Below are 57,349 nucleotides of genomic sequence, written 5' to 3'. Positions count from 1 at the left end.
GTGTCGGATCGTGTGGCGGATGTTGTGGAGCATTCCGCGGGCGATCGGGATCCGGTGATTCTGGAGGCCGGTGCCGGAACCGGCTACTACCTCGCGCACACGCTGGACCTAATTGATGGCGCGCGTGGCGTGGGGTTGGATATTTCGGTGCCTGCTGCGAAGCATTTGGCTAAGGCGCATCCGCGTTTGGGTGCGATTGTGGCGGATGTGTGGGAGCAGCTGCCTATCCGCACGGGAGCGGTTGATGTGGTGACCGTGGTGTTCGCGCCGCGCAATCCTGCGGAGTTTGCGCGTGTGCTTAGCGACGACGGCGAGGCCGTCATCCTCGTCGCCGACCAAGGCCACCTCGATGAGCTGCGCGAGCCGCTGGGTATCCTCGGCGTGGAGGACGGCAAGGTGGCGCGACTGATCGAGCAGTCGGCGCAGTGGCTGACCCCTGTGGCCGATCCGGAGTTGATCTCGTTCCCGATGAACCTTGGCCGCGACGCGATTGCCGCGCAGGTGGGCATGAGCCCGTCGGCGCGTCACCTGGATAAGGACGTGCTGCACGCGCGACTCGAGGACCTCCCGGAGCAGATGGAGGTCACCGCCCGCGCCCAGTTGATCCGCCTGCGCAAGAAGTAGCGCGCCGGCGCTTCGCTCACGACGCGCTAAAGAAACGGAGAAGGCCCGCGTGATGCGGGCCTTCTTGCTGTGCCTAGCTCATGTGCCGGCTCACGCGCCGGCTGGCTTAGAAGCGGGCGGGGTATCCGCGGCGCCACTCGCCGCTGATGGATGCTTCGCCGGTGGCGCGGCTGCGGATGCCGTTGCAGCCGCCTTCGGGCCAGATGCGCGACGACATGACAACGCTGCCGCCGCCGGCGTAGACCTCGAGGGTGCAGCCGTCGACGATGACGGTGACGTTGTCTTCGTCGTCGTCGTGAAGCGGTGCGGTTGCGGGGGAGCCGTCGAAGCGGTCGAGGGTGATGTGTTCGCCGTCGTGGGTGATCACCGCAGCAGGTTCGTTGTTGCCGTCGAGCACTTCGAGTGTGACTTGGGAGCCTGCGGGGATTTCGCACAGGCCGGCCCACATGCGGGCGCGGTCGGTGGCGCTGACGGCGTCTGGCAGGCCTGGTGCTGGCACTTGGAAGAGGCGGCCGCCCTGCAGGGTGGCGCGGCGCGGGAGGGTGAGGGCGTTGGCCCAGCCTTCGGTGGCCCAGTTGGGTTCGAGGGTGGGGTCGCCGGCGCGGTCGGTGTTGGTCATGAACCCGAACAGGTAGGCGCGCTCGTAGCGGTTTTCCGCAGTGGTTTCGTCCAGCGGGTAGTTGGTGTTGCGTGGGCGGGTGAAGTCGTGGCCGTAGTCGAGAAGCGTAAACGGCGTGGTGATGTCGAAGACGTTGCCCCGCAGCCGGCCCACGGCGTAGACGGCGGTGTCTTTGCCGTCGCGTTCGAGGGTGATGAACAGGACGTCGCGGATTTCGCCGTCGACTTCGTCGCGCAGGCGCACGATGCGTGGGGCGACGAGGGAGGCATCGAGGGTGATGCCGGTGTCGCCATTGAACTCGAGCGGGCCTTGCAGCTCCCAGTCTCGGCCGTCGGGGGAGGTGAGGACGACCGGCTTGGGGTCGGTGACAGGCCCGGTCACGGCGAGCATAAGCCAGCCGTCGTGGCCTTGGTCGCGGTCGGCTTCCGTGTCCCAGGCGGGTACGACGCAAGGCGAGCGGAAGTTGGTGTCGCCGGCGGTGTCGTCGACTGCGGTGCCGGTGCGCTCGGCGGCATCGGAGACGTCAGTGTCGTCAGCGTCAGCGTCTTCGGCGTCGAGGTCGTCGTAAAGCCTGTCCACGTGCGCAACGTGGGCGATCTGGATGGTGTTTCCTGCCGGGGTTTCGGAGGAGAAGTACAGGTTGACGCCGTCGCCCGCGGAGGTGACGGATCCTGCGCGGATGTTGGTTTCGTCGCCGGAGGGGACGATGACGTCGTTGCAGTCGAGCCAGTTGAATGCGTCGTCTTCGCTGACTTCGTGGCCCCAGCGGCTCGGGGTGTCGGGGGTTGGGCGGTACTGGTAGAACATGTGCCACAGGCGGTTCTCGCGGCTGCCGATGCGGAATACGCCAGCTGGGCCTTCGAGAATGCCGCGTTCTGCGGTGACGTGTAGTTCGGGACGGTAGACCGTCATCAGATCAACCCCTTGTAGATGTCTACGGTTTGTTTCGCGATTGTGCGCCAGGAGAAGGATTCTTTGGCTCGGGTGAGTCCGGCGCTGCCCATGGTGGCGGCGCGGTTTTTGTCGCCGGCGACAGCGTTGACCGCCTCGGCGAGGCGTTGTTCGAAGTCGGTGGTGTCGTCGGGCGTGTAGTCCACAAGCACGCCGGTTTCGCCGTCGACGACGACTTCGGGGATGCCGCCGACGCGCGAGGCTACCACCGCGGTGCCGCACGCCATGGCCTCCAGGTTCACGATGCCCAGCGGTTCGTAGACGGATGGGCAGACGAAGACGTCGGCGATGGTGTAGACCTGGCGTACTTTTTCGGCGGGCAGCATGTCTTGGACCCAGAACACGCCGTCACGCTGCGCTTGTAGCTTTTCGACGAGCCCACGCGTCTCAGCAGCAATCTCCTCGGTGTCGGGGGCGCCGGCGCAGAGGATGAGCTGGACGTCGTCGTCGAAAAGCTGTGCTGCTTTGAGCAGGTGGGCGACACCTTTTTGGCGGGTGATGCGCCCGACAAACGCGACGACCGGCCGCGAGGTGTCTACTCCGAGTTCTTCGGCGATGGTGCCGGTGTCCGGGTACCAGTTGGCGGGGTCGATGCCGTTGAGGACGACGTGGACGCGGGAGTCGTCGATACGCGGGTAGGCGCGCAAAATGGCATCTTTCATTCCGGCAGATACGGCGATGACCGCGTCGGCGTTTTCCATCGCGTTTTTCTCCGACCAGGACGACACGTTGTAGCCGCCGCCGAGCTGCTCGCGCTTCCACGGGCGGTCCGGCTCCAGCGAGTGGGCGGTGACCACGTGGGGGATCTCGTGGAGCAGCCCGGCGAGGTGGCCGCCGAGGCCCGCGTACCACGTGTGCGAGTGCACCACGTCGAGCCCGGCTGCGGCATCGGCCATGCGCAGGCCTGTGGACAGGGTTTTGATCGCGCTATTGGCCCCCTCGAGTGCGGGGTCGACGCCGTGGACGTATACACCTGCGGCGTCGCGTGGGGCGCCCATGCAATGGACGTCGACGTCGGCGAATTCGCGCATGAACCGCGTGAGTTCTGTGACGTGCACCCCGGCGCCGCCGTAGACCTCCGGCGGGTATTCGCGCGTGAGCATTCCTACCTTCATGTCCGCCGAGCCTACTGACGTTGCGGAATCCCTGCACGAGCCTGGAATTGGCATTAGCCTTGCGGTTATGAAAAGCCAGCCTCGAGTTCTCGCCATTGTCCTGGCCGGCGGGGAAGGCAAGCGCCTGTTTCCCCTGACGGCTGACCGTGCTAAACCTGCCGTTCCGTTCGGCGGTAATTACCGTTTGATCGATTTTGTGCTGTCGAATTTGGTCAACGCCGGCTATATGCGCATTGCGGTGTTGACGCAGTACAAGTCGCACTCTCTGGACCGCCATGTGGCTACGGCGTGGAACATTTCTGGCCCAACACAGCAGTACATTGCGTCGGTGCCGGCGCAGCAGCGTCGCGGCAAGCGTTGGTACAACGGGTCGGCGGATGCGATTGTGCAGTCGCTGAATCTCATTTACGACGACATGCCTGACTACGTCTTGGTCTTTGGCGCGGACCACGTCTACCGGATGGATCCGTCGCAGATGGTCGAAGATCACATTGCGTCGGGCAAGGCCGCCACCGTGGCAGGCATTCGCGTGCCGCGTGCGGAGGCGAGCGCGTTCGGTTGCATCCAGGCCGACGATGACGGCACGATCACCGAGTTTTTGGAAAAGCCGGCCGACCCACCGGGTACCCCGGACGATCCGGAGATGACGTTCGCATCGATGGGCAACTATTGCTTCTCTACCGAGGCGCTAATCCAGGCGCTGCTGGAGGACGAGCAGAACGAGGATTCCAGCCACGACATGGGCGGCGACATCATCCCGTACTTCGTCGCGCAGGGCGAGGCGAACGTGTATGACTTTTCCAACAACGGGGTGCCGGGTGCCACGGACCGCGACCGGGGTTACTGGCGTGATGTGGGCACGATTGATTCGTTCTACGAGGCCCACATGGATCTGATTTCCTCGCACCCGGTGTTCAACCTGTACAACAAGGCGTGGCCGATCCACGCGACTGACGACGACAACCTGCCCCCGGCAAAGTTCGTCCTCGGTGGTATTGCGCAGGAGTCCATTGTGGCGTCCGGCTCGATCATTTCCGGTGCGACGGTGCGTAACTCGGTGCTGTCCACCGACGTGCGCATCGAAGAAGGCGCGACGGTGGAGGGCTCTGTGCTCATGCCGGGTGTGCGCGTGGGCAAGGGCGCGGTGGTGCGCCACTGCATCCTGGACAAGAACGTTTACGTCTCCGATGGGGAGACGGTCGGTGTGAATACGGAGCGCGACCGCGAGCGGTTCACGGTGTCCGACGGCGGTGTTGTCGTCGTCGGTAAGAGCGAAGTTGTTTAGCCGATTTTGGTGATCAGCGTCAGGCCGCCGTCAAGCGGCAGACGCGCCACCGCGGCGCCGCGCTCGGCTGTCAGCGTATCGACGAACTCATCCGCCTCACGGGCGGCCTCTGTTTCGCGGTCGCGGCGGGTGGGGTCGGCCACGGTGCCGTCGAGAAGCGAACCTGCAAGCACCAACGTGCCGCCCGGGGCCAGCAACGGCCAGGCGGCCTCGATGAGCGGGCGCAGTTCGACGGGGGAGACGTCTGCGTAGACGATCTGGTAGGCGTCGTTAGCCAAGCGCCCCATTACTTCGAGGGGACGTGCGGTGAGGAAACGTACACGCGACGGGCTAAACCCTGCGTTGCGCACCGCTTCCTTCGCGCCGGCCTGCAGTGCGGCTTCCGGCTCGATGCAGGTCATTGTGGCCTTCTCCGGCAGGCCTGCGAGCAGGTGCAAGCCCACAACACCGGCGGCCGGGGTCACCGCAACCGCACCCTGGGATGCGTTCGGGGTTGCCGCCGCGAGCACCGTCAACAGGTCGCCGACCACCGGGCTGGGTGCCGGGGTGCCGTTTTCGGCAGCGTCCTCGCGCGCTGCGCGCAAAGCTTCCGCAACCTGGTTGGAAAGGTGGCCGCCTTCGGTGGAACGGGCGGCGAGGTACGAGTTCATCTGGGTAAATGCGGTCTCACTCACACGCCACATCATAGCCGTGTTGCGTTCACAGGATTCTGTTAACTGGTTGGCTGGCTTTGGGGCAGTGAGTCTGCGAAACTATTGCGCATGAGCACTGACGTTCCACTCACCGGTACCGCAGCGTTTGACGCAGGCCAGGCAGCAATGCCGACCTGGTCTGAACTGGTGAAAGAACATGCCGACAGTGTCTACCGCCTAGCGTTTCGTCTCTCCGGTAATCAGCACGACGCGGAAGATCTCACGCAAGAGACGTTTATGCGTGTGTTCCGCAACGTGAAGCAGTACCAGCCTGGAACGTTCGAGGGTTGGCTGCACCGCATCACCACGAACCTGTTTTTGGACATGGTGCGTCGTCGCGCCAAGATCCGCATGGAGGCGCTGCCCGAGGATTACGAGCGCGTGCCCGGCACCGACATGACTCCGGAAGATGCGTACTCCGTGACCAACCTGGACCCTGCGTTGCAGAAGGCGTTGGACGATTTGAAGCCGGAGTTCCGCGTGGCCGTGGTCCTGTGTGATGTGGTGGGGATGAGCTACGAGGAGATCGCTGAAACCCTCGGAGTGAAGATGGGTACTGTACGATCGCGTATCCACCGCGGTCGCACGCAGATGCGCGAGTCGTTGGAGAAGCAAGCCCTCCACAGCGCCGCCGCGAAGGAACTTATCCGCGCCCGGTAGCAGGGAAGGAGTCGGCGCCGTGACCAGGTTTAACTCCACCGATCATCTCAATCCGGAGGCGATTGCCGCCTATGTGGACGGCGAGTTGTCCAAGGCTGCCACCGTGCGCGCCGAGCGGCACCTGCGGTTGTGTGGGGAGTGTTGTGAGGAAGTTCAGGCGCAGCGGGGGACGTCGCAGCGTCTGCAGGTGTGTAATTCCTCCGACATGCACGCCCCGGCGTCGCTTGTGGAGCGACTGGCGATGCTTTGCGACGAAGACGTGACCGACACCCCCGAAACCCCCAAGGGGATCCGGAGCCGAGTGGAGTCTGCGATTCGCTCGCTGACGCACCGTGAGTAAGGTGAGTTAGGTGTTTTCTAGCATCGGTTGGGGCGAGATTTTCTTCATCCTGATCATCGGGTTGATCGTGATCGGGCCCGAACGCCTGCCTTCTGTCGTAGAGGATGTGCGCGCGGCGATTTACGCTGCGAAGAAGGCGATCAACAACGCCAAGGCGGAACTCAATGGTGAACTGGGGGAGTTCGAGGAGTTTAAGAAGCCGATCGATACTGTCTCGCGCTATGCGGCGATGGGGCCGAAGCGTGCGATGGCGAAGGTGTTGTTCGAAGACGACGACCCCAGCGAGCCTCCAGCGCCGAAGACACCACCACAGGCGCCGCCGCAACAACAAATGCGCCCCGAGCCGCGGGATTCGCAGCCGGAGCGCAAAGGCTTTTCCTGGGAGGACGTTATTTAACCTGCGGGTTCAGGCTCTTGCCTGCCAGTGAGTTCGGGCGCACCTTTAGCTTGTCGACGATCTCAAGCACCGCCTTGGCCGCCGGCGACTCCGGGTCGGAGATGACAACCGGGGTGCCGGTATCGCCGTGCTCGCGAAGCTTCGGGTCCAGGGGTACGGAGCCGAGCAGCTTCACATCCGAGTCGGTCAGCTGGGTCAGGCGCTCGGCGACGTGCTCGCCGCCGCCCTCGCCGAAGATGTTGAGTACCGTGCCGTCCGGCATGGTCATGCCCGACATGTTTTCGATCACGCCGGCGATCTTCTGATCAGTCTGCTGCGCGATCGTGCCGGCGCGCTCCGCGACTTCGGCTGCCGCAGCCTGCGGGGTGGTGATGATCAGCAGCTCCGCATTCGGCACCAACTGCGCGACGGTGATTGCCACGTCACCCGTTCCCGGGGGCAAATCCATAAACAGCACGTCCAGGTCGCCCCAGTACACGTCGCCCAAGAACTGCTGGATGGCACGGGTGAGCATCGGACCACGCCACACGATAGGAGCGTTGCCTTCTACGAACTGTCCCACCGAGATGTGACGCACGCTGTGGGCGATAGGGGGCATGATCATTTCGTCGACAAGCGTGGGGCCCTGCTCTTCAGAACCCATCAACCCCGGCACGGAGTGGCCGTAGATATCAGCATCCACAATGCCCACCGTCAGGCCCTGGGCTGCCATCGCGGTAGCCAGGTTGACCGTCATCGACGACTTACCCACACCACCTTTGCCGGAAGCCACCGCGATAACGCGCGTGCGCGTATCCGGATCCGCGAACGGGATAGCCGGGCCGGTCTGCTCGCCACGAAGTTTCTGAGCAAGCGCACGGCGCTGCTCGTCGCTCATCGTGTGCAGCGTGATGCTCACGTCGCCCACGCCGTCGAGCTCCTCGACTACAGCGCGCACATTCGACTCGATGGTGTCGCGCATCGGGCAGCCCGCGATCGTGAGATAAATACCGACCGCAACATCGTTGCCGTCGATGGTGACCGATTCCACCATGTCGAGCTCCGTGATCGGTTTGCCGATCTCCGGATCCTCAACGCGCGAAAGCGCCTCGTGGACATCGCTTTCCAAAATCTGATGTTCAGTAGCCATTGCCACCGAATTATACGGCCGTTCCTGGGTGATTTTGGAATCCCGATACACTACGCAACATGACTCAACCCATGAACCCGTCGTTGAACAAGGCTCTCGGCGCAACAGAAGTGCCTACCGGCTGGCCAGTCGGCAGCTTCACCACCTACGCCGAGGCGCAACGCGCAGTGGACAACCTGTCCGACAGGGAATTTCCTGTAGAGAAACTTTCCATCGTCGGCGTAGACCTGATGCAGGTAGAGAAAATCACCGGCCGACTCACCTGGCCGAAGGTACTGGGCACCGGCGCACTGTCTGGTCTGTGGATGGGCCTGTTCTTCGGCCTGCTGCTCTCCCTGCTCTCTGTTCCGGGCGCTGGCCTGAGCATGTTCGTGTGGGCCATTGTCATCGGTGCGATCTTCGGCGCTGTGGCCTCCGCAGTGGCGTATGCATTTACCGGCGGCAAGCGCGACTTCGCGTCTGCAACCACCATCGTGGCTGGCCGCTACGACGTGCTGTGTGAGCCGGATGCTGCACCGCAGGCCCGCGACATGATCGCACAAGCGGGCGGTCGCACTCCCGCCTCTGAAAACGTCATCGGTGAGTAAACCACCATGAAGGCACACCACCACACTGCCGTAGCCGCCGTTTTGGGCTCGGCTGCGCTCGTATTGTCCGGGTGCGCGTCGGAGGACAACATCTACACTCAGGCGCGGCCGGAGAAGGCCGATATCGCCATCGCCATCGACGGCGCCTCCAACGAACAAGTCGTACTTGGGGAGATCTACAGCCGCGTACTTAAGGGCCAAGGCCGGCCGACGAGCGTGACCTCAGTGACGGGGCTGGATGACGCGCCGACGCTTGAGGTGTTGCGTGAGCAGCCGATTGACTTCGTCGTCACGTGCACTGGGCGTCTGCTCGAAGAGTCGGACCCTAAGGCCGCCAAGGAGCTAGCGGGCGGCGATGTGACCGATGGCGCCTATACCGACGAGGTCTATGGGGCCGCTGTCGCCGCCATGCCGGGGGATATGCGCACCGTCGACCCGTCACCCGCCCAAGCGTGCGGAGAGAGCGAACTGTCGCAAAACGTCATCCCGGTGTTCCATAAAGGCACCTTCGACCGCGGTGAGATCAACCGCCTGAACTTCATCACCCGCGTGCTGTCCACTGACCGTCTCGAGGAGATGGCGGAAGAAGTGGACAAGGGTGCCACGGTGGAGGATGCGATTGCGGAGTGGATGATCGAATACGCCCACATCGACGTCCACCACGACACCCCGGCAGACCCAGAGGATGTGATCGACCCGGACTCTGCGTCCAAATAACCGAATAACAAAAACTCCGGCCCGGCTTTTCACAAGCCGGGCCGGAGTTTTTAGGTGTGCAGGTTAGTCAGCGAATGCTTCCTCAAGCAGCTGCTTTTCTTCCTGCTGGTGCACCTTGGCCACACCGGTTGCGGTGGTGGACTGTGCACGACGGGACACGCGGACCATCTCCGGCATGTCCGGGATCAGGGTGCGCAGGTGCTCGTTGTAGAACGGCCATGCGCCCTGGTTTGCCGGCTCGTCCTGGACCCAGCGGATCTCCTTGGCGTTCGGGTAGTTCTTGAACGCATCGGACAGGCGGTTGAACGGGATCGGGTGGAGCATTTCCACGCGGATGATCGCAACGTCGTCGCGGCCGTCCTTCTGACGCTTCTTATCCAGCTCCCAGTAGATCTTGCCGGAGCACAGCATGATGGTCTTCACCTTGTCGGTGTCGCCGATCTTCTTGTTGCCGCGCTCGACGAAGTTCGGGTCGTCGATGACGGACTGGAAGCGGTTGACCTCGGTGAAATCAGACGGCTGGGACACTGCAGCCTTGTTGCGCAGCATGGACTTCGGGGTGAAGACGACCAGCGGACGCTTCATCTCGCCGAGAGCCTGACGGCGCAGCAGGTGGAAGTGGTTAGCCGGGGTGGACGGCTGCGCGATGGTCATGGAGCCTTCCGCGACGAGCTGCAGGTAGCGCTCGATACGAGCAGACGAGTGGTCCGGACCCTGACCCTCGTAGCCGTGCGGCAGCAGGGAGATCAGGGAGGACACTTCGCCCCACTTGGTCTCGGAGGAGGACAGGTACTCGTCGATAATCGTCTGGGCGCCGTTGGCAAAGTCGCCGAACTGTGCTTCCCAAGCGACAACCGCGTCCTTGTTGCCAAGGGTGTAGCCGTACTCGAAGCCCATGCCTGCGTACTCGGTCAGTGCGGAGTTGTAGACCTGGAACTGGCCGCCGTTGCCGGCTTCCTGCGCGTTGTGGTCGAGCGGGTTGAACGGCTCGGCGTTGTCCGGGTTGTACAGCACAGCGTGACGCTGGGTGAAGGTACCGCGCTGGCAGTCCTCACCGGCGAGGCGGACAAACTTGCCCTGCTCAGCCAGGGAACCGAAGGCGAGCAGTTCGCCCCAGCCCCAGTCGATGTCGCCGTCGGTGAACGAGCCGCCGCGCTTGGACAGGACGGACTTCAGACGCTTGTTCGGGGTGAAGTCCTCCGGCAGGTTGGCGTACGCGTCTGCGAGGCGCTTGAACTGCTCTTCGGAGATGTTCGTGTCCAGGCCGCGGGTGAGCTTCTGGGAATCGGTAATACCGGTCTGCTCGCTCGGCTTGCCCTTCTCGGACTTCACGTCGGTGAAGACAGCGTCGAGCTGGTCGTGGAAGTCCTGTGCAGCCTTCTCTGCGTCTTCCTGCGTGATGTCGCCACGGCCGATGAGGTCCTGGGTGTAGCGGGTACGCACCGACGGGTGGTTGTTGATGCGCTCGTACATGACCGGCTGGGTCACGGTCGGGTCATCAGCCTCGTTGTGGCCGCGCAGGCGGTAGCAGATGAGGTCGATGAAGACGTCCTTGCCAAACTCGCGGCGGTACTCGGTAGCGAGCTGCGCAACCCATGCGGCTGCCTCCGGGTCGTCGCCGTTGACGTGGAACACCGGGCAGTCGAAGCCCTTGGCCAGGTCGGTGGCGTAGTAGGAGGAACGGCCGGAATCCGGGGTGGTGGTGAAGCCGATCTGGTTGTTCACCACGATGTGGATGGTGCCGCCGACGGTGTAGCCCGGCAGGCGGGACAGGTTCAGGGTCTCCTGGACGATGCCCAGGCCGGTGAACGATGCGTCGCCGTGGAGCATGAGCGGAACCACCGGGTGGTCCTCGCGGCCCTTGGCAGCCTTGATCTGGTCTTCCTTGGCGCGCGCCATACCGACGAGCACCGGGTCGACTGCCTCAAGGTGGGACGGGTTCGCAGCCAGGGAGACCTTGATCTCGCCGTCGCCGAACATCTGGATGTGCTCGCCCTCGAAGCCGAGGTGGTACTTCACGTCGCCGGAGCCACCCTGCTGGGCTGCGCGCATGTTGCCTTCGAACTCGTTGAAGATCGTTGCAACTGGCTTGCCCACGATGTTGAACAGGACGTTCAGGCGGCCACGGTGCGGCATGCCGATGACAACCTCTTCCAGGCCCTGGCCTGCAGCGGTGTCGATGATGGCGTCCATCAGCGGGATGAGGGTCTCTGCGCCCTCGAGGGAGAAGCGCTTCTGGCCGAGGTACTTCGTCTGCAGGAAGTTCTCAAAGGCCTCAGCGGCGTTGAGCTTCTGCAGGATGTACTTCTGCTCTGCACCGGTCGGCTTCGGCATGCCTGCTTCGACGCGGTCGCGCAGCCATTCGCGCTCGTCGCGGTCCAAGATGTGGGAGTACTCGGAGCCGACCTTGAGGGTGTAGGAGGAGCGCAGGCGCGCCATAACCTCGCGCAGGGTCATCTGCTCCTTACCGCCGAAGCCGCCGACGTGGAAGGTGCGGTCCAGATCCCACAGGGTCAGGCCGTGGGTCTCCATGAGCAGGTCACGCGAATCCGGCTTCGCCAGACCAGGCTGGTGCCAATGCAGCGGGTTGGTGTCTGCGATGAGGTGGCCGCGGGAGCGGTATGCCTCGATGAGCTGCATGACACGGGTGTCCTTGTTAATGCCCGTGTTCGGAAGATCCTGTGCCCAGCGAAGCGGGGAGTACGGGATTTGCAGGGACTGGAAGATGTTGTCCCAGAACTTGTCGTCGATAAGCAGCTGCGAAATATCGCGCAGGAACTCGCCGGACTCTGCACCCTGGATGACGCGGTGGTCGTAGGTGGAGGTCAGCGTGACCAGCTTGCCAACGCCGAGCTCAGCGAGGCGATCCTCGGAAGCGCCGGCGAACTCTGCCGGGTAGTCCATAGCGCCAACGCCGACGATGGTGCCCTGGCCCTTGGTCAGGCGCGGGATGGAGTGGCGGGTGCCGATGCCGCCTGGGTTGGTGAGCTGGATGGTGACACCGGAGAAGTCATCCATGGTTAGCTTGCCGTCGCGTGCACGAGCGACGATGTCCTCGTATGCGTCAACGAACTCGGAGAAGGACTTCTTCTCGCACTCCTTGATCGCAGCGACGACGAGGGAGCGGGAACCGTTCTTGCCCGGAAGGTCGATAGCCAGGCCGAGGTTGACGTTCTCTGGCTGGATGGCGAAGGACTTGTTGCCGTCCTCCTTGTAGTTCTTGTTCATGTCCGGGTGCAGCTTCGTCGCCAGGACGATGGCGTAGCCGAGGATGTGGGTGAAGGAGACCTTGCCGCCACGGGTGCGCTTGAGATGGTCGTTAATCAGCGCGCGGTTCTCAAACATGAGCTTGACCGGCATGTCGCGCACGGTCGTCGCCGTCGGCACCTCAAGCGACTCGTTCATGTTCTTCGCAATCGCACGGAATGCGCCCTTGAGCTGGAACTCGCCCGGCTCGACCTCGACCTGTGCGATCTTGTCCAGCGGGGAGGCCTTCGGCTTCGGCAGGGTGCGCTGCGGGCGGTTAGAAACCTTTGCTGCGGCCTCGTCGACCTTGGTCTCGCGACCATCTTGCGAAGGTGCGCCGGTGGAACGGGCCACCTTCGGGTCGGTCTTCGCCTGGCTTGCACCTGCCTGGGAAGGGGTGACGTTGGACGTGCCATTAGCGGTCTTCGGTGCACCCTTTTTCTCAAACAGTTCACGCCATTCGGCGTCGACCGAGTTCGGGTCGTCCTTGTACTGCTGGAACATCTCGTCAACCAGCCAGCTGTTCTGGCCGAACGTGTTTTCGCTGCTCACGGCAGGTTCTCGCCTTCCTTCTGTTTCGATTTCGCGGAACGTTTCTTTGACTGTAATCGTCCGCGCTGATATGGCGCGAACTTGGGTTGTTCCTGTCCACGGGGTTTCCGTCTTTCACCCCCGTTAGCGGTTGGCAGCCCACATTTGGGCATACCTACCGCCGGCGGTGAGGAGGTCCTCGTGGCAACCGTCCTCAATGATACGTCCTTCGTCGATGACGAGTATTCGGTCGGCCCGCGCAGCGGTTGCGAGGCGGTGTGCGACGACCACTGACGTGCGCCCCGAGGTTGCGCGGTCGGCGGCGTCGAGTACCGCGCGTTCGGTTGCGGGATCAAGGGTGGCGGTGGCTTCGTCGAGAAGCAGCACGGCAGGGGAGAGCATCTCCGCACGTGCGAGTGCGATGATCTGGCGCTGCCCGGAACTCAAGCCTCGGCCGCGTTCACCGACGCGCGCGTTGAAGCCGCCGGGGATCGTATCGACGACACCGAGCGCGCCAATGCGGTTCACCGCTGCCTCGATCTCTTCTGGGGTCGCGCCCGGCGTGCCGTAGGCGATGTTGTCCGCGACGGTGCCGGGGAACAGGTAGGACTCCTGCGGGACCTGGGCGAGTGCGCGGCGCCAGTCTGCAAGCGGGAATTCCACGATGTTTGTGCCGGAGGCGCGCACCTTGCCCGAGGTGGGGTCGTAGAACCGGGCGAGCAGTTTGACCACGGTGGATTTGCCCGCACCTGTTGGGCCGACGAGTGCCACGGTGGTACCTGGTTCGATGGTCAGGTCCATGTGGTCAATCACGGGGGAGGCGTCTGTATCGGTGGAGGCGGAGTAGGAGAAGGTGGTGTCGTCGAAAAGCAATGGCCCTCTTGCGGCGCTGAGAGCACCCGGGTTGGTGCCGGTGTCGGGGACGGTGGTGCGTTGGGCGAGCAGTGCGCGGATGCGGTCGAAGCTGACGGTGGCTTGCTGCCAGGAGTCGAAGATTTGGCCAAGCTGCTGGATGGGGCCGTAGAGCTGGCCGAGGTACATGGTGAATGCGACGAGCACACCGACGGACAGCGATCCGTCGGCGATGCGTCCCGCACCAAAGCCGACGATGACGGCGGTCATGGTTTGGGAGATGAAGTGCATGCCTGGGAAGTACAGCGCGACCAGGGTGACGGAGCGCATGCGCAGGCGGCGGTATTCGTCGCTTAGGGCGGTGAAGTGCGCTTCGAAGTGGGTCTGCGCGCGGTGGGTTTGGGTGGTGCGGATGCCGCCGATGAGTTCCGCGAACTCGCCGTTGACCGTGGAGATCTGTTCGCGTGAGGCCTGGTAGTAGCGCTTGGAGAAGACTCTGAACGCCCAGGTAGCGGCGACAATCAGCGGGACGGCGGTCAGTGCGATGAGGGTGAGTTCGCCGTCTGTGGCAACGAGCATAACGATCACGCCCACGAGCGAGCCAACGGCGACAATCGCCTGGGCAAGCCCGGTTTGTAGGAAGCTTGACAAGGTGTCGATGTCCGTGGTCATGCGCGTCATGATCTTGCCGGACAGTCGCGATTCGAAGTAACTCAACCCCAGTTGCTGCAGGTGCGCGTAGGAGCGCAGGCGCAGCCCGTAGAGGAGGCGTTCGCCGGAGCGCGACGACAAAACAGTCATGAGTGCATCCGAGGCCCAGGCGATCGCGACCACACCGAGCGCAATGAGGCCCGCGTTGATCAGGTTCTCCTGGTTAATTGGGGTAATGCCGCGGTCCACGGCGGCGCGCACGATGGTGGGGAAGGCCAAGTCCGCCAGCACGCCCACAATCAGCAGGGCGACGGTGCCTGCGATGAGCCAGCGCACGGCCTTGAACATGTCGCGGATGTGGAATTCGCTCGACGGGGTGCGCAGGCGGGTCAGTGTCTGCTCGGCCAGATCTGGCAGTTCGCGCGCTTCCGGGAGGCGCTCCACACGCGCGAGCAGTTCCGGGGTGGCGTTGATGGTGGAGGCGCGCCCGCTCGTCGGCACGATCACGCGTTCCTGGGGTTCGGTGTCCACCTCGGGCCACAGGTCGCCAATCTCCTCGTACAGCGTTTCGGACTCGGGATCCATGGAGGCGCGATACTCGTCGGTTGCCATGACCTCGTCGCGGGGCCCTTGCTTGACGACGACCCCACCGCGCACCACCGCTACCCGATCCGCATGATCCACCGTGGACTGGCGGTGCGCCACGGTCAGCACCGCAATATCACTCAGTGCGTCGCGCAGGTTAGCCAAGATGTGGGCTTCGTTGATGGAGTCGATGGCGCTGGTGGCGTCGTCAAGCACGAGCACCTTCGGTTTTGACATGAGCGCGCGGGCGAGTGCGATGCGCTGGCGCTGGCCGCCGGACAGGGTGAGACCGCGCTCACCGACTTGGGTGTCGTAGCCGTCGGGGAGGCGCTCGATGAACTCGTCTGCCAGGGCGAGACGTGCTGCGTCGCGCACCGCGGCATCAAGTTCGTCCGGCGACATGTTGTCGGCAGCGCCCATGGCGATGTTGTCGCGCACGGAGGAAGAGAAAAGGAAGGCGTCGTCGAAAACACAGACCACATCGCCACCGGTGACCGTGCCCGTATCCGGGGTGTAGAACCCGCCAGCTAGCTGCACCGCCATGGTTTTACCCGCGCCGGGCGGGCCGACCATTGCAACGGTCTCGCCCGGCGCGACCGAAAGGGTGAAGCCGTTTAAGACGTTGTGGCCGCCGGTGGAAAAGTGCACGTCGCTAAAGTGCAGGCCGGGTTCGGCAGGCAAGTTTTCGGTGGAATTCGCGGTGGAATTCACGGTGGAGTTTGCGGTGGACTCTTCAGGTGCGAGTGCCAGCACGTCCGCGAGCCTGTCGAAGGAGCTCATACCCATCTGCATGCGGACGTACTGGTTGGTCAGCATGGAAAGGGTGGACGTCATCGTGGTCAGGTACGCGGTGAATGCGACGAACTGGCCGATGGAGATCCTTCCGTGGATGGCGAGCATGCCGCCGGCGATGATGGTGACCACCAGCGCCACCTTGGGCAGTTGGGAGAGCATCGGCTGGAAGCGTGCGGTGAGTTTCGCCGCCCGCATTTTTACCGCGTAGAGGTGGCGACCAAGGTTGTCGAGCTGGTCGATCTCGCGCTGTTCCTGCCCGAACGCCTTGACCACGCGCACGCCGGAGACGGTTTGTTCGACGTGCTCTGCAAGTTCTGCGGTGGCGTGCTGGTTGACCCACGTTGCTGCGTAGAGCGTTTTGCGCGACCGGTTGGCCTCCCACAGGAGCACAGGCAACAGTGCCAGCGACATCGCGGTCAGTGCGACGTCCATGCTCAGCATGACGATCAAGGTGGCTACCAGTTGCACGATGCGTGTGAGCATCATCGCCAGAGTGTCCAGCACCGTCTGGTACATGTTCAGATCCGAGATCGAGCGCGAGACAATCTGGCCTGTCACGATCTTGTCCTGTCCCGGCCCGTCCAGGCGGTGCAGTGTGCGCAGGATCTTGGTGCGCAACCAGTGTTGCGAGGTCGTGGCAAGGCGACCGGAGGTGGTGCGCCGGATGATGCTTAGGACGTAGGTGGCCGCTGCGACTGCCACCATCAGCCATGCCACGCGGGCAACGGAACCGTCCGCATTCCCGGTGGCAATATCAATCGCTTGGCCAGTAAGAGCGGGCTCGGCCACGCGGGTGAGCGCCGCCAAGATGGCAGCGGCGAACGCGACGGCGGCAGGCGCGCGGTTCGCCTTGAGCGATTGGGTAAGAAGTGGGCTAGTGGTCCTCATGTTCCTTGTCGTTGCTGTCCTTCCCGCTACTGTCCTTACCGTCGCGGAAGATCTTCAAAATCCATGCAGCGAATTCCTTCGGGTTGAAGCCACCCTTGATGCGACCGGTCTCATCGGCCGTGTCTTCGGGCTCGAGCGGGGTGGCAAACTGCAGCGGCACCGGGCCGAGGGCCTGCTGAATGTTATCGATGATGTTGCCGGCCAGCTTGCGGTTCACCGTCGTACCGGCAATCGCACCCAGGCCGAGCGGCAGCATCTTGCCCAGCCAGGCGCGACGCATGGAACGACGCAGCGAACGCATAGCCATGCGCTGCAGCACGTTGTTGGTCTCATTGAGCGTCGGGCCAGAAAAGCGCGACAGGGTGGCCTTGCCAGGCAGCTTGCGGGAGTTTTCGCCGAGCAGCGTATCCACGATTGCTAGACCCTTCGTACCCATCAGCGTGGTCAGCACGATGGCGCGGCGGTGCTCGGGGTCGGAGATGTCGTCGCCACGCAAATATGCCGATGACATGGCGTAAAACGCCGCGAGATCCAGAAAGAGGGCGGACTCGCCGGCCACAGCAGCAGCACCTGTGAACAGGCCAACGCCTGGTACTGCCGCAGCGGCACCCACACCGGCACCGGTGCCCGTGACGGTGTTTTTCAGATGCTTATCCATAATCGCCTGGATCTGTGCCGGCGACTTATCCGGGTTGTCGCGGCGCAACCAATCTACATATCCGCGGATCACAGAGGTCTGCAGTCGCACGGCCTTGTCCACCGCGCCGATGAAAACACGACCGAGTTTGCCCGCGTCCTTTTCCAGCTGCGCTGAATTTTCCTGCAGCGCGACCTTGATTTCCTTGCGGAGCTCCGTCTCGTCGATCTGCGTTGATTTCTTCTTACCGAACACGTTTATCCTCCTGCCGTGAACTGGCGATGGGTAATTGGTACAGCATAGAACGACTTCATATCCCGGGAAGACCGGGCGGAAACGCTCTAGGCTTGAACGCATGAATGCGCGCCGCCAACCAGTCGTACAGACAACGGCCGGAGCCGTGCGCGGTCAAGTCGACCCGCACACCGGAATGCGCACCTGGCGTGGCGTGCCATTCGGCGCCAACACCGCTGGTACTCACCGGTTCCGCGAACCGAAACCCGTCCAACCCTGGCCTGGGGTGCGCGACTGCACACGCTTCGGCCCACCCGCCATGCAAGGCACCTTCGGCATCCGTGGCACGGTGCTTGGTTCGGAGGACTGCCTCAACTTAGACATCGTCAGGCCCGACACTGATGAGGTCTTGCCTGTCGTTGTCTGTTTCCACGGCGGCACTTTTGTCACCGGCGCCAGCCACGAAAAAGTCCTCCAAGGTCATCGCCTCACCGCCGCGACGAACATTGTCTACGTCTCCTTAAACTTCCGCCTCGGCGTGCTCGGCTACCTCGATGTGCGATCGCTTGGCGACGACTGCGTGGCCAACCCCGCTATCCGCGACCAGATCCTCGCCCTGCGGTGGATCCGGGACAACATCGCAGCCTTCGGCGGCGACCCAGATGCTGTGACCATCATGGGCGAATCGGCAGGCGGTGCTGCCGTGCTGCATCTCATGTGCGCACCCGATGCCCGCGGCCTGTTCCACCGCGCAATCGCGCAGTCCCCGCCACCGGCCAGCGTCCACTCGAGGCGCCAAGCCGCCAGGTGGGTCCAAGCCCTCATCAGGAAACTCGGGCTCGCACCAGACACCACCCTTGACCAGCTGCGCGACATCCCCGCAGAAACCCTCGTGCGCGCCGGGCAATCACTGATGTTTAACAGCAAGGAAGCGCTGCAATTCAACATCAGCTTCATGCCCACCCTGGACAGTGCCAGCCTGCCCCAACACCCCATTGACACGTTCAACGCCGGCGAGCAAGCCCGCGTGCCACTGATCGTGGGAACCAACTCCGACGAAGCCAGTTTCACCAAAGCCATCTACCAAACCTCCCGCCAGCGCCAACGTGCTGCGCGCCGGGCGTTGAACGTGTTTGACCCGGACAATGCGCTGGATGTCATCGAGGCGTACGACGATGTCGGCGCACGCGGCGATTTTGCGGAGTTGATGGCAGACGCCGTGTTCTGGGCCCCGAGTGTCATCCTGGCCACCGCGCACCGCATGGTTGCGCCGACCTATATGTATCGGTTCGCCTACGCATCTGCCGCGATGCGCAAGTTGGGCCTCGGCGCGATTCACGCAGCTGACCTTGTGGCGGTCTATGGCGATCCCTTTGCCACAGTGACCTCCAAACTGGATCGCTTCGGGCCGCGGGACACGTTCCAAGAGGTCAGCCGGCTCATGCAGTACCACTGGGGCACGTTCTTCCACACCGGCACACCTGGTACGGAGTGGCCCAGCTACGGGTTTAAGCGTGGCGACGACCCGGGGCGTGCGACTGCGGTGTTTGAGTACGGCATGCGTGTGGAATACGACCCGAAAGCCGAACAACGCACCGCGTGGGAGTCGTTTGACATGCGCGAGTGGGGAATTAGCCGGACGGATTTATGACATCCGCGATGATAATTCCAGGCACGCGCCAGCGAACGTGGCTAGGCTGAAGCCAGTCTGAAGGTCAATGCGGAAGGAACCCACTGTCATGAGCTTTTTCGAGGACATCGCGGCCGCGTTGGACCGCGACGGTATTGAGTCGCGCGTAGGCGGGGACACGATGTTTGTCCCCATGTCTGCGGCGTTGGAATTGCAGTTTGTGGAAATTGATCCGCACCTGCCGGCAGCGAACGTGTACATCGCCGCGGCTGACGTGGACGAGGACGACGATGAGTTTGAGGCCGTCTTAGTCGCTGTGGTGTTCTCCGTGGAGGCAGCGGTGGCTGCTGTTGCTGAGCACATGGCGACCGACCAGGTGGTAACAGTGCTGCGCGACCTGCTGGAAAGCACGGACGAGCGCATTGGGGATCTCGAGTTCTTCCAGGACCACGTCAACCCGCAGCAGGTGCGCGCCGAAGTGGGCGCGAATGCCGAGTTGCAGGTCGTCGTCGAAGCCGTCAACGGCGTGCCGAGCGCCACAGTGACCTTCGTTGCACTCCCGGATGACTACGACGATGTCATCGAGGACGCCGAGGGCGAGTTGTGGGAGTCCGACGGCGATGCGGAACTGTCTGAGGAGGACCGCGCACGTCTGTTTGACGTCATCCATGACGAGGCGGTTGCCGACGCAGAGAAGCTCGAGCTGGGCAGCTTCACCGACTTCGACCGCCTCTTTGACGTGCTGTCGCTCGCCGCCGACCAGGCAGAGGAATGGGAGGCGCAGCTGCTTCCAGTCGACGACGAGATTGACGAGCCGGACGTCTACGACATCTTCGGCCAAGACGACGAAGACTACGACGAGGACCTCGATGATGAGGATGATGAGGATCTCGACGACGAAGACTTCGACGAGGACGACGAGGACTAAGCCGCGCTGAGTCCTTCGAACATGGAGGAGGGCGACTCGATCGGGGTGAACGCCCCGTCGACGAGCCAGACGTAACTTGCTGCCTTCGCCCCCGGAATTTCGTGGACGGTGTGGGCAGCATCATCGGGGATGACCGCGCGCACCCAGGACTCGGCAAGCAACGTGTCCACGGGAACCCCCGCGGCATCGGTCACGCGCAGTTCGATCAAGTAGGCCGGAATGTGGCGCTGCCCGTATCCCTGAATACGAGCGCGGGCGCGCGGGCCAACACGCCGCCGCGTGACCGCCAACGACAGCGTCGGACCGTTGTCTATCCGGGGTAGCGATATCACCGGTGGCCGCCAGGTCGCAGCCGGGCGAGACAGCGAGCGCGGGTGGTGGATCATCGCGTTGATGGCGTGCAGCTTCTCGGGGAAGAGGTCTCGGATTTCAGCAGCCAAGGAATCGGCACTGGCGTATGCATCGGCATCCACAGTGGGGGAGGTGCGGAACATGGACAGGGCATTCTTTGCGTTCAACTTCATGGCTCAAACACTAAAAGTGGCCCCGACACCACCCGGTACGTATTCGAACATATGGGCGATACGGTTATTTGACGCGTTGTGTAACCTTGCTGTTTATGAGTGCGAATAAGGTGGTGAAACCGTCGATACCCCGCACCATTTGGGTGCTCACGGGCGCCGCCTTCATTGTTGCGCTCGGGTACGGGTTAATCGCTCCGGTTCTCCCGCAGTTTGCGGGAAGTTTCAACGTATCCATGGCCGCAGCAGGTGCGGTCGTGTCTGTGTTTGCTCTTGCCAGGTTGCTTGGTGCGCCCGGCGCGGGTGTGCTGGTGGACAAACTGGGCTCGCGCCCGATCTACCTCACAGGCTTGAGCATTGTGGCTGTCTCCACGTTCTTCGTGGCGTTTGCCCAGGCGTATTGGCAGATTCTTGCGTTGCGGTTCATCGCGGGTTTCGGCTCGACGATGTTTACGTTGTCGGCGCAGGCACTGATTGTGCGGGTGACGCATCCTTCGATCCGTGGCCGCGCGAACGCGTTGTACGCTTCGGCATTTCTTGTGGGCAATGTGTTCGGTCCGATCGTGGGCGCAGCGTTGTCGTATTTGGGTTTCCGTATCCCGTTTGCCATTTATGGCGTGGCGGTCGCGATTGCGGCCGGCCTCGTCGCGTGGCTTACACAGCCGCGTCCAGGTGCGAAGGCGTTGCCGAAGGCGAAGCCCGCGATGCGGCTGCGGAGCGCCTGGAAGGTGCCCACCTACAGGGGATTGCTGGTCGCGGCGTTTACCAATGGGTTTGTGAATATGGGTGCACGCGTGGCGGTGTTGCCGCTCTTTGCCGCCGCGGTGTTTGAGCAAGGCGGGGCAGCGGCTGGTTTCGCGCTTACGGCGTTCGCGCTCGGCATGGCGATCATGCTGCAGTTTTCCGGGCGTATGTCGGATCATTTTGGCAGGCGCCCGATGATCTTTGCGGGCATGGCAATGTCTGCAGTGTTTACGGTGGTGCTTGGCACGGCGACGAGTTTCTGGCCGCTCATGATCTGGTCGGTGCTGGCCGGCGTGGCTTCCGGCACGATGAGCCCGTCCATTCAGGCAGCGTTGGCGGACATCATTGGCAATGAACGCTCCGGCGGTAAGGTGTTATCCACATTCCAGATGACGCAGGATGCGGGCCAGATTTTCGCACCTGTGGTTGTCGGTGCGATTGCGCAGACCGCAGGCTTTACTGCCGCGTTCGGCGTATGCGGTGCAATGTGTGCGGTGGCGGCTGTGGTGTGGCTGATCATCGGTAAGGAAACGATGGTGAAGGAGCCACGATGAGAGTAATTCTGGACTGCGACCCGGGTATCGACGACACCTTAGCCCTCATCTGGCTGACCGCGGCCACGCAGGCAGGCATCCATGAGCTTGAGTGCGTGACCACGACTGCCGGCAACGTCGACGCCGACCAGTGTGCCAAGAACGCCGCATGGATCCTGTCGTTGTGCGGTTTGCCGATTATCTCTCTCGCCGCTGGAGTACCGGCGCCGCTTGAGGTGGAGCTGACCACCACGCCAGAAACCCACGGCGACACGGGGCTGGGCTATGCCACTGCGCCGCAGCGTCACGTCGAGCACGACTGGGAAGCCCTGTGGATCGACGCGATTGAGCGCGGTACTGACGATCTGCACCTCATCATCACCGGTCCCATGACCAACTTGGCGTTTTTCGCCCACGCCCACCCACAGCATTTCGCGCGCCTGAAGCACATCACGGTGATGGGCGGGGCGGTGAACTATCCGGGCAACACCACGCCGACGGGGGAGTGGAACTTCTGGGTTGATCCGCACGCGGCTGCCGATGTGTTCGACATGACACCGACCCCGATCACGCTGTGTTCACTGGGTGTGACGGAGAAGATGGTGCTTGAGCCTGAGCGGTTGGAGGGGGTCGTCGCAAAGCTAGGCGCGAGCCCGATTGCCCAGCACTTGGGTGGCATTGTGCGGTTCTACTTCGAGTTCCACGAGGAGGTCGGGGAGGGCTATCGTGCGCAGATCCACGACTTGCTCACGGTGCTCATCGCGCTTGGTGCGGTGGACGTTGAGCATTGCTTGACGACGATCGCCGTCGAGGCCGATTCCGACCTCACCCGCGGCACCTCTGTGGCAGATCTGCGCGACATTTGGGAGCGCGAACCCAACGCACGCTTAGTCACCGACGCGGACATTGAGGCCGCGTGGGAGTCCTTCGAATGGGCCTGTGAGATCCATGCACGTGTGGCGGCGGGGGACGCGAGTCTTATGGAACTGCGCCACCTCAAAGCGGACGACTAACTGCTACACTGCCTGATCTGAACGTTCCTGCCGAGGTGACATAGGCAGGGGCGCAATTGTTCATTTGCCCGTGAGAATTACGGAAAGTTCCATGTCACACACCACTTCTCAAAACTCGCAGAAGGCGCAGTGGACCCCGCTGCGTCGCGTTCTCGTTGCCCTTGGCGCGCTGATTATCGCGGCGACCTGGCTCTACTTCGTTCTTGTCCGCCCCGCTGACTGGGATCAGGTCACTGGCTCCGGTCCTGGCATCACGTTGCTGGCGGGCTACGGCGTGGGCACCCTGCTGCTACTCGTGGCCATCGTCCCTGTGTTGCCGGCGCGCACGCTCGGGCTGATTCCGATTGCGATCATCATCAACTCCGTCATCGGCGAGATCGTCGGCTCGATTGGTCTGCCGCTGTACCTCGACTCCGTGGGCACCGTGCTGGTCGCAGCCCTGGCCGGCCCGGTTGCGGGCATGGCCACCGGCGCGCTGAACAACGTGGTGTGGGGTCTGGTCAACCCGGCTGCCTTGCCGTTTGCTGCGGGTGCGGCCTTGGTCGGCTGGCTCGCCGGTGTGTTCATCCACCGTTTCAACGCGTTCCGTAACCCTGGCACCGTGGTCGGCTTTGGCCTTGTGCTCGGCGTTGTTGGCGGCATGGTCGCAGCCCCTGTCGCTGCGTACGTCTACGGCGGCACCGCCGGCGTGGGCACCGGCGCACTGGTGAGCCTGTTCCGCGAAATGGGTGGGTCCCTGATCGCATCGGTAACCACCCAGGCGTTCATCTCTGACCCGGTGGATAAGCTCATTGTCCTGTTCATCGCCTACGCCACAGTGAAGGCGCTGCCGAAGCGCACCGTGGCTGCCTTCGCGCCACAAGAACCTGTCGCACCAGCATCGACACCTGAGGCGTAAAGCACTTCCGTGGCAGACCGTCTGAGTCCTTCAACCCGTGTGAACCCGTTGACCGCTTTGGCCATCGGGGCGTCGGGCTGGATTCTGGTGCTCGGGCTGAACCGGCCAGAAGTTTCACTCGCAGTGCTGGCCGCGGCAATGGTGCTGGGGACGTGGCGCACCCGCAACGTCGCGCTCATTGCGGCCACCGCGTTGCTTGCCGCCCCGGTTGCCGCATCCATGGTGCTCATCCACGCGCCCTACGGTGAGCATCGCATCGCGCCGCTGCTTACTAGCGACGGACTTGCCACAGCAGGGGAGTTAGCCGCACGCTTCACCGCACTGATTGCCAGCCTGCTCGCGGCCGTCGCATGGTCGCGCACCCCGGACCTGGCCAAGGCGCTGCAGGCAGCACCGGGTGGCAACCGGATCGGATACATCGCCGGCACGACACTGCAACTCGGCCCCCAAGGTGCACACCGCGCCCGGATCGTTCGCGACGCCAACCGGCTCAAAGGCGAGCGCATCACCGTAAAAACCGTGGTCCCGAACCTGATCATGCCGGTGCTTACTGAGTTACTCACCCAAGCCGGCGCCCGCGGCCAAGCCCTAGAGACTGCAGGCTACGATCTCACCGGCCCCCGCACCGTGCTGCGCTCAGTCCACGACAGCCGCATCCAGCGCGCCGCCCGCGTACTCATCCCACTTGCATGTTTGGGGGTTGTGCTGTGGATCTGACACTGCTCACCCAGGCGCTCGACGAGCACCGCACGGTGCAGGTGATCGGCAACTCCGGCGCTGGACTGACCACCTTGGCAGCGCAAGTGCACCGCGAGTGGGATCACGCCGCCGTAGTTCAACAGGACGCCACCGCGCACGTGTCGTATCTTCGCGATACCGTCATCGAGGAAGTCGCCCTTGGCCTCGAGCAGCGCGGCATCCCCGCCGACGAGATGCGCAAGCGTTGCGAGCGCATCCTTCTCGCCGCAGGTCTGAGCGATCTCGCCGAGCGCAACCCAGCGCAGCTTTCCGGTGGCCAAACGCGACGCCTCGCCATCGCAGCCGTTGCGGTGCTCGAGCCGGGCATTGTGCTTCTCGACGACCCCTTCGCCGGCCTCGACCCAACCTCCTGCACCCGCATCACCGAACTGCTGGCTTCGCTGCCGTCGAAGGTGGTCATCCTGGGCACACGGCTTCGCAACATCGACTCGGCCGCACTCGGACTTGTCGGTGGCGTTCTCCAGCCGGACGTCCCATCAAATCCGGACCTGCAGTTGCCTGACCGCGTTACAGCAACTGGTGAACCAATCGACCTCGGCGAAGTCTCCGCAGCGCGCGGCGAAACATCCCGCAAGTGGTGGCAGTTCCGCACCACGTCAGAACGATCGTTCACCGCAGGGCCAGTGCACCTGACCGTCCGCCCCGGCGAGGCCGTATGGCTACGTGGCGACAACGGCGCCGGCAAGACAACGCTCCTTCGCGCGATGGCCGGCCTGGACGACAACCCGGGCCTGCAACAGACTCGCGGTCTGACCGTGTCGCTGGCACTGCAGCGCGCCGCAGACCAGCTCGCCGAATCCACCGTGGGACGGTTCATTGGCGACGATGACACCGTCGCCGCTTTAGGACTCGACCCAGACACCCACCCGTTGGATCTTCCGTCAGCGCACTTCCGGCTCGCACAGCTCGCCCAGGTGTTCGCCCAGGGGCGCGACCTTGTGCTTCTCGACGAGCCCGACGTCGGCCTCGACATCCCCTCCCGCGAGCGTGCCCACGCCCTCATCGCAGCGGGGCTGGCAGGCGGCCAGGCAGTGATCTTCACCTGCCACGACACCAGCTTCGCCGCGGAGGTGGGGGAGTATGCGGTGGTTAGAGCAAGTCTTCTTCGATGATCACAACGGAGCCGCTTTCTCCCTTGCACACCGGACGGGTGTTGATGTTATTCCACGGCTGCCCTGGCGGGTGGTGTCCACGGGCGCACTCCCATCCGTTTGGGGCGGTCCAATCAAGACTGGTGCTTGTTGCTCCGCCTCCTGTTGGGTTCGGCGATGTGTAGTCGTTGACTACTTCCATTGCCGCCACGCAATCGGTGTCCTGTTTTAGCGCGATGACAGCACGGTCGGGACCTTCGGTACCGGTTACGGTTCCACACCGGGTGCCTTCAGCAGCGGAAGTATCAGTGGAGTCCTCGCGGTCCGGGTCGGGGTTAGCCTGGACGATCTCACCGTCTTTGATAGTGATCTTGCTCAGACCGCGTTCCACGATGAGCGTTTCTTCATCCACGCGAGTGAAGGTGAACCCGGTAAGTGTGACGCGCTCACCAGGGTTGAGCTGGGGAGCGTCCATCGCGAACGGATCTGTTTTCGAGCTAAACGTGTAGAAGCCGATTACCGGGTCGTAGCGCACTGAGGTGGCGATATTGCCTTCCTCGGGATTGCCGAGGTCAGCTAATGCAGGTTCAGATGCGTCGAGTCGAATCTTACATTCGAAGACTGGCCCGTTTTGGGCTTCTTCGCGGGTCGGAACTACACATCCACGTTCGGAGGAGGCCGCACCGAAGAAGGCATACGCGAGGGGGTCCACCTTGAATGTCTCAGCCGGTACATCCGTGTAGGTCTGTTCTGCTTCTGCCTCAGGTGAGGTATTTTCCACCGCTGAATTTGAAGCAGAAACGGAAGGCTCGGGAAGGTCCTCCGGCTCGCTCGAACAAGCGGTTAGGGCCAGGCCTAGCGAAGTGATAATCGTGGCTGTGCGCATCAAGTGCAGAGACATGATCTCGATTATGGCACTAATGCGGGTGCCTTTTACACCACTGCGCGTCCTTGTTCATACAGCTCTGCAGGCATCGGCCTGTGTAGCTGCCATTCGAAGCGAATCGGTTTTTCGCCGGAGTGTCGTACGTGTGACACGTTGCCAAGGAGCGTGAAGGCGCTTGCAACTCCAGCGGCGTTGAGGCGTGTGTTGCGTACGCACAGGTAGATCGAGTGGTTGTTCTCCAAGTGATGGATGTATCGCTGGCCGTCCTTTGAATCCAGCTTCGTCGTCGACTGTGATTCCCACTGGAACAGATCAGGAGATATTGGGTAGTCGGCGTAGCGGGTGGTTTCGGAGAAGTCCGCTTCGTTCTTGGAAAGAGTGACGAAGAACAGGTCCAGATCGGATTCGGTGGCGTGGTACACACCTTCGCGCGGCAAATGGAGAAGCTTCTTCAGGGGAGCGGTACGTACAGCAGCAGTCAGCTCAGCGGTGGAGTAGTCCGCGTGGGTGAACAGCACAGGTGCGTCGGGGCCAGTAACGGGTTTTGGAGTCACGCGTGATTGGTCAAGGCGGTAGTCGAAAATCTGCTGAAGTTCATTCCTAAAGGAAGGGACGCTTCGGATAGCTGACAGTGCGTCGTCGAAAGTCTCCGGTGGTTGGACTCCCGATTGGTTTGCCCAAATCATCGTGACCAACATGCGGGTAAACGTCTGGTCCTCAGGCGACATTGCGTCGTACGTCGGCCCGTTCGCATCCACAATGGCAAGGTATCGTTCTGCTCGAAGCGGGTCGTTGACGTGCAACATTGAGCGAATCCGAGTGAGGAAAAATTCTTCGCGCTCGGGAACTGTTTCGGGGACAGGGAGAAGATCTTGGCTCCGCAACAACCGTGTCCATCCACCGTCGGCCCGGTTGCGGTAGAGATCTTCGAGTGAAAGACCAGTGTTAGCTAGGAATGACGAAAGATCCGTCGTCGCTTCTTGCTGTACAAGCTCACGGATCTTGACGATTGAATTGCCTGCAACACGCTTGACGTTTTGAAGTACCCGTTCTTGTGTGACTCGGTCGAGTTGAATATGGGTGCCACCAGGAAGGGAGGGAAACTCTTGCTCAATCTCCGTCTTTAAGCGTTTGCCACGCCGACCGGTGAGCGCTGCATACCTGCGTTCAAAGTCGAAGTTTGTGTGTTGTTCGCCGATGAAGTCCAGGACGGTACACACCTTGCCTGGCATCTTGCGCAAGCCGCGGCCGAGCTGTTGGAGGAAGATGATCGGGCTCTCAGTCGGGCGCAGCAGCAACAAGGTGTTGAGCTCGGGGATGTCGACACCCTCGTTAAACAGGTCGACGGTGAACAGCACTTTGAGCTCGCCGTCGCGGAGGCGTTGGATAGCCTGGTCACGGTCAATTTGTGGTGTCTTTGAAGTAACGGCTGCAGCCGGAATACCAAAATGGTTAAACCGTTCCGCCATGAATCGTGCGTGATCGATGCTGACGCAGAAGCCGAGAGCCTTGAGCTCCGCGAGGTCGAACACACGTTTTTGGAGTTCGCTGAGGATGAGTTTTACGCGGGAATCTCCAAGCCGAACGTAAAACTCGCTCAGTGAAGCGGTGTCGTAAGCGCGGCTTGAGCGCGACCATTTCACGCTTCGGAGGTCCGTCTCGTCGTTGATGCCGAAGTAGTGCATTGGTGCCACGAGGCCGAGTTGCAGTGCATCCCAGAGACGCAGTTCGTAGGCGACGCGATAGTCGAAGAAACGCTGGACGTTGACGCCGTCGCCGCGCTCGGGTGTGGCGGTAAGACCGAGGAGTTCCTTCGGCTTGAGGTAGTCGAGCACCTTTTTTGTATGTGGAGGCTTCGGCGTGGTGGAACTCGTCGATAGCCACCACGTCGAACTTCTCAGGAGGGAAGCTTTCCACGTGTTTATGCAGCGTTTGGATAGTGGCAAAGATGTGTGTGCCCTGCCGTGGCGTGTGCGTTCCATCAAACAGTTCGCCAAAGTTATTGTCGCGAAGTACCTCCCGGTACGTGCGCATCGCCTGTCGTAACAATTCGCGCTGATGCGCGACGAAAAGGAGCGAAGGCTTGCTTTTCGACGCCGCAGCCAACCCCTTGTAATCCAACGCCGCAACAACGGTCTTTCCAGTGCCAGTTGCTGCGATGAGAAGGTTTCGGTGACGGTCATGTACGTCGCGCTCTGCCTCCAGTGCCTCAAGCATTGCCTGTTGGTACGGCCAAGGCTGCACCTCAAGGCCGGAGAGCTCAATGCGGTCGGATGGGGTAGTGCCAAAACGTTCGCGCTTGAGGGCTTCGAAAAGCCGGTCGTGGTCAGCCTTCGGCTCGTAGGTTGCGTAGTGCTTGTCGTTCCAATACGTCTCAAAGACTGCCTCGAACTTGCGCAGGATCTCAGGCGTGGAGGTTCGCGATGCGCGGACGTTCCACTCCACGCCATCGATGAGCGCAGAGTTGGACAGGTTTGAGCTGCCGATATATGCGGTGTCGAAGCCTGAATTACGACTGAACAACCAGGCCTTGGCATGCAGTCGCGTATCGCGTGACTCATAGCCCACCTTGACTTCGGCACCGAACTCTTCGACAAGCCGGTTAATCGCCTCGATATCGGATGCGCCGCAGTAGGTCGATGTGATCACGCGCAACGGAATGTTGTTGTCGCGGAGGTACTCGAGCTGGTCACGGATGACTGCGATGCCGGAGTTTTTGATAAACGCGCAGAGTAGGTCGACGCTGTCGGCGGTTCGGATCTCGCGTTTAATTTCTGCCGCCATGCTGAGATCACTACTGGCGTTCGTGAGCAGAGAAGCACCTGTCAGTGATGTTGGTTGGAAGCGCGGAGGCTCACCGAGCGACGCCTCGTACACCGCGTGGAGCAGTGTCTCTGACTCAATCGCATCATCGGGGTCGATGAGTTCCGCAAGCGTGTTAATCAGTTCGACGCGTTGCAGCGGCTCGCGAGTATTCAAAAGCTTCTGTGTCAGATGATCTGCGAGAACCCGAGTGATGGCGTCGGTATAGCGTTCGCGGTGCTGATCTGTGGCGTCCTCCAATGCGGGGCGCTGAAAACCATGTTCTGCTTCCGTAGCAGCGAGCCGCTCAAGAATGCGCTTGGTTACGGGGGTCTCATATGCGCCGAGGGGAAGCGAGGCGTCGTCGATAGGCATTGGTGCTCTACCCAAACCTTTCTGCCAGTAGCTCGACAGTTGGAATGTCTGCAGGCGCCCAGGTGAGGTCTGAGAGCTTGTTGGCCGCAACCCAGCGGACCTCTTCGTGCTCGGTGAGTATGGGTGTTCCGGAGACGAGCTCGCAGATGTAGGTAGACAGTTCCACAACAACATCACCAGTGTCATGCCTGGTAGTCACAACAAACTCGCCGACTTCCGCTTCGATCCGGAGCTCTTCCTTAAGTTCGCGTGCAAGTGCTGCTTGAGGGCTCTCGCCGGGCTCAATCTTGCCGCCAGGAAACTCCCAGAAACCCGCCATGGATTTACCTTTTCCGCGCTTGGCAGCGAAAATGCGGCCATCTTGGGCGATGACCGCACCGACGACCTCGATCGTTTTCACCATGGGGTCAGTTTAAACAGAGTGTCGACGTGGGGTCGTCGATACGCAAATGCTCTCAGATCTCTGCCTTGTCGATGACGTCGCGCAGGGTTTGGGCGGAGTGGTGGAATTTGGCGGTCTCGGTGTCGTCGAGACGGAGCTCGACGACGTTGCGCACGCCGCTGCGGTTGAGCACGGTTGGGGTGCCGATGTAGATGTCGTTGAGGCCGTACTCGCCCTCGAGAAGCGCGGAGACCGGCAGGACGACGTCCTCGTTGCGCAGGATTGCGCGCGTGATGCGGGCGAGCGCGTTGCCGACGCCGAAGGACGTGTTGCCTTTGCGTCTGATGATGTCGTAGGCGGCGTCGCGGGTTCGCACAAACATTTCGTCGATCTGTTTGTAAATATCCGGGTTGCGGGCGGCCTCCGTCTTAAGCAGCGCGGGGAGGGGAACGCCACCGATGGAGCCGGAGGACAACACCGGCAGTTCGGTGTCGCCGTGCTCGCCGATGATGTGGGTGTGCACCGCAGAGGGCGCGATGTCGAAGTACTGGCCCAGGTTGTGGCGCCAACGCGCCGTATCCAGCACGGTGCCTGCGCCGATGACCTGGTTCGACGGCAGGCCGGTCTGCTTCCAGGACACGTAGGTCAGCACATCTACCGGGTTGGTGGCTACAACGTAAATGCCGTTGAAGCCGGCGGACATGACTTGTTTGTTGATGGACTCGAAAATCTTCACGTTGCGCGCCACAAGATCCAGACGCGTCTCGCCGTCGCGCTGTGCAACGCCTGCGCAATTGACCACGAGTGCAGCATCCTTGCAGTCCTCGTAGGTGCCAACCGTGACATCCATGTGGTGGCCAGAAAACGGGATAGCGTGGCTGAGGTCTTCTACCTCTGCCCAGGCGAGGTCCTCGTTGATGTCGATGATGGCGAGATGATCTGCCAGACCCTGGTTCAAGATGGCGTAGGCGTACGCGGTTCCGACAGCGCCGGCGCCGATGAGGACAACTTTCGAACCGTGGGTAACAAACATACGACCAATCATTTCATGTGTTGATTACGGGGAGCGGGGTGGGTTGGTGGCTTCGAGGTTACTTCGGTAAACCGCTTTTTAAAGGGCGAATGCTGGATAACATCTATTGATGTCCAAGACAATCAAAGGAGCATCATGCTAAACGTGACAGACCTGCGAGGGCGAGAGACCTCGGTACGAGAACTGCGTGCAATTCTTCCTCGGGCGGGTACTGATGTGAGCTCCGCTGCTGAGCAGGTCGCGCCGATTGTCGACGACGTCCGGCACCGCGGTGCCGAGGCCGCACTCGAATACGGGGAGCGCTTCGACGGCGTGCGCCCAGACACGGTTCGCGTTGCTGCGGAGGCCATGCGTGCCACGTTGGATGGTCTGGATGCGGACGTTCGTGCGGCGCTGGAGACCTCGATTGCGAGGATCCGTCAGGTGCACGCGGAGCAAAAGCCCGCCGAGCGCACCACCGAACTTGCCCCGGGCGCGGTTGTCACCGAGGTGTTCCGCCCCGTGCGCCGCGTTGGCCTATACGTGCCCGGCGGCAAGGCGGTGTACCCGTCGAGCGTGCTGATGAACGCGATTCCGGCCCAGGAAGCGGGCGTGGAGTCCATGGTGGTGTGCACCCCGCCGCAGGCAGACTTTGACGGTCAGCCGCACCCGACGATCCTCGCCGCATGTGCGCTGCTTGGTATCGACGAGGTCTGGGCCGTTGGCGGCGCACAGGCGGTGGCGCTGATGGCCTACGGTGACGATGACCTCGAGCCGGTCGACATGATCACCGGCCCCGGCAACGTGTTCGTTGCAGCGTCTAAGCGCCTGGTCAACGGCGTAGTTGGCATTGACGCGGAAGCCGGTCCGAGCGAGATCGCGATCATTGCCGACGACACCGCCGACCCCGTCTACCTCGCCTACGACCTGATCTCCCAGGCGGAGCACGACGAGCAGGCCGCGTCGATTCTGATTACGGATTCTCCGGAGCTGGCTGAGGTCGTCGACAAGGAAATCGCGAAACGCTACGGCATCACGCTCAACGCTGACCGCGTGCGCGACGCGCTGGAAGGCCCGCAGTCCGGGATTTTGATTGTGGACGACATCGAGACTGCCGTGCACGTGACCAACGTCTACGCGCCCGAGCACCTGGAGATCCACACCGCGAATGCGCAGGCTGTGGCGCGCGAGATCAACAATGCCGGCGCCATCTTCGTCGGCCCGTACTCGCCGGTGCCACTGGGGGACTACTCGGCAGGTTCGAACCACGTGCTGCCAACGTCAGGTACCGCAAGGTTTGCCGCGGGGTTGAGCACGCACACCTTCCTCAAACCGATGAACATCGTCGAGTACTCCGCTGAGGCACTGGAAGAGGTCGCAGATGCCGTGATCACCCTTGCAGACGAAGAAGGCCTCCCCGCACACGGGGAGGCCATCAAGGCAAGGCGGGGCTAGCCGCCGGAGGCGAGGTACGTACTACTTCGCCTCGTACTCATATTCAGTCTCGGCGACAGCCTGTGGACGACCGGTGACGAAGTACAGGATGGTCATCACGATCAGGAAGCCCACACCGACGGCGAGTGCAACGTGGTAGTCAGGCAGCCACACCATGGTGCCGAAGGTGAAGAGGATGAAGGCTACCGCGAACCACTGACCGTACGGCCAGAACGGAACCGGGAACTTCAACGCCTTGACCTCTTGGGCGGTCATCTCGCGGCGGGAAGCGATGTGTGCGATCAGAATCATCAACCAGACGAAGATGGTGGCAAAGGTTGCAAGTGCTGCAATGGTGCCGAAGATGTCCGGGTAACGCTGGTTCAGGTACACACCGACGATCAGGGCGACGATAAGCATGGCCACAGTCATCACCGGAACATCGCGGTAGGTCTTTGCCATGGACTTCGGCGCCAGGTTTTCCTTGGCCAGACCTGCAAGCACACGACCGGTGGAGAACAAGTCAGCGTTAATCGCCGACAGGGAAGCGCTGAGCACAACCACGTTCAGCAGAGCTGCGGCCCAGCTCACGCCGAGAGTGTCGAAGATCTGAACGAACGGGGAATCATCACCGTTAATCGTGCGCCACGGGTTGATCATCAAGATGACCAGAATGGACAGTACGTAGAAGATCAGGATGCGCATCGGGACAGTGTTGACTGCCTTCGGGATAGAGCGGTCCGGATCCTCAGCCTCAGCACCTGCGACACCGATGATCTCAGTACCACCGAAGGCGAAGAGGACGAGGATGAAGGAAGCTGCCATGCCGGAGAAGCCGTTAGCGAAGAAACCACCGTCGTTCCAGAGGTTGTCAATGCCCATTGCCTCCGGGGACTCACCGAGGTTGAAGATCAAAATTGCGGCACCGCCGACAATCATCGCGATCACGGCACCGACCTTGATCAGGGTGAGCATGAACTCAAGCTCGCCAAACAGGCGGACAGCGGCAAGGTTAGCTGCACTGATGATCAGCAGTGTGACGGTGATCCAGACCCATGCTGGTGTTGTGGGGAACCAGAACTTCATATAGATCGTGATTGCCGTTAAGTCAGCCAGACACACGATCATCATCTCGAAGGCAAACATCCAACCGGTGATGTAGCCGCCGAGGCCACCCAGGTACTCGCGGCAGTACACCGCGAAGGAGCCACGCACTGGGTGACGCACACTCATCTCGCCGAGAGCTCGGAGGATGAAGTACATCACCGCGCCACCCAGGAGGTAGACGAGGAGCACAGAAGGACCAGCCGCCTGGATTGCGCCGGCGGAACCGTAGAACAGGCCGGTACCAATCGCTGAGCCCAGAGCGATGAAGTGGATGTGGCGGGCCGTTAGGCCCGGCATTTTCGGTTTGGGAGTGTCTTGTTGCGTAGGTGCAGTCATGGTGGACATTAACTGTGCTCTTTCAAATGACAATGTGCGAATCGAATCGCTTCGGGAAAATATTGGTGATGACAATGCCCTGGCTGGGCTGTCTCTTCCCGGTTTGACCATCCGGCGGTGGCACAGTGATTGGGGGCTCGCCGCGGGGGAGGGTCTCCGGGTGCGCGGCGTGTTCCGACGAATCCTTGACGCTAACGAAAAATCCCCCGCGCTTTGCTGCGAAGAGCAGTTAGCGCAGGGGCGAAAAGTCGGCCGACACCGCGCTACAGATGATGATGCAGGCGGGCCGGCTGGGTATTCGACAACGCGAAAGCGACGGCCTGGTCGGCCGTGGCGGAAAATGCGTTGCGGTTCATCACGAAGAGAACCATAACACGGCTGTCTTGAGTTTGGGGCGGAAATGCGAAATTAATTTTTCAGACGGTGTGCTTCGGACGGGTCGAGCAGGATCACGCCGCCTGAGCCCTCGAACGCTTTAGCGCCGTTCATCTGCGAATCTGTGCAGGCGGTTCTGCGGTTTTCGGGAAGGTCCTCGTCGTCGCCAAGTCGGTAACGGCCAATGCAACCCCAGCCGTTCTTCTCATTCGTCCATGCGGTCACGCTGCCTTGAAGCTCACCATTCTTAGCGGCTTCCTTGTATCCCTCAAGCGTCATCATTGCGACATCGCACGTGGTGTTGTCCTCCAGGGCGTACACGCCCATCTCAGTGCCAAGAATGTCGGAGGTGCCGCACTGTTCGCCCTTTGCCACCGTGTGTTCTTCGGTGATGCTCTGGGTCTTGCCCGGGCGGGAGTACACGCCGTCGTGGACCTCGAAGGTGTCGTTGCCATACTCGACGCGGACACCGCCACCGTTGAGGTTGGTGATCACGACGTCATTGATCGTGACACGCTCGCCTTCGTTGAGATGGTTCGGCTGGATGTCGTAACCCTGGGAGCCGGGAGAGACTGCGGTGATGAATCCACCGCGGTCCGGCTTGTACCAAATGACATTGGGGATTTTGGTGTTCGGATCGCCACCGGTGTGCTCTACGGGAGGAATCGGATCGACGAACGCGGCCTGGCAGAACACTGGAGTGTCATCCGGGTTCCTGCCGATCCGACACCCGAACACCCCTGAGTCGAGCCCAACAACATTGTGTTCGAACCGCGAAGGATCGACATCCGTGTAGTTGTCTTGAGTGTCCTCGGCCGACGTTTCCGGTGCGTCGGAAGCGGTCGTCGTGGATTCGGTGTCTTGTGCCGAATCCGAAACGGTTGGCTCAGGCAGGGCCTGCTCAGAGCTATCGCCGCAACCGGTCAAGGTTGCGGCGGTGACGAGTACTGCGGCGAGAATCGATGTGGTGCGGTGTGCGCGGGAAAACTGCATACCGCCTAGTTTAGGAACACCACGTGGTGCTCATAGGGAATTACGCCCCTGGTGTGAAGTGGTCGGAGGAGTATTGCCCGTCGGGGGAGATCTCAAACCAGGAGTTGTCGCGCTCGCCGCGAATTGTGCCGTCGGCCCCGTGGGTGAAGGTGTAATAGCTGATGGTCACCTGTTCACCGGGGTGAAGCACGTCGCCCACGGGTTGTGCGTCACCGCCGCCGACATCGTGGGTCGTGGCAAAGCCAATCTCTGACACCCACATCAACCGGTCAACGGGAGTGCCCTGGCTGTTGTCAATGTCTAAGGGCGGCATCTGCCCAGCCGGTGCGATTACGCACCCCAGATACCCGTCGTCATCTCCGCCGGCGGGGAAGTACGAACAGGTGGTTTTGGAGTCGAACTCCACGACGTACGCCGGGTACTCGCCGCCTTCTGTGAAGTCGGCGGGATCACGCTCGACGAGGGCAGCTTCTGTTGCTTGTGCGGAGGGGTCCACTGAAGATTCGTTCAGTTCCGCCTCCTGGACGTCGTCGCTGGTGGAGCATGCAGAAAGCGCCAGTGAGGCAACAAAAGCAGCGGCGAGGGCTGCTGCAGGCGTTGCGCGTTGTGTGTTCATGCACACGACCCTATTAGGCGAAGACGCCCACCGCCCAGGAACCGAGCACCAAAATCACCGAGAACACCCAGCAGATCGGGAAGGCGATGCGCAGGTACTTGCCCATCTCCGCACGTGCCAGGCCGAGCGCGAGCCACAGTGCAGGGGAGAAGGGGCTGACGAAGGTGCCGATGACGTTACCCACGATCATGGCAGACGCTGCACCCATACCGGAGACGCCGAACGCCTCTGCGGTTTGCTGCACGATCGGCAGCACAGAGAAGTAGTACGCGTCCGTCGACGTTGCCAGATCCAGCGGCACGCCGAGCAGGCCGATGATCACGTGGATGTACGGGCCGACGGACGCCGGCAGGATGGCGATCAACGACAGGGCGATCTGCTCGAGCATGCCAGTGCCGTCCAGGATGCCGAGGAACATTGCGGCAGCGAGGATGACGCCGGCCATGGAGAGGGCGGTGGGGGCGTGTCGTCGCAAAGCATCGCTCTGATCGTCGAGCGACGGGAAGTTTAGCGCCATGAGCAGCGCGGTGCCGACGAGGAACGCGGATGCTGGCGATGCCAAACCAGCAACCAGCACGCCGATGAGTGCGAGTGTGATCAGGGTGTTTGCCCACGTCACCCACGTGCCGCCGCGCTGGGTGAACTCCAACTTTGCACGCTCTTCTGCTTGGCGACGAGAAAAGTCTTCTGCAACCGCATGAACATCGACCAACTGGTGGTCGCCAGCCTGCTTGGCAGTACGACGCTGCTCGATCACACCGAAGATCGCGGCAACGACGAACACGAGGACAATGGCCACACCCTGGACCGGCAAGAGGTGGGCCCAGATCTCGTTCGGGGAAGGGCCGATGACGGAACTTGCGCGGCCAACCGGGCCACCCCACGGCAGCATGTTCATCACCGACGCCGACAGAGCGACGAGCGTGAGCAGGACGTAGCGCGACATACGCATCGCCTCGTAGAGCGGCAGCAACGCGGGGATGGTGAGCAGGAATGTTGTGGAGCCAGAGCCGTCCAAGTGCGCGACGATCGCGATGGCAGCAGTGCCGATTGTGACCAAAATCGGCTTGCCGCGAGTCGCGCGGATCAACGCCTTAATCACTGGTTCGAACAGGCCGACGTCCGAAAGAATGCCGAAGTAGATGATGGCGAAGATGAACATCACCACGACCTTCATGACTCTGTCGAGTCCGTCGAGGTAGAAGTCCGAAATCTCCGCAACGCCTGCGCCGGTGAGTATCGCACCGACGATCGGGATCAGCGTCATTGCGACGATCGGATGGGTTTTGCCTTTGAGGAGCAGGCCGACCGTCACCACGATGATGGCAAGGCCAAGCACTGTCAGTGCGAGGGGAGAAGTCATGGCTGGATACTAAATGATTGCTGAGAAAAAGCGGGTTTGATTCTTTAAAAACCGTTGAAATAGCAGATTGAGGGGGTAATGCCGTAGTGTTGGCAGGCGATGAGCATTTCCGAAAACGCCACCGGCGGCGAGAACGAGCCGGATAAGAATGTGTCGGAAAATCAGGAAAACCCGCAGGATGTCGCGGCCGAGATTGTTGAGGCCGTAGTAGAGGACACCAGGGATGCGGAGATTTCTGAGGTAACCGGCGCCGCACAAGATGAAGCGGCCATTGAAATTGAAGACAACGTGGTAAAGATCGCGGATGCGGACGAAGAGTCCGACAACGGCGATAACGCTGCAGATACCGCAGAGGAAAAGGCAGAAGAGGTAAAGCCGGAGAACGGCTTTGAAACCCTCGGCCTGCCAGACAAGGTTGTGGAGGCCGTCAAGCGCGTCGGTTTCGAGCAGCCCTCGCCGATTCAGGCACAGACCATCCCGCTGCTGATGGAAGGCCGCGACGTCGTCGGCCTGGCACAGACGGGTACGGGTAAGACCGCAGCATTCGCGCTGCCGGTGCTGTCCCAAATTGATCCCAAGAAGCGTCACCCGCAGGCACTTGTGCTCGCCCCGACGCGTGAACTGGCACTGCAGGTGTCGGACTCCTTCCAATCGTTTGCCGATCACCTGGGCGGCATCAACGTGCTGCCAATCTACGGCGGCCAGGCCTACGGCATTCAGCTCTCGGGGCTGCGCCGTGGCGCACAGGTGATCGTCGGTACGCCAGGTCGCGTTATTGACCACCTGGAGAAGGGCTCCCTGGACATCTCCAACCTGCGTTTCCTCGTGCTCGACGAGGCAGACGAGATGCTGAACATGGGCTTCCAGGAGGATGTTGAGCGCATTCTCGAGGACACTCCGGATGAGAAGCAGGTTGCGTTGTTCTCGGCGACGATGCCGAAGGCGATCCGCAAGATTTCGCGCGACTACCTGAACAATCCGGAAGAGGTCACCGTTAAGTCGGAGACCCGCACCAACACGAACATCACCCAGCGCTACCTGTTTACGGCGCACCGCAACAAGCTCGACGCGATCACTCGCATTCTTGAGGTGACCGAGTTTGAAGCGATGATCGTGTTCGTTCGCACCAAGAACGAGACCGAGGACGTTGCAGAGAAGCTGCGCGCACGCGGTTTCTCCGCCGCTGCCATTAACGGCGATATTCCGCAGCAGCAGCGCGAGCGCACGGTGGATCAGCTTCGCGACGGCCGCCTGGACATCCTCGTGGCCACCGACGTCGCAGCCCGCGGCCTGGACGTCGAGCGCATCTCTCACGTGCTTAACTACGACATTCCGAACGACACGGAGTCGTACGTCCACCGCATCGGCCGCACCGGCCGTGCAGGCCGTACCGGCGAGGCAATCCTGTTTGTCACTCCGCGTGAGCGCCGCATGCTGCGCTCGATTGAGCGCGTGACCAACGCGACCATCGAAGAGATGGAACTGCCGACTGTCGACGAGGTCAACGAGAGCCGCAAGACCAAGTTCATGGACTCCATCACCGAGTCGCTTGAGGCTTCTGAACTGCAGATCTTCAAGACCATGGTGCGCGAGTACTCCGCGGCCAACAACGTGCCGATGGATGACATTGCCGCAGCGCTTGCTACCCAGGCGTTGGCTGGCGACGAGTTCCTGATGAAGGAGCCGCCGCGCGACAAGCGTGACCGTCGTGATCGTCGTGACCGCGATCGTTTCGACCGCGACGACCGTCGTGGCCGTGACCGATTTGATCGTGGCGAGCGTGGTGGTCGTGGTCGTCGTGGTGACAGCGAGAACTTTGATACCTACCGTCTCGACGTGGGTAAGCGCCAGCACGTGCGCCCGGGTGCGATCGTGGGTGCCCTGGCCAACGAGGGTGGCCTGAGCTCCAAGGACTTCGGTCGCATCACCATCGGCGGTGACTTCACTCTGGTGGAACTGCCGAAGAACCTTGACCGCGCTGTACTGGACCGTCTGGAGGACACCCGCATTTCCGGTCAGCTGATCAACATCCAGCGTGACCATGGTGCACCGCCGCGTGATCGTGGCGGACGTGGCCGTGGCGGCTACCGCGGTGGGCGCGACCGTGACGATCGTGGGTACGGCGGCCGTGGCCGCGGTGACCGTGACCGCGGTGGATACCGTGGCGGGCGCGACCGTGATGACCGCGGTTACGGCGGCCGTGGCCGTGGCGACCGGGATCGCGGTGGATATCGCGACTAGTTCTTAGCGCGTCAACGACACGGGGCCATCTCGGAACCGGGTACAGTGTGGAAAGCATTTGCCCGGCCGGGGTGGCCCCGTTTTGTTTGTAAAGAGAGCACGCCTTCATGCTTCAACCGCGCCTGTTGTCCACCATCGCTGCATTCGTGATTGCGCTCGTCGCTGGGGTTGGGGTGCTTCCAGTGGAGGCGTCAGCGCAAACCCGCACTGTCACGCAGGGTGGATCTGTAGTGGTGCATGGCACCGGTGTGTGCACGGTGGGTTACAACGATCCGGCACGTCACCGCAGTTTTGTTGCGGCGCACTGCGGACGGAACGGAGCACGGGTGGAAATCGTCGACCCCGCTACCAATGCACGCAGCGGGGCAGTGGGCACCTTGTACCGTTCGCGGGCGTACGACGGCCACCTGGGTAACGACTGGGCTGCAATCCAGTGGGATCCAGGTGTGCGCCTTGACGGCAACCGCATCACAGGCGATGCCTGGGTGCACCCCAACGACATTCGAATGGGAGAGACCGTGTGCTACTTCGGTCGAACCTCGCATGCGGGTGGTGGACGCACCTGCGGTTCTTTTGGCGGGTCGGCGGATAACACGTTTCTCCTTAACGCACCTTTGACTCGCCCCGGTGATTCGGGCGGGCCGATGTGGGTGCCCGGTCGTGGTTTCGTTGGAGTGGTTTCCAGCATGTGGACCTCGCGTCAGTTGCCGCTCGTGCAAGGCAAGAACTTCGTCGTCGGCGTCGTGCCGCAGGACGGTCCGCCGGTACCAGATGCGCGCCTTGTCGGACTGTGGGCGCAGAACACGTTCCTACCGGGGCTGACTGGTCCTGTCGCTGAGGGGATCCGGGCAGTTATCGATACCATCCTGCGCCTGTTCACCGGGCTTGGCTTCCATGGCCCTGCGTCGCTGCACTACAGCTAGGTGTGTCGCCGCGCGATTGAACGTGGAATTTGCCTGCGCGCTGCGGTGTGAGCAGGTAATCTAAGGCGCGTCACCCGTGCCCTAGGAAAGCCATACAAATGAGAAAATTGGGATTCGCCGCCACTGTGAACACCGAGATCCGTAGCCTCGTAGCCGCCGCTGGTGCAGCCGCGCTGGTGCTGAGCCCAGCGGTTGCAACCGCGGCAACGCCGTCCGTTGTCGAGCAAGGCAAAGCCATCTACATCGAGGGCCACGGGGCCTGCACCATCGGCTATAACGATGTGGCGAACCGAAAGAGCTACACCGCTGCACACTGCGGCAGCGAGGGCGCGCGTGTGTCCCTCATGGACCGCGCGACCATGGAATTTAGCGAAGAGATGGGCACGTTCCACCCGTCGAAGAACTTCACCCGCCTGCCTTACAACGACTGGGGTTGGATCGAATGGGACGCCGGTGTGGCGATTGCCGGTAACTCGTATTCCGGCGACAAGGTGCTGGCCAAGGACGACGTGAAGATCGGCGACGAGGTCTGCTCACACGGCGAAACCAGCCACATGGGCACACGCAACATCTTGTGCGGCACGTTTGCCGGATGGTCTGCGGAATCCTTTGGCGTGCAGCTCGAAGGCTGGCAGCAGGGCGATTCCGGTGGGCCAGTGTGGGTACCGGGACGGGGCTTCCTCGGCGTGATGTCGGCTGCGGCACTAGGAGAGACCAAAGCACCTTCGATCGTGATTGGCGGGAAGAGGCAAACGGGCAAACCGGTGGGCTGGGCCGCGTCTATCCACGACGGCGAGACGCTGTCGGATCGTCAGTTCCAGATTGATTTTGCCAAGGCAGGCGGGCTGGACACCAGTATGTTTGAGGGCACCCCCGGAACACCAGGCACTACACGCCCGCCGATTGCTGTGCCGAATCTGCCAACGAAGCCAGCCCCGGCCCCAGTGCCTGGGCATCCAGGCGCCCAACAGGACAACCAGGCAGGCACCCAGCCGGGTGCGCAGCAGGATGTCCAGGGGGAGAAGGGGTCGTCGACAAGCAGTAGCTCGCTGTCTACCGGTGAGATCATCGGTATCATCGTCTCTATCTTGATCGCCGCCGTCCCTGTTGCGATGCAGTTTCTCTAACCTGCGCACATGAAAATCGCCCCGGATCCGCGCAGTACGGATGCGGGGCGATTGCTTGTGTCGAGGAGGTTTAGAACAGGTCCGTCGGCAGGAACATCAGGACAAGCACCAGAACCCACAGCACGTTGAACACGCCGGCGCCAGCGTTCGCCTTTGCCTTGGACTTCTCAAAGTCCTCGGTGACATCAGTCGGATCGGCTTCATCAGGAGAGAGCGCACCGATCGTGCCCAGCATCTTGCGCTGCTGCGGGATCACCATAGCCAGCAGGATCGCCCATGCGATCACGGACAGGATAATGGCCGAGTGCAGCCAGTAGTTGGTGCTGTAGCTCGCCCAATCTGCAAACATGACAACGCCGCCGAGCAGCGGAACAAGCGCGGATAGCAAGCCGTAGGTCTTCGTGATGCGGTAAAGCACCGACGCGCGACCCATCGCTTCTTCGCCACCGTTACGGGCTTCTTCAGCCTGGCGGGGGAACATGGAGGCGGAAACGACAACTGGGCCGAGCAGCAAAATGGCAGAGGCCACGTGCAGGAGGACAAGCAATGTATTCATGTGGCGCTACTCTACCTCACAGTTGTTGATTGGCGACGAGTCCCATAACGCCAGAACATGCACGTTTGATCACCTTCACGTCTTCTGCCGGTAGCGGAAGGCGGTATTGGGTGGCCACCTCCACGATGCGGGTGCCGTAGGCGCAGCGGGCTCGGCGATTCGGCGGCATCCACTCGGAGGGCAGTTTGTCGGACTTGGCCTGGTTCGCTGCGGAAGATACGGCGATGAGGTTGAGCGGGTCGTTGTAGAACGCGATGCGGGTGGCGTCGTCCCAACGGTGCGCACCGAGGTCCCACGCAGCGGAGACAGGGAGGATGTGGTCGATCTCGATGTCTTCGCGACGCATCACGTCCCCGGTAAACGGGTCGGTGCCGGTAGCGCCGGCGCCGGCACGCGCTTGGGCGACGGGCAGCATGTCCGGTGCGCATTGCGTGTTGTCAAGGTCGCGGACCACGATGCGCTCGCGTGTCGTGCACCCGGTGCCATCAATGGCCCAGCCGGGGCCAAACGCGGTGCGGTCGTAGCCCAGCACAGTCGCGCGCTGAGGGAGAGTCGGAATATGAAAACGCGACCGTGCCGTGGGAAACGGCACGATCGCGAGGGTGAAAATCACCAGGATTGTCAGGTAGGTACGCATACCTCCTTAGACGGCGGTTGAGCCTGCCTGGTTCCCACGAGTTGCGTCGAGGGCATCCTGGAAGGACACCTTTGGGTGTGCGAGGGCGTAGTCGGTTGCAGCAACAGCAGCATCGAACTCTTCCTCCACGCCCTCCTTCGGGCGGGTAGCCAGGGACACGCCGACCATGGCGATGGTGGCAAAGGCGACGCCCGGGACGATCTCGTAGATGATGTCGCTGAGGTAGGTACCCCACACAAACACGGTGACAGCACCGACGATCATGCCGGCCAGTGCGCCCGGCGCGGTGAGCTTGCGCCAGTACAGCGACGCCAGGATTACCGGGCCGAAGGAGGCGCCGAAGCCGGCCCAGGCGAAGCCGACGAGCCCCAGGATCGTGTCGGACGGGTTGAGCGCCATGACCATGCCGATCGCGGCAACGACGACCACCATCGTGCGCGAGAGCACGAGCAGGGTGGTGTGGTTCGGGTTCTTCTTAAAGATGCGGTAGAGGTCCTCGATCAGCGCCGAGGAGGTGACCAGCAGCTGCGAGGACATCGTGGACATAATCGCCGCCAGCACGGCGGTGAGCACGATACCTGCGATCAGCGGGTGGAACATGATGCGAGCCAGGTCGAGGAAGACCGTTTCAAAGCCGGACTGGTCGGTCACCGATGCGGACTTCTGGCCGAAGTAGGCGGTGCCCACCAGGGCGGTGATTGTTGCACCGGCGAAGCAGATGAATACCCAGATGCTGCCCGTACGGCGAGCGGCCTTTGCCTGTGCAGGGGAGCGCAGCGCCATGAAGCGGGTGACAATGTGCGGCTGGCCGAAGTAGCCAAGACCCCACGCCAGGTTGCCGATAATCGTTGCTGCGGAGACACCAGCGACCATGTTGAAGAAGTCGGGGTTACCGTTCTCCCACGGACCGTACGGCTGGGAGGTCGGCCACGTGAGGACGTCGGACGGGCTATTGAGTGCAAACAGCGCGAGCACCGGCACAATCAGCAGAGCCAGGAACATCAAGGTGCCCTGCACGGCATCGGTGTAGCTCACAGCCAGGAAGCCACCGATGAAGGTGTACAGCACGGTGACAGAACCGACGATCAACACACCGGTCAGGTAGTCACCGTCGAAGGTGGACTCGTAGTAACGGCCACCGGCGACCATGCCGGAGGAGACGTAGAACGTGAAGAAAACGATGATGATCACTGCGGAGGTGAAACGCAGCGCGCGAGACTGGTCGTGCGTGCGGTTTTCAAAGAAGCTCGGCAGCGTGATCGAGTCGTTGGACACTTCCGTGTAGGCGCGCATGCGGGGTGCGACCCACTTCCAGTTCGCCCACGTGCCAAGGAAGAGGCCGATGGCGATCCAGAGCTCACTGAGGCCGGAGACGAACAGCGCGCCGGGCAGGCCCATCAGCAGCCAGCCGGACATGTCCGAAGCACCGGCAGAAAGCGCCGCGACGAACGGATTGAGGCCACGGTCGCCTAGTACGTAGTCGTCGTACTTCTCGGTCTGTAGCCATGAGTAGAATCCGATGGCTACCATGACACCGAAGTAGAGGACGATCGCGAGGACAAGCCAGAAACTCTCTGACATAGTTTCTCCAATCTTCTTGTAACGTTCGCCACACTTTAACGCAAGGGTGCTCTACGTTGCACATAATCCTTAAAAACTTTTAGGGGTCAATTTCGGGGTGAGTGGTATAAGGGTGGGTATGCCTAAATACGTTTTGCACGGGCTCTGGACGTCCGACGCTGGACTTGTCATTTGGGCTGAGCAGGTAGAAGGCCACAAAATTGTGACGATTGGCCAAGTTCCGGAGGGGACTTTTCCGCCAATTGTGCATTCGCTTCTCGACGATTCCCGGTTCCGTCACCGGGAACTCCTGCTCCTGCAAACTCCGAAAGGGCGCCAAGTAACGCTGCGTGCTCCGGTGGCAAAGTTCGCGCCCGAGGATGCGATCAGGTTCTTGGAGAGCATCGTGCATCTCGACGGTCCATCACCGGCGGCAACCCCGTCGCAGCGCCAATCGATCGCACCAGATCTGTATTGGCTCATCCGCATGTATGCGGGGTTGACCAAGTTCATCCGAGCCGGGCGAGTGTCCATCCATGTGCCGTACCGGCAGAACCAGTGGTTTGCACAGTGGCAGTTGGGCACAGGTCTTGAGGAGAGGGGCTGGCTCGCGGAGATGATCGCCGCAGCGCCGGGCGTGCTCACGGCCAATAACCACAAGTTAAGCGAGGATTGTGCGACGACATTTACGCACTGGATTGCCTCGACTCGTCTGCGTGATACGGCGACGTCAGAAGCTGGCCGTCCGTTTCCGCGCCACGACTTTGTGCTGTCGCTGATGTTCGACACCCCGCTTCGTCGCGGCGGACCGAGCCTGGCGCAGCAGATCGGTGATTGGAACGGCACGATCACCGCGGCGAATCTGCAGCTGGTCTTCATTGCGGAAGACCCGCAAGAGCCGTTGACAGATCTTGACGCCAACCGCGACGGCGACGGCAGTAGCAACAGTGACGCCGCTGCAGCGGAGCCGTTGTGGCCGGTGCGGATCCAGGTCCGCTCGCAGGCGGATTCACCCCGCCCGGTTCGCATGGCGGATTTTGATAGCGCGTCGGCGGATCACCTTCGTGGCCAGTTGCGCTCCGCGATCGCAGTGTCGGAGCTGCTCGATCCCTCACTGCATGGTGCCCAAGGGCGTACTGACGGTGATTGGGATGTGCTGCTTACGGCTGATCAGATCGTCGAGTTCGTCCAAAACGTTGCGCCCAAGTTGCGTGCGGAAGGCTTCGTCGTCATGCTGCCGCGAACGTGGGCGACGGCGGAGACGTCGTCGCAACTGAAGCTTGCCCGTCACGAGGACCCGCACGATTCCGCCACGGTCACTCGCATGGGCTTTGACACGCTGGTCAAGTACGACTGGCGCCTTTCCATCGGCGGAGTGGAATTGACTGACGATGAGATGGCGGAACTTGCGCGCTCCAAAACCGGGCTGATCAAACTGCGCGGGGAGTGGGTGCTGGCCGATACCAAGCATCTGTCTAAGTCCGCGAAGTATCTGAACAAGCTCAAGGAAAGCACGCTGAAGAACGCGCTCGCCGAGGCGGAAGCCGCCGAGATCCACGCGCGTCTTGCAGAAGCCGGTGGCAGCGAAGATGCCGAACAACTTGCAGAGATCGCACGTGCGGCTCGCGCGGAGTACGAACGGCTAAAAGAAGCGCAGGGCGAGGGTGTGGTCTCCGCTGCGGAGCTGCGTCAGCTCGCCTTGGAAACTGGCGACGATAGCCCGATCGCGTTTACCGGCTCACCCTGGTTTACCTCGCTTGTCGGCGGCACCGACCGCCCCGCGCCTGAGCGCGTAGAGGTCCCTGAGACTGTCAACGCCGAGCTGCGCGAGTACCAGCGCCGCGGTGTGGACTGGCTGTACTACATGTCCCGCAACAACCTTGGGGCTGTGCTTGCGGACGACATGGGGCTCGGCAAGACCCTCCAACTGTTGTCCCTGCTCGCGGTGGAAGAGGCGAACGGCAGGAAGACCGGACCAACGCTTGTGGTCGCACCGACCTCAGTAGTGGGCAACTGGGCGCGCGAAGCAGCCCGCTTCGTGCCGGGTATGAAGGTGCGGGTCCACCACGGCACGGGACGGCTCAAAGGTGACGAGCTGTTCGCTGCGGCCGAAGAAGCGGACATTGTCATTTCCTCCTACGGCACGGTCGCCCGCGACGTGAAAGACCTGGCCAAGGTGCGTTGGGATCACGTGGTGCTGGATGAGGCGCAGGCGATTAAGAATTCGGGCACGCAGGCGTCGAAAAGCGTGCGCGCCCTGCCAGCACGCCACCGCATCGCGCTGACCGGCACGCCGATTGAAAACAAACTGTCGGAGCTGCGTAGCATCCTCGACTTTGTTAACCCCGGCATGCTTGGCTCCCAGTCGTTTTTCCGCAACCACTTTGCCAAGGTCATCGAGGCCCGCAGCGAAGATCCTGTCGCGCTCGAGATGAGCGAGCGGCTTCGCCGTCTCACCGCGCCGTTTATCATGCGCCGGCTGAAAACTGACACGGCGATTATCAGCGACCTGCCCGAAAAGGCAGAACATGTCATCGCCGTAGACATGACAGCCGAGCAAGCCGCACTGTACAAGGCGCTCGTGGACACAATGCAGGAAGAACTGCAGAACCGAAAAGGCATTGCGCGCAAGGGGCTGGTGCTGTCCACCATCACGCGCATCAAGCAGATTTGTAACCACCCGGCGCACTTTCTTGGCGATGGCTCCCCAGTCACCATCAAAGGCGTCCACCGCTCCGGCAAAGTACAAAAACTCATGGAACTGCTGGACAACGCTATCGAAACCGACCAGCGCGTCCTGATCTTTACCCAGTACAAGGCATTCGGCGACATCCTCCAGCCGTACCTTTCGGAGCGCCTCGGCGGGAAGATCCCATTCCTCCACGGCGGCGTGGGCAAAACCGCGCGCGACAAGATGGTGGAAGATTTCCAAACTGATAACGGCCCGCGCGCCATGATCCTGAGCCTGAAAGCCGGCGGCACAGGACTCAACCTCACTGCGGCCTCTATGGTCATTCACCTCGACCGCTGGTGGAACCCAGCCGTAGAAAACCAGGCGACCGACCGCGCATTCCGCATCGGACAAGACAAAAACGTTACCGTGTACAAAATCATCACCCGCGGCACCATGGAAGAATCCATCCAAGACATCCTCGACGGCAAAACCCAACTCGCAGGCACCGTCGTCGGCCAAGGCGAAGGCTGGATCACCGAACTGGACACCGATGATCTGGCACAACTGATCAGCTACAGGGGGCAAAATGACTAAACGCCCACGCGAAGACAACGTCATCTACGCCAACTTCGGCGCACGCACACGCGTCTCCAGCCCAGCCGAAACCGGGGCGCAGACCAGCGAACCCTCGCGCGTCAACAGGCTATCCGCACCAGCGATGCGCATATTCAACGCTGCAGTGCGCCAAACCGACGTCGCGCGCGCCAAACGCGGCCGCACCTACGCCGACGGCGGGCACGTCCTTGGGCTGACCGCCGTAACCAACGGCATGCACGCAGACGTTGCTGGCAGCCAAAACGAGCCCTTCCGCACCACACTCGTCCTGCCACACCGCAGCCGCGAAGACATCGAAACAGCCATCGGCTCGCTTTTGCGCGAAGCAGGTTCCCTCGAGCGCCTCCGTGCCGGGGAACTCAATGACGACGTCCTTGACATCCTGCTCTGCTCCTCACCCGACGAGGTGCGGTTTTACTGCGACTGCCCGGACAACGCCCAAGTTTGCAAGCACGCGGTCGCGCTCGCACAGTGCGCTGCCGAACTTATCGACGACGACCCGAGCCTCATCCTCTCCATGCGTGGCATCACACTTAACGCGCTCGAAGACCGCAAACGGCGCGAATCACACAACATGGCGCTCGAGAACTCCGCGCCGGGTTCGCCGTACTTCTGGGATGGCCACGACCTGCCCGATCTGCCACGCCCGAAGATCGCGCCGATGATCGAGGACTCGGACATCCACTTGCTGCACCGTGCGATGCAATCTGTGTCGTTTACCAACATCGACCAATTGCGCGCGGTAGCAGATATCGAGGATCTTTACGACGACCTCACGCGTTCATAGTTCATATGTTCGAATATATTGTGTGCTGTGTCGTGGTGGGGTGGTAGTTGTTGTGGGTATGACGCGCACGACATTCATTCACACCTCCGACCTGCAGTTGGGCATGACAAGGAAGTTCCTGTCCGCCGACGCCCAATCGCGTTTCAATGAAGCCCGGCTCCGCGCGGTGACGCGCCTCGGCGAGATCGCCGAAGAGCGCGGGGCCGAATTTATTGTGGTTGCAGGCGACGTGTTTGAACACAACTCACTCAAAAAAGAAACACGCGGGCGCGCACTCGAAGCATTGCGGCATCTCCCAGTGCCGGTGTATCTGTTGCCGGGAAACCACGACCCATTGGTGGCGGATTCCATCTTTAATTTCACCTCTGACATTGATGGGGTGACGGTCTTGGGAGACTCCACGCCCGTGGAGGTCCGCGAAGGCGTGGAGATTGTCGGTGCGCCACTGCTGGCCAAGCATGCCTCCGAGGATTTGTGCGCGAAGGCGATTCGGAATCTGGAGCCGACAGAAAACGTGCGCATCTTGGTCGGCCACGGCCAGGCAGAAGGCTATGGCACCGAGGAGACGGCGGCGCTTATCGACATTGCCAAACTAGATGCGGCAATCGATCGCGGCGTGATCGATTACGTGGCGTTGGGAGATACCCACTCCACGCAATCACTGTCGGACTCAGGTCGAGTGTGGTTCTCCGGCTCCCCGGAAACCACCGACTACTTCGACCGTTCACCTGGCGCGAAGGGCGGGGAAGTGGATTCCGGCAACGCGCTAGTCGTGACCGTGGAGAAGGACAGTCTGACATCCACAGTCGAGGTTGAGAAGGTTCCGGTTGGCACCTGGACGTTCGAAGCACGCTTCTGGGAGGTCAACGATGCCGACGATGTTGCCGCGGTTATCGACGATCTGAAGGCCTATCCTGCGAAGGATCGGACCGTGATCAAGTATGCGCTCTCCGGCACGCTTGGCCTGGAAGCAACCCGTACGTTGCAACGAGAGTTAGACGAGTTAGAGCCGGTCTTTGCCGCTCTCTACGAGCGGGAGCGGTTGATGAGCCTGCACCTCGAGCCAGACGAGGAAGAGCTAGAGAATTTGCCGCTGACGGGTTACGCCAAGGAGGCGATGCGCGAGCTTATAGGTGTTGCTGGCGATGAGGCTACAGCGCGCGATGCCGTGAACTTGTTGTTCCGTCTGTCTAAGGAGGTCCACTAATCATGCGTATCCATTCGCTGACCCTCGACAATGTTCGTGCGATTGAGCACCTGGAGCTGCGTGACCTGCCGGATACAGGCGTCATCGTTGTCCACGGACGCAACGAGGCCGGCAAGTCGACCATCTTGGACGCGCTTGATGCAGTACTCAACGAGCGTCACACTGGCGGCGGCAAGAAGATTCGCGCTCTTGCACCCGCAGGACGTGACGAATCACCAGAGGTAGAACTCAACGCCACGATTGGCGGCACCACGTTTACCGTGCGCAAGCGATGGCTCAAGGGAAAGAAATCAGAGCTGACGGTGCACACGCCGGTCCGCGCTAACTTCACCGGCCGCGAAGCCGACGATGAGCTTTTGCGGATCCTGGACGAGCACCTGGATACAGCGCTTACTCAGACGCTGTTTCTCCGCCAGGGGGACCTCGATCCAGCGATCGCTGCTGCCGGTATCCCGACGATCTCTCGTGCCCTTGACGCGGAAGCCGGAGAAGGCGAAACCGGTGAGGAAGATTCAGACCTCGCCCGCGCCATTGATGCCGAATACGGAAAATATTGGACCAACGCGCAGCCACCGAAGAAGAAAGCACCCTATGCGGCGTTGTTTACCGCCGTAGAGGATGCCCGCGAGAAGCTGCGAACACACGAAGCGGAAGTGCAGCAGCTGTCGCAGTACGTCGATGAGGTTGAGCGACGCAAGAGTGAGATCGACAGCATCGACAAGGAACTGCCTGATGCCGAGCAAGAGTTGCGTGAGCGCGAGCAGGCAAGCGCTGCGGCGAACCAGGTCCGCGATAAGGCAGCTACCGCCCAGGAGCGCCTCGAGCGAGCGACGATCACTCGCAAACGTGCTGAGCAGGATGTAGCAGACCGCAACGCCCTGAAGAAGCGCGTGGAGTTGGTCAAACATGAGGAAGCTCAGCTCCGTGAAGAGATTGAGCCTGCACGAAAAGCCCGTAACGAGGAAGGGGAGAAGATAGCAACCCTTCTTGCGGATGTCGAGGGCGCGAAGACACGACTTACAGACGCACGCACTGCATCCAAACATGCAGAGACCTTGCGGGATCTTGCACGGGCGAAGCGTCGCCTCAAGACCATCGACGAGCAGCTCGAACGCATTGGCACGGTAGAGCAGGCGTATAAAGAACTGCTCTCCAACGCGCCAGAGCGCGACGTCACTGACAAACACATTCGGGACCTTGAACAGGCAGAAAACGAGGTCACACTCCAGCGCCGTCTGCGCGACGCATCCTCGGCAAAACTAGAGATCACCGCAGATCATGCGACGATCACTGTCGATGGCGATGATCGCCCCATCAACGGTACGGAAACCGTCGCGGTCTTCGAGGGCTCCACGTTGCAGTTGGGTGAATTCGGCGTGGTGTTCCGCGCAGCCCAAGGCTCTGCAGATCCCCAAAGCGCCGTAGAGAAGGCAGAACGCGCATTTGCTGATGCACTTGCCGCCACCGGTTGCGACAGTGTTGATGAGGCCCGTGCCGCCCGCGACGCCACGCAGGAGTACGCCTCCGAACTCAAGGTGGCGCGCCAGCGTCTCGACGACACCCTCGCCGGTGCATCCGCCGACGAACTGCGTGCCGAGCGGACCAAACTGTCGGCACAGGCTGAAGAGCTTGCGGCAGCGCTGAAAGACACTGCTGCATCCGATGTCGTAGCGGAGGTGGACGAAGCCGACGCAGAGGAAGCGTTGCGCGAGACGCAAAAGGCGCTCGCTAACGCAGAACGTGACGTGGACGCTGCCGAAGCCGCACTGAAACCCTACGTAGACAAAACCGCAGCACACACGCTGACCGTCCTGGAGACCCGTCTGGAGGCAAAAACAGCAGAAGCCTCTGCAGCAGCCGCGGAACTGTCCCGTGCGGAGGAAACAACACGTGCCGAAGATTTGGACAAAACTCTCCAGCAAGCGTGTGAAGACGAAACCGAATCCCAACAGGTTGTTGACGCGCTAAAGGCGGAATTGGCGGAAGCGGATCCCGAATTCGCCGCATCCCTGCTGGAGGGAGCCACCACACGTCTGAGCAATCTGGAGAAGCGCAAGAACGATGCACAGAACCGAATCCGCGAGCTCACCGGATACATCGACATGGCCACCGGTACTGCCGAGCAAGCCGACCATGCTGCTGCGGAGCTCGAGATCGCCCAAGCCGCCCTTGACCGTGCAACGCGACGGGCAGAGGCGGTGAAACTCCTACGCGAGACTATGCACCGCCACCGCGACGTTGCCCGTTCGCGCTACGCGGCGCCGTTTAATGCCGCAGTGCGCGAGCGTGCCCGAATCCTGTTCGGCCCGAGCGTAGATTTCAACTATGGCGATGACCTGACGATTACGGACCGCACCGTCGATGGCGTCACGGTGCCACTCGATCAACTCTCGGGAGGCACCAAGGAGCAGTTAGCAATCCTGACCCGCTTTGCCATCGCAGACCTGGTGTCCGGAGAGGGGACAGGTGCTCCTGTGCCGGTAGTTGTTGATGACGCGTTGGGTGCGACCGACCCGGAGCGCCTCGCTCGCATGAACTCGCTATTTAGCCAGGTAGGCAAGCACTCACAGGTGCTCGTGCTCACGTGTTTCCCGCAACGATTCGACCGCGTATCGGCTGCACGGACCTACGCAGTGGATGACTTAAAGGGGATTCATAAGGGGATTGGATAACATCATCGGTTATGGCTACTCAACCGCGCTGGCTTACTGAGGACGAGCAACACCTCTGGCGACTGATCCTGGCTGCCTCGAAGAAGGTAAATAACGCCATCGATGAGCGGCTGCAGGAAACCGCAGCCATGTCTGCTCCCGAGTTCTCAATCCTGGTGGTGCTTTCCGAAGCCCCAGAACGGACAATGCGACTGCGCGAACTGTGTGCCGAGCTGCAATGGGACCGCTCGCGTGCGTCGCACCAGGTCACACGCATGGAAAAGCGCGGATTGGTGTCGAAGAAGGTGTGTCCGGGCGATGCGCGCGGCGTATTGGTGACTATCACCGATGAAGGCTTCACACGCCTGGAATCTGCAGTGCCGGATCACGTCGAAACCGTCCGCCGTCTGATCTTTGATCAACTGACAGACGAACAAAGGCACGTACTTCAAACCTGGCTGAACGATGTCATCGCAGTCGACCCACGTACCCCTGACGGTTCGTAAAAATCTCGCAACATGTTTCCAGAACCATTGCCGGAGCGAGGGAAGCGGAGTTTGATGGAGGCATGTCTTATATGAATAGCTCCCAGAACTTTAGTAACACTCCGAAACGACTTGAACGGTCGATGACTGATAAGTACATCGCGGGCGTATGCGGTGGCATCGCGAAATACTTCGGGGTGGACTCCACCCTCGTTCGCGTGGTCTTCATCCTGCTGGTACTCGCCGGGGTAATGCCGGGCCTGTTGGCATACATCGTTGCTTGGATGATCATGCCGGCAGAGTTCTAAAACACAGAGTTTTAGAAAATAATGCAGCCCGTGATGTGGTTCGTCGCTACGAACTCCATCACGGGCTGACGCCTATGCGCGGGGCTATCCCTGGTTGAAGTACCCCGGCTGATCAACCGGTCCAAGGTTGCCGGTGCGCAGGTATTCGACAACCTGACGGTCGACAGCCTGGTTGCCGCGCCCGACGTGACCGTGGCCCGGGCCGTGAACCGTCACCACGTGCGAGCCCATCGGCTGGGCGATGCCGAAGCGTCCCGCATACATGGTTTGCGGATCACGCGTGGCGTTGATCTGCAGTGGACGAGTCTTCAGCTTCGAACCGTTGAGCGCCACCTTGCCCGTGACTGGCGCTGCGCCGTTGCAGGTCACACCAGAGCCGAACTGCAGAGCAGGGGCGGTGATGACCTCGCCGGTCTGGTTGGCCCAAAACGCTTCCGGAATAAGGCCGTAGTCCGGCGCAGCGATGTTCTCGTTGCAGGTCTGCACGGCGAGCAACTCGTTGCGGGCGATGGACTCGTCTTGGAGGAACTTCATCAACTCAGGCGCCGGCTTGGCCTGGTCTTGCTTTAGCGAGCCATTGGTGAGCCGTGCAAGCGAGTCCCAGTCCGCAGGCGAGGGCAGCACATTGCGAGTGGCCAGCAGCAGCGGTGATGACACCTGGTTCGCACCCGGGTTGAGCATGCGGGAGATAATGCCTTCGCCCTCTACACGGGCCTTGCCGGCAGCCGACATAGCGTCTGCGCCCGCTTGGCCGGCAAACGCGAGTGCAGGCGGAAGGTCGCCCACACGGGCTGGCGGTGGGGTCACGGTCGGGTTAGTGCCGGACTGTGCGACGACCACGTTCGACCAGTACTGGTACGCCTTCAGTGGGGTATTGCCCATGCGGTACTTTGCGTCGTTTGCGGCGACCCACGCGAAGTACTCGTTTAGTGCACGTTCGTAGCCGCCCTTTTGGTCCAGCAGGATCTTCGACCACTGGTCGTTCGGGTTCATCGCGGAGTCGAGGACGACCTTGTCGGTGCGGTTGGGGAACATCGACGCGTACGCCGAGCCCAAGTACGTGCCGTACGACAAGCCCATGATTGAGATGGTGTCGTATCCAAGCGCCCAGCGGACCATGTCCCAGTCACGGGCGTTGTTGTAGGTGGTGATCGTCTTGGTGTAGCCCGGACGAGGCTTCTCGCACAGTTCGCGGGTGAGTCCGCCTTGGGTGACCGTGGCGTCCCATGTCAGCTTCGCTATGTCGGCAGGGCCGTTCATTGCAGGGTCAGCGCACTTCAACTGAGTAGAACCAATCAGGCCACGCGGTTGTACCGCTACGAGATCCCACTCGTTGCGCATCTCCTGCGGCCACTTCATGCCTTCGTTCATGCCGAAGAAGCTGTAAGCATCGCCACCAGGCCCGCCTGGGTTGCCGAAGATCGCGCCACGACGTGCACCCGGATTTTGAGCCGGGATCTTGATAAAGCCAACGGAGATGTCGCCAGCCGTGGGGTTGTCGTAGTGCATGGGCACCAAAATGCGGCCGCACTGTGCGCCCTTGGCATCAACGTAGAACGGGCACGACTCCCACGTAATGACAGGGGAAGTCGGCTGCGCGTGAGCAGGGGTTGCGGTCAGTGGTGACAAGGTGAGTGCCAGCGCGCCGAGTGCTGCAGCACTTCGCTTGACGACGCGTCTCGTGACCGACTTCAACATAGCCAGGCTCCTTTTCTCCATACCTAAGGTTTCGCTTAACCGAATCTACCGGAGTTGTCAGCTATCGCCACGCTACGCGCCGATTCTTTCGCGAATTGCACGCTGCACGTGGTCTTGATCCGCCACGGCAACGAGGCAGTCATCTGCATTGCGGACACAGATGCGCACCGTGGGCCCGCCGAGGGTGAACGCGTCCGCATCGGCGTAGCGGTCCGGCTGGTCGGTCAGCATGGCAATACCGGTGAAGTGGATCAGGCTGGGTTCTTCTCCGGGGCGCACGTCCTTGATGTCCGAATATGAGATGGTTCTGGATCGGCTGCCAAGGGTGGTGGTGAGGGAGTCGTGGTCAAGAACCAGCGCCACTTTGCGGGAGAAAATCCAGAGCCCCCAAAGCACCACCACGAATCCAAACAACAGCGCACCGTAGAGTTCGCCGCTCAACGCTGCAACGACGACTGCCACAATGACGAAACCCGCGACGAATGCCGCGGGTAGACCGCCTGGATGGCGGGTAAACACTTTCCGCTCCATGGCGGCGAGTATAAGGCCTACTGCTTGATGCCGGAGCCTTCGATCTCGATGCCGACCTTCTCGCTGACCAGCATGCCGCCGGAGTTCAGCGGTGCCTGGAAGTCGATGCCGAAGTCCGTGCGGTTAATGGTGGTGCGAGCTTCGAAGCCGATGCGTGTGTTGCCGAACGGATCCTCTTCGACGCCAAACGTCTCGACGTCAAACGTGATCGGCTTGGTGGTGCCCTTGATGGTGAGGTCGCCAGTGACGGAGCCGTTTCCCGACTCATCGATGTTGAACTCGGTGGCGGTGAACGTCATTTCCGGGTGCTTGTCGACGGCGAAGAAGTCGTCGCCACGCACATGCTCATCACGATCAGCGTTGTTCGTATCGACGCTCGCGGTGCGCACAGTGCCCGTCGCGGTGCTCTCGGCCGGGTTCTCGGCGATGGTTAGTGTTGCATCGAAGTCGGTGAACTCGCCGCGGACTTTGGTCACCATCGCGTGGCGCACGGTGAAGCCGATGGTGGAGTGGGCAGGGTCGAGGTTGTAAGTACCGGTCAGGTTAGTCATTGCGTCTCCTTTATTCGATGTCGTTACGTGTGGCGCCGACTGTAACGGAGTAATGGTGACACGTCAACAATTGTTTGACCGGCAATTTGCTGGTTGAGAAGTAGCTCGCTTAATGAGCAGATATGCTCCGGCGGTCGCCGCCACGGTGGCCACTACAGAGATCGCAAGATCGCTTGACGACAACGCCGCCAAGTCCACCCCGTCCACGCCGAATGCGTCCGGCGCGTAGGCGAGCGTGTTGCCGACGGCGTGCACCGCAGCCGCCGCTTCAATCCCACCGGTTGTGTGGGTGAGGAAGATGGCGCACAGCGCGAACACGGTGACGCTGACCATGCCTTGCCATCCGTAGTGGTGGCCTGACAGGAAAAACAGCAGCGGCAGCAGATACGCAATCACGGCGGGGGAGAACCACTGGCCGGTGATCTGCACGAGCGAGCCGCGGAAGAAGAGTTCTTCGGACAGCGATTGGAGCGGTGCCATCGCGACGATGACGGCCAGTGCCGCGAGATTCATCGGGGTAAATGTCGCCTGGGACCGGTCCGAGATAACGACTGCGTAGATGCCCTCGGCGCCAAGGAACAGCAGGGCGGGTAGCAAGGCGAGCCCGAAGTTGCGCCACCTAAAGCGCAGTTCTCTCGACCACAGCGCACGGGGGTCGCGGCCTGTCACTCGGGCAGCGATGAACCCCGCGGGGATCATCGCCACCCACCCAATAAATGTTGCAGCTGCGAGATACGGATGCCCCAAAAACGAGTATTCCGCGAACGCGCTGACCTCAGGATGGGCGATCTTCTCGTACAGGTAGAACAGGCCGATCGCCGCGCTCGTTAGCGTGACCAAAAGCACCAGAGCGATGACGAGTTCAATCAACGGACGCCACCATGCCGGCCGGGGTGGAGTGGGGTTGTCAGTGTTGGGCGGTGTGGCGGGTCGTCGATACGCGCGTCCGAGGAGGTGGTAGGCGGGGGATAGCGAATCGTTCATGATGTCACCTTTATTGCTACTCGCCGTGTTTCTTATCCCAGCGATACCTGCGGATGTCAAAGATTGGCAAAATGACGATGTAGTAGACCCCCCAGTGTCCACGCGGCCGGTTTGAGTAAGTTGCTTAGGTTGAAATTATCCCTGTCAACAGGAAACACGATATACATGGCGGGGACGGCCAAGGGGACGATCACGAATCTCTGCCACCATGGCGGAACCCATGGCGCTCCATTCTCTTCTCTTGCGGCAAGTGCGCCGCCAAAGCCCATTTCGAACCGAGAGCCCATTCCGAAGCCTCCTTACAACAAAAAATTTAACACCGCCCGCGTGACAACGGGCGCGACAAGGAGAGGGCTGCGAACTTGCACTCCCGGAACGACCCCACAAACAAAAATCTCGAGACACCGAAGGAACGATGTCTCGAGACAACACAGCGTGTCCCCGACAGTGTCCGAAGTCACGACATATTTGACGGGGTGTG

At 61.6% G+C, this 57,349-nt stretch carries 48 protein-coding genes (1 of these 48 cut by a window edge); 24 read left to right on the top strand and 24 right to left on the bottom strand.

The genetic code is table 11. From position 1 onward, the window contains the following. On the top strand, window positions 1-624 hold the 3' portion of the coding sequence (locus tag HMPREF2690_RS07470) for a methyltransferase domain-containing protein (RefSeq protein WP_070820552.1). 237 nt of this gene lie to the left of the window's left edge; the window shows 624 of its 861 coding nt (coding positions 238-861); its start codon lies beyond the left edge, outside the window; its stop codon occupies window positions 622-624. 106 nt (window positions 625-730) lie between these two features. On the opposite strand, the gene HMPREF2690_RS07465 is transcribed toward HMPREF2690_RS07470, so the two are convergent. Next, window positions 731-2,155 (bottom strand): GH32 C-terminal domain-containing protein, encoded by a 1,425-nt coding sequence (locus tag HMPREF2690_RS07465; RefSeq protein WP_070820551.1) that lies wholly within the window; start codon window positions 2,153-2,155, stop codon window positions 731-733. After that, window positions 2,155-3,309, bottom strand: coding sequence for a glycogen synthase (glgA, locus tag HMPREF2690_RS07460; RefSeq protein ID WP_070820550.1), 1,155 nt, complete (start codon window positions 3,307-3,309; stop codon window positions 2,155-2,157). Before glgA ends, HMPREF2690_RS07465 begins: the two co-directional genes overlap by 1 nt. A gap of 67 nt (window positions 3,310-3,376) precedes the next feature. Between glgA and glgC the strand changes: the two genes are divergently transcribed. Beyond that, a complete protein-coding gene (glgC, locus tag HMPREF2690_RS07455; protein WP_070421858.1) occupies window positions 3,377-4,594 on the top strand; it encodes a glucose-1-phosphate adenylyltransferase in 1,218 nt (405 codons plus the stop codon). Here glgC and HMPREF2690_RS07450 read toward each other — a convergent pair. Further along, window positions 4,591-5,244, bottom strand: a complete 654-nt coding sequence (locus HMPREF2690_RS07450; RefSeq protein WP_070421859.1) for an O-methyltransferase — start codon at window positions 5,242-5,244, stop codon at window positions 4,591-4,593. The two genes, glgC and HMPREF2690_RS07450, sit on opposite strands and share 4 nt — an antisense overlap. A 111-nt stretch (window positions 5,245-5,355) precedes the next feature. On the opposite strand from HMPREF2690_RS07450, the gene sigE reads away from it, so the two are divergent. Genes sigE through tatB form a run of 3 tightly spaced genes read left to right on the top strand, consistent with a single transcriptional unit; the run spans window position 5,356 to window position 6,683 of the window. Continuing rightward, window positions 5,356-5,946, top strand: a complete 591-nt coding sequence (sigE, locus tag HMPREF2690_RS07445) for an RNA polymerase sigma factor SigE (RefSeq protein ID WP_070820549.1) — start codon at window positions 5,356-5,358, stop codon at window positions 5,944-5,946. Between the two features lie 19 nt (window positions 5,947-5,965). Further along, the gene (locus tag HMPREF2690_RS12495) at window positions 5,966-6,286 is read left to right on the top strand and encodes an anti-sigma factor family protein (RefSeq protein WP_070453058.1); all 321 of its coding nucleotides are present in this window, start codon (window positions 5,966-5,968) and stop codon (window positions 6,284-6,286) included. A 10-nt stretch (window positions 6,287-6,296) separates the two neighbouring features. Next, a complete protein-coding gene (tatB, locus tag HMPREF2690_RS07435; protein WP_070421791.1) occupies window positions 6,297-6,683 on the top strand; it encodes a Sec-independent protein translocase protein TatB in 387 nt (128 codons plus the stop codon). Here the strand turns inward: tatB and HMPREF2690_RS07430 are convergent. After that, window positions 6,676-7,812, bottom strand: coding sequence for an Mrp/NBP35 family ATP-binding protein (locus tag HMPREF2690_RS07430; RefSeq protein WP_070820548.1), 1,137 nt, complete (start codon window positions 7,810-7,812; stop codon window positions 6,676-6,678). The genes tatB and HMPREF2690_RS07430 overlap by 8 nt on opposite strands. A 59-nt stretch (window positions 7,813-7,871) precedes the next feature. On the opposite strand from HMPREF2690_RS07430, the gene HMPREF2690_RS07425 reads away from it, so the two are divergent. Continuing rightward, window positions 7,872-8,399, top strand: a complete 528-nt coding sequence (locus HMPREF2690_RS07425) for a YflT domain-containing protein (protein WP_070820547.1) — start codon at window positions 7,872-7,874, stop codon at window positions 8,397-8,399. Between the two features lie 6 nt (window positions 8,400-8,405). Beyond that, window positions 8,406-9,116, top strand: a complete 711-nt coding sequence (locus HMPREF2690_RS07420; RefSeq protein ID WP_070820546.1) for a type 2 periplasmic-binding domain-containing protein — start codon at window positions 8,406-8,408, stop codon at window positions 9,114-9,116. Window positions 9,117-9,179: 63 nt separating this feature from the next. Here the strand turns inward: HMPREF2690_RS07420 and HMPREF2690_RS07415 are convergent, their stop codons facing one another. The 3 genes from HMPREF2690_RS07415 to HMPREF2690_RS07405 form a co-directional block, all read right to left on the bottom strand. Then, the gene (locus tag HMPREF2690_RS07415) at window positions 9,180-12,914 is read right to left on the bottom strand and encodes a multifunctional oxoglutarate decarboxylase/oxoglutarate dehydrogenase thiamine pyrophosphate-binding subunit/dihydrolipoyllysine-residue succinyltransferase subunit (protein ID WP_070820545.1); all 3,735 of its coding nucleotides are present in this window, start codon (window positions 12,912-12,914) and stop codon (window positions 9,180-9,182) included. 123 nt (window positions 12,915-13,037) lie between these two features. Beyond that, a complete protein-coding gene (locus tag HMPREF2690_RS07410) occupies window positions 13,038-16,664 on the bottom strand; it encodes an ABC transporter ATP-binding protein (protein WP_070820544.1) in 3,627 nt (1,208 codons plus the stop codon). Next, the gene (locus tag HMPREF2690_RS07405; protein WP_070820543.1) at window positions 16,651-17,556 is read right to left on the bottom strand and encodes a hypothetical protein; all 906 of its coding nucleotides are present in this window, start codon (window positions 17,554-17,556) and stop codon (window positions 16,651-16,653) included. Before HMPREF2690_RS07405 ends, HMPREF2690_RS07410 begins: the two co-directional genes overlap by 14 nt. A 100-nt stretch (window positions 17,557-17,656) precedes the next feature. Here HMPREF2690_RS07405 and HMPREF2690_RS07400 point away from each other — a divergent pair, with 100 nt between their 5' ends. Continuing rightward, the gene (locus tag HMPREF2690_RS07400) at window positions 17,657-19,186 is read left to right on the top strand and encodes a carboxylesterase/lipase family protein (protein WP_070569823.1); all 1,530 of its coding nucleotides are present in this window, start codon (window positions 17,657-17,659) and stop codon (window positions 19,184-19,186) included. Window positions 19,187-19,274: 88 nt separating this feature from the next. Beyond that, entirely contained in the window at window positions 19,275-20,093 is an 819-nt protein-coding gene (locus HMPREF2690_RS07395) for a hypothetical protein (RefSeq protein ID WP_070615235.1), read from the top strand. Here the strand turns inward: HMPREF2690_RS07395 and HMPREF2690_RS12190 are convergent. Next, a complete protein-coding gene (locus tag HMPREF2690_RS12190) occupies window positions 20,090-20,617 on the bottom strand; it encodes a hypothetical protein (RefSeq protein WP_168161869.1) in 528 nt (175 codons plus the stop codon). The two genes, HMPREF2690_RS07395 and HMPREF2690_RS12190, sit on opposite strands and share 4 nt — an antisense overlap. 95 nt (window positions 20,618-20,712) lie before the next feature. On the opposite strand from HMPREF2690_RS12190, the gene HMPREF2690_RS07385 reads away from it, so the two are divergent. The 5 genes from HMPREF2690_RS07385 to HMPREF2690_RS07365 all read left to right on the top strand — a co-directional run bounded on the left by HMPREF2690_RS07385 (window position 20,713) and on the right by HMPREF2690_RS07365 (window position 25,673). Beyond that, on the top strand, window positions 20,713-21,912 hold the full coding sequence (locus HMPREF2690_RS07385) for an MFS transporter (RefSeq protein ID WP_070453095.1): 1,200 nt from the start codon (window positions 20,713-20,715) through the stop codon (window positions 21,910-21,912). Then, window positions 21,909-22,904 carry a nucleoside hydrolase gene (locus HMPREF2690_RS07380; protein ID WP_070820542.1) on the top strand — a complete coding sequence of 332 codons (996 nt, stop codon included), beginning with the start codon at window positions 21,909-21,911 and terminating at the stop codon, window positions 22,902-22,904. The genes HMPREF2690_RS07385 and HMPREF2690_RS07380 overlap by 4 nt, the downstream gene beginning before the upstream one ends. A gap of 91 nt (window positions 22,905-22,995) precedes the next feature. Then, the gene (locus HMPREF2690_RS07375) at window positions 22,996-23,802 is read left to right on the top strand and encodes a glycosyl transferase family 9 (protein ID WP_070421802.1); all 807 of its coding nucleotides are present in this window, start codon (window positions 22,996-22,998) and stop codon (window positions 23,800-23,802) included. A gap of 9 nt (window positions 23,803-23,811) precedes the next feature. Continuing rightward, the gene (locus tag HMPREF2690_RS07370) at window positions 23,812-24,519 is read left to right on the top strand and encodes an energy-coupling factor transporter transmembrane component T family protein (protein ID WP_246819526.1); all 708 of its coding nucleotides are present in this window, start codon (window positions 23,812-23,814) and stop codon (window positions 24,517-24,519) included. Beyond that, window positions 24,510-25,673 carry an ATP-binding cassette domain-containing protein gene (locus HMPREF2690_RS07365; protein ID WP_168167293.1) on the top strand — a complete coding sequence of 388 codons (1,164 nt, stop codon included), beginning with the start codon at window positions 24,510-24,512 and terminating at the stop codon, window positions 25,671-25,673. Before HMPREF2690_RS07370 ends, HMPREF2690_RS07365 begins: the two co-directional genes overlap by 10 nt. Here the strand turns inward: HMPREF2690_RS07365 and HMPREF2690_RS07360 are convergent. Genes HMPREF2690_RS07360 through HMPREF2690_RS07345 form a run of 5 tightly spaced genes read right to left on the bottom strand, consistent with a single transcriptional unit; the run spans window position 25,651 to window position 31,130 of the window. Then, window positions 25,651-26,553, bottom strand: a complete 903-nt coding sequence (locus tag HMPREF2690_RS07360; protein ID WP_141758917.1) for a hypothetical protein — start codon at window positions 26,551-26,553, stop codon at window positions 25,651-25,653. The two genes, HMPREF2690_RS07365 and HMPREF2690_RS07360, sit on opposite strands and share 23 nt — an antisense overlap. A gap of 32 nt (window positions 26,554-26,585) precedes the next feature. Next, window positions 26,586-28,007 (bottom strand): DUF3427 domain-containing protein, encoded by a 1,422-nt coding sequence (locus HMPREF2690_RS12395; protein WP_246819525.1) that lies wholly within the window; start codon window positions 28,005-28,007, stop codon window positions 26,586-26,588. Beyond that, a complete protein-coding gene (locus HMPREF2690_RS12390) occupies window positions 27,991-29,715 on the bottom strand; it encodes a DEAD/DEAH box helicase family protein (protein WP_246819524.1) in 1,725 nt (574 codons plus the stop codon). Before HMPREF2690_RS12390 ends, HMPREF2690_RS12395 begins: the two co-directional genes overlap by 17 nt. Before the next feature lie 7 nt (window positions 29,716-29,722). Then, complete coding sequence (locus HMPREF2690_RS07350; protein ID WP_070820540.1) at window positions 29,723-30,118, bottom strand: (deoxy)nucleoside triphosphate pyrophosphohydrolase; 396 nt, start codon at window positions 30,116-30,118, stop codon at window positions 29,723-29,725. A gap of 52 nt (window positions 30,119-30,170) precedes the next feature. Then, the gene (locus HMPREF2690_RS07345) at window positions 30,171-31,130 is read right to left on the bottom strand and encodes an L-lactate dehydrogenase (protein WP_070820539.1); all 960 of its coding nucleotides are present in this window, start codon (window positions 31,128-31,130) and stop codon (window positions 30,171-30,173) included. A 135-nt stretch (window positions 31,131-31,265) separates the two neighbouring features. Here HMPREF2690_RS07345 and hisD point away from each other — a divergent pair, with 135 nt between their 5' ends. Next, window positions 31,266-32,564: a histidinol dehydrogenase gene (gene hisD / locus HMPREF2690_RS07340; protein ID WP_070820538.1), complete on the top strand. Its 1,299-nt coding sequence runs from the start codon at window positions 31,266-31,268 to the stop codon at window positions 32,562-32,564. Window positions 32,565-32,585: 21 nt separating this feature from the next. On the opposite strand, the gene HMPREF2690_RS07335 is transcribed toward hisD, so the two are convergent. From HMPREF2690_RS07335 to HMPREF2690_RS07320, 4 genes are all read right to left on the bottom strand, one after another. Continuing rightward, the gene (locus HMPREF2690_RS07335) at window positions 32,586-33,995 is read right to left on the bottom strand and encodes an amino acid permease (RefSeq protein ID WP_070820537.1); all 1,410 of its coding nucleotides are present in this window, start codon (window positions 33,993-33,995) and stop codon (window positions 32,586-32,588) included. A gap of 399 nt (window positions 33,996-34,394) precedes the next feature. Beyond that, a complete protein-coding gene (locus tag HMPREF2690_RS07330) occupies window positions 34,395-35,354 on the bottom strand; it encodes a hypothetical protein (protein WP_070820536.1) in 960 nt (319 codons plus the stop codon). A 40-nt stretch (window positions 35,355-35,394) separates the two neighbouring features. Next, on the bottom strand, window positions 35,395-35,970 hold the full coding sequence (locus HMPREF2690_RS07325; RefSeq protein ID WP_070450187.1) for a hypothetical protein: 576 nt from the start codon (window positions 35,968-35,970) through the stop codon (window positions 35,395-35,397). 13 nt (window positions 35,971-35,983) lie between these two features. Further along, window positions 35,984-37,333, bottom strand: a complete 1,350-nt coding sequence (locus tag HMPREF2690_RS07320) for a CitMHS family transporter (RefSeq protein ID WP_070820535.1) — start codon at window positions 37,331-37,333, stop codon at window positions 35,984-35,986. Window positions 37,334-37,432: 99 nt separating this feature from the next. Between HMPREF2690_RS07320 and HMPREF2690_RS07315 the strand changes: the two genes are divergently transcribed. From HMPREF2690_RS07315 to HMPREF2690_RS07305, 3 genes are all read left to right on the top strand, one after another. Further along, window positions 37,433-39,574 (top strand): DEAD/DEAH box helicase, encoded by a 2,142-nt coding sequence (locus HMPREF2690_RS07315; RefSeq protein WP_070820534.1) that lies wholly within the window; start codon window positions 37,433-37,435, stop codon window positions 39,572-39,574. A 107-nt stretch (window positions 39,575-39,681) separates the two neighbouring features. Continuing rightward, window positions 39,682-40,497 (top strand): chymotrypsin family serine protease, encoded by an 816-nt coding sequence (locus HMPREF2690_RS07310; RefSeq protein ID WP_070820533.1) that lies wholly within the window; start codon window positions 39,682-39,684, stop codon window positions 40,495-40,497. 98 nt (window positions 40,498-40,595) lie between these two features. Next, window positions 40,596-41,624 (top strand): chymotrypsin family serine protease, encoded by a 1,029-nt coding sequence (locus HMPREF2690_RS07305; protein ID WP_141761215.1) that lies wholly within the window; start codon window positions 40,596-40,598, stop codon window positions 41,622-41,624. A gap of 70 nt (window positions 41,625-41,694) precedes the next feature. Here HMPREF2690_RS07305 and HMPREF2690_RS07300 read toward each other — a convergent pair whose 3' ends face one another. From HMPREF2690_RS07300 to putP, 3 genes are read right to left on the bottom strand one after another with little or no spacing between them, the layout of a single operon-like run. Beyond that, window positions 41,695-42,180 (bottom strand): DUF2269 domain-containing protein, encoded by a 486-nt coding sequence (locus tag HMPREF2690_RS07300; RefSeq protein WP_070820531.1) that lies wholly within the window; start codon window positions 42,178-42,180, stop codon window positions 41,695-41,697. A 16-nt stretch (window positions 42,181-42,196) separates the two neighbouring features. Further along, window positions 42,197-42,817 (bottom strand): HNH endonuclease family protein, encoded by a 621-nt coding sequence (locus tag HMPREF2690_RS07295; RefSeq protein WP_070820530.1) that lies wholly within the window; start codon window positions 42,815-42,817, stop codon window positions 42,197-42,199. 6 nt (window positions 42,818-42,823) lie between these two features. Further along, window positions 42,824-44,398, bottom strand: a complete 1,575-nt coding sequence (putP, locus tag HMPREF2690_RS07290; RefSeq protein ID WP_070820529.1) for a sodium/proline symporter PutP — start codon at window positions 44,396-44,398, stop codon at window positions 42,824-42,826. A gap of 118 nt (window positions 44,399-44,516) precedes the next feature. Here putP and HMPREF2690_RS07285 point away from each other — a divergent pair, with 118 nt between their 5' ends. From HMPREF2690_RS07285 to HMPREF2690_RS07260, 6 genes are all read left to right on the top strand, one after another. Beyond that, a complete protein-coding gene (locus HMPREF2690_RS07285) occupies window positions 44,517-47,645 on the top strand; it encodes a DEAD/DEAH box helicase (RefSeq protein WP_070820528.1) in 3,129 nt (1,042 codons plus the stop codon). Beyond that, window positions 47,638-48,453, top strand: coding sequence for an SWIM zinc finger family protein (locus tag HMPREF2690_RS07280; RefSeq protein WP_070820527.1), 816 nt, complete (start codon window positions 47,638-47,640; stop codon window positions 48,451-48,453). Before HMPREF2690_RS07285 ends, HMPREF2690_RS07280 begins: the two co-directional genes overlap by 8 nt. A 58-nt stretch (window positions 48,454-48,511) precedes the next feature. After that, window positions 48,512-49,660, top strand: a complete 1,149-nt coding sequence (locus tag HMPREF2690_RS07275; protein ID WP_070772320.1) for a metallophosphoesterase family protein — start codon at window positions 48,512-48,514, stop codon at window positions 49,658-49,660. Between the two features lie 2 nt (window positions 49,661-49,662). After that, window positions 49,663-52,332, top strand: coding sequence for an AAA family ATPase (locus tag HMPREF2690_RS07270; RefSeq protein ID WP_070482754.1), 2,670 nt, complete (start codon window positions 49,663-49,665; stop codon window positions 52,330-52,332). An 11-nt stretch (window positions 52,333-52,343) separates the two neighbouring features. Beyond that, a complete protein-coding gene (locus tag HMPREF2690_RS07265) occupies window positions 52,344-52,817 on the top strand; it encodes a MarR family winged helix-turn-helix transcriptional regulator (RefSeq protein ID WP_070421824.1) in 474 nt (157 codons plus the stop codon). Between the two features lie 62 nt (window positions 52,818-52,879). Next, complete coding sequence (locus tag HMPREF2690_RS07260) at window positions 52,880-53,104, top strand: PspC domain-containing protein (RefSeq protein ID WP_070569869.1); 225 nt, start codon at window positions 52,880-52,882, stop codon at window positions 53,102-53,104. A gap of 84 nt (window positions 53,105-53,188) precedes the next feature. Here the strand turns inward: HMPREF2690_RS07260 and HMPREF2690_RS07255 are convergent, their stop codons facing one another. The 4 genes from HMPREF2690_RS07255 to HMPREF2690_RS07240 form a co-directional block, all read right to left on the bottom strand. Then, window positions 53,189-54,802 (bottom strand): alpha/beta fold hydrolase, encoded by a 1,614-nt coding sequence (locus tag HMPREF2690_RS07255; RefSeq protein WP_070421826.1) that lies wholly within the window; start codon window positions 54,800-54,802, stop codon window positions 53,189-53,191. Window positions 54,803-54,874: 72 nt separating this feature from the next. Continuing rightward, window positions 54,875-55,333 carry a hypothetical protein gene (locus HMPREF2690_RS07250; RefSeq protein WP_070450152.1) on the bottom strand — a complete coding sequence of 153 codons (459 nt, stop codon included), beginning with the start codon at window positions 55,331-55,333 and terminating at the stop codon, window positions 54,875-54,877. Window positions 55,334-55,350: 17 nt separating this feature from the next. Continuing rightward, window positions 55,351-55,884 carry a YceI family protein gene (locus tag HMPREF2690_RS07245; RefSeq protein ID WP_070421828.1) on the bottom strand — a complete coding sequence of 178 codons (534 nt, stop codon included), beginning with the start codon at window positions 55,882-55,884 and terminating at the stop codon, window positions 55,351-55,353. Between the two features lie 63 nt (window positions 55,885-55,947). Continuing rightward, window positions 55,948-56,868, bottom strand: a complete 921-nt coding sequence (locus tag HMPREF2690_RS07240; protein WP_083320339.1) for a CPBP family intramembrane glutamic endopeptidase — start codon at window positions 56,866-56,868, stop codon at window positions 55,948-55,950. Window positions 56,869-57,349 lie beyond the last annotated feature (481 nt).

The sequence above is a fragment of the Corynebacterium sp. HMSC034E11 genome, assembly GCF_001835905.1.
Lineage (GTDB): Bacteria > Actinomycetota > Actinomycetes > Mycobacteriales > Mycobacteriaceae > Corynebacterium > Corynebacterium coyleae.
This window is presented reverse-complemented; position numbering and strand designations above follow the sequence as displayed.

Excerpts from the sequence above, each read along its gene's own strand:
- HMPREF2690_RS07465 (WP_070820551.1), bottom strand. The coding sequence starts at position 2,155 with ATGACGGTCTACCGTCCCGAACTACACGTCACCGCAGAACGCGGCATT.
- glgA (WP_070820550.1), bottom strand. The coding sequence starts at position 3,309 with ATGAAGGTAGGAATGCTCACGCGCGAATACCCGCCGGAGGTCTACGGC.
- glgC (WP_070421858.1), top strand. The coding sequence starts at position 3,377 with ATGAAAAGCCAGCCTCGAGTTCTCGCCATTGTCCTGGCCGGCGGGGAA.
- HMPREF2690_RS07450 (WP_070421859.1), bottom strand. The coding sequence starts at position 5,244 with ATGAACTCGTACCTCGCCGCCCGTTCCACCGAAGGCGGCCACCTTTCC.
- sigE (WP_070820549.1), top strand. The coding sequence starts at position 5,356 with ATGAGCACTGACGTTCCACTCACCGGTACCGCAGCGTTTGACGCAGGC.
- HMPREF2690_RS07430 (WP_070820548.1), bottom strand. The coding sequence starts at position 7,812 with ATGGCTACTGAACATCAGATTTTGGAAAGCGATGTCCACGAGGCGCTT.
- HMPREF2690_RS07425 (WP_070820547.1), top strand. The coding sequence starts at position 7,872 with ATGACTCAACCCATGAACCCGTCGTTGAACAAGGCTCTCGGCGCAACA.
- HMPREF2690_RS07420 (WP_070820546.1), top strand. The coding sequence starts at position 8,406 with ATGAAGGCACACCACCACACTGCCGTAGCCGCCGTTTTGGGCTCGGCT.
- HMPREF2690_RS07410 (WP_070820544.1), bottom strand. The coding sequence starts at position 16,664 with ATGAGGACCACTAGCCCACTTCTTACCCAATCGCTCAAGGCGAACCGC.
- HMPREF2690_RS07400 (WP_070569823.1), top strand. The coding sequence starts at position 17,657 with ATGAATGCGCGCCGCCAACCAGTCGTACAGACAACGGCCGGAGCCGTG.
- HMPREF2690_RS07395 (WP_070615235.1), top strand. The coding sequence starts at position 19,275 with ATGAGCTTTTTCGAGGACATCGCGGCCGCGTTGGACCGCGACGGTATT.
- HMPREF2690_RS12190 (WP_168161869.1), bottom strand. The coding sequence starts at position 20,617 with ATGAAGTTGAACGCAAAGAATGCCCTGTCCATGTTCCGCACCTCCCCC.
- HMPREF2690_RS07385 (WP_070453095.1), top strand. The coding sequence starts at position 20,713 with ATGAGTGCGAATAAGGTGGTGAAACCGTCGATACCCCGCACCATTTGG.
- HMPREF2690_RS07380 (WP_070820542.1), top strand. The coding sequence starts at position 21,909 with ATGAGAGTAATTCTGGACTGCGACCCGGGTATCGACGACACCTTAGCC.
- HMPREF2690_RS07375 (WP_070421802.1), top strand. The coding sequence starts at position 22,996 with ATGTCACACACCACTTCTCAAAACTCGCAGAAGGCGCAGTGGACCCCG.
- HMPREF2690_RS07360 (WP_141758917.1), bottom strand. The coding sequence starts at position 26,553 with ATGTCTCTGCACTTGATGCGCACAGCCACGATTATCACTTCGCTAGGC.
- HMPREF2690_RS12395 (WP_246819525.1), bottom strand. The coding sequence starts at position 28,007 with ATGGCGGAACGGTTTAACCATTTTGGTATTCCGGCTGCAGCCGTTACT.
- HMPREF2690_RS12390 (WP_246819524.1), bottom strand. The coding sequence starts at position 29,715 with ATGCCTATCGACGACGCCTCGCTTCCCCTCGGCGCATATGAGACCCCC.
- HMPREF2690_RS07350 (WP_070820540.1), bottom strand. The coding sequence starts at position 30,118 with ATGGTGAAAACGATCGAGGTCGTCGGTGCGGTCATCGCCCAAGATGGC.
- HMPREF2690_RS07345 (WP_070820539.1), bottom strand. The coding sequence starts at position 31,130 with ATGTTTGTTACCCACGGTTCGAAAGTTGTCCTCATCGGCGCCGGCGCT.
- hisD (WP_070820538.1), top strand. The coding sequence starts at position 31,266 with ATGCTAAACGTGACAGACCTGCGAGGGCGAGAGACCTCGGTACGAGAA.
- HMPREF2690_RS07335 (WP_070820537.1), bottom strand. The coding sequence starts at position 33,995 with ATGTCCACCATGACTGCACCTACGCAACAAGACACTCCCAAACCGAAA.
- HMPREF2690_RS07330 (WP_070820536.1), bottom strand. The coding sequence starts at position 35,354 with ATGCAGTTTTCCCGCGCACACCGCACCACATCGATTCTCGCCGCAGTA.
- HMPREF2690_RS07325 (WP_070450187.1), bottom strand. The coding sequence starts at position 35,970 with ATGAACACACAACGCGCAACGCCTGCAGCAGCCCTCGCCGCTGCTTTT.
- HMPREF2690_RS07320 (WP_070820535.1), bottom strand. The coding sequence starts at position 37,333 with ATGACTTCTCCCCTCGCACTGACAGTGCTTGGCCTTGCCATCATCGTG.
- HMPREF2690_RS07315 (WP_070820534.1), top strand. The coding sequence starts at position 37,433 with ATGAGCATTTCCGAAAACGCCACCGGCGGCGAGAACGAGCCGGATAAG.
- HMPREF2690_RS07310 (WP_070820533.1), top strand. The coding sequence starts at position 39,682 with ATGCTTCAACCGCGCCTGTTGTCCACCATCGCTGCATTCGTGATTGCG.
- HMPREF2690_RS07305 (WP_141761215.1), top strand. The coding sequence starts at position 40,596 with ATGAGAAAATTGGGATTCGCCGCCACTGTGAACACCGAGATCCGTAGC.
- HMPREF2690_RS07300 (WP_070820531.1), bottom strand. The coding sequence starts at position 42,180 with ATGAATACATTGCTTGTCCTCCTGCACGTGGCCTCTGCCATTTTGCTG.
- HMPREF2690_RS07295 (WP_070820530.1), bottom strand. The coding sequence starts at position 42,817 with ATGCGTACCTACCTGACAATCCTGGTGATTTTCACCCTCGCGATCGTG.
- putP (WP_070820529.1), bottom strand. The coding sequence starts at position 44,398 with ATGTCAGAGAGTTTCTGGCTTGTCCTCGCGATCGTCCTCTACTTCGGT.
- HMPREF2690_RS07285 (WP_070820528.1), top strand. The coding sequence starts at position 44,517 with ATGCCTAAATACGTTTTGCACGGGCTCTGGACGTCCGACGCTGGACTT.
- HMPREF2690_RS07280 (WP_070820527.1), top strand. The coding sequence starts at position 47,638 with ATGACTAAACGCCCACGCGAAGACAACGTCATCTACGCCAACTTCGGC.
- HMPREF2690_RS07275 (WP_070772320.1), top strand. The coding sequence starts at position 48,512 with ATGACGCGCACGACATTCATTCACACCTCCGACCTGCAGTTGGGCATG.
- HMPREF2690_RS07270 (WP_070482754.1), top strand. The coding sequence starts at position 49,663 with ATGCGTATCCATTCGCTGACCCTCGACAATGTTCGTGCGATTGAGCAC.
- HMPREF2690_RS07265 (WP_070421824.1), top strand. The coding sequence starts at position 52,344 with ATGGCTACTCAACCGCGCTGGCTTACTGAGGACGAGCAACACCTCTGG.
- HMPREF2690_RS07260 (WP_070569869.1), top strand. The coding sequence starts at position 52,880 with ATGTCTTATATGAATAGCTCCCAGAACTTTAGTAACACTCCGAAACGA.
- HMPREF2690_RS07255 (WP_070421826.1), bottom strand. The coding sequence starts at position 54,802 with ATGTTGAAGTCGGTCACGAGACGCGTCGTCAAGCGAAGTGCTGCAGCA.
- HMPREF2690_RS07250 (WP_070450152.1), bottom strand. The coding sequence starts at position 55,333 with ATGGAGCGGAAAGTGTTTACCCGCCATCCAGGCGGTCTACCCGCGGCA.
- HMPREF2690_RS07245 (WP_070421828.1), bottom strand. The coding sequence starts at position 55,884 with ATGACTAACCTGACCGGTACTTACAACCTCGACCCTGCCCACTCCACC.
- HMPREF2690_RS07240 (WP_083320339.1), bottom strand. The coding sequence starts at position 56,868 with ATGAACGATTCGCTATCCCCCGCCTACCACCTCCTCGGACGCGCGTAT.